Consider the following 57,176-nt stretch of genomic DNA (forward strand, 5'->3'; position numbering starts at 1 on the left):
AGGCGGTCCAGCGTCTGGACCGTGACCGCCTGGTGCGGATCCGCCCCGGACGCGGCATCGAGATCCCGACCAACTCGGTCGAAGACCAGTTGCGCCGGCTCGAGGTGCGACGGGCGATGGAGCCGCTCGCGGTGGCGTTGGCCTGTGAGCGCGCAACCGCAGCAGATCTGGCCCGCGTTCAGGTCCTGGCGGAGGAACTGGCCGGAATGGACGAGCTCGAGTCCTACGTCGCCGCCGTCCGGGAGACCCACCGACTGCTTTGCGAGGCCTCGTACAACGAGTACCTGGCTGACGCCATGACCCCGCTGCAGGGGCTGTCCCGCAGGTTCTGGCTGGCGCACATCCTCGATCCCGTTCAGGAGGTCCAGGCGGGCAAGGGCCTGCACCTGGAGCTGCTGCGGGCCATCGTCGACCGCGACGCCGAGGCCGCCCAGCGGGCCTCCATCCGCCTCAACGACTACCTCGTCGATTTCGCGCTCGGCGTCGCCTCCCGCAAGGCGCGGGTGGGCAGTCGCTCGGTGCCCGGGTACTAGGCGTCCGGCGACAGGACTGGTTGCCGGAGGGCGAGGCGGCGCAGAGCCGCCGCAGCCGCCGCGGCGACCACGATCTCCAGGGGGATCAGCGCCAGCATCATCAGTGACGACGACGGGACGCCCGCCGCCGAGCCCGCCACCATCGCGCCGTGGCCGGCGTGCGCCCCGCCGAGGCCGGGCAGCCCCAGCATCAGTGCCGCGTGCGCCAGGGCCATCGCGCTGGAGATCGCGAGCATCGCCGTCAGCTCGGCCCGGCGGGCCCGCGGCGAGCGCGCCCGCCAGAGCCCCAGCGCGCACTTGAGGCATACGGCCGTCATGACCAGCAGTGCCGCCGACAGCCAGAGCCCGTGGGGGCCGGCGTGCGCGGCGAGAACCCACACATGGAGCGCCGCCACGGCCGTGGCGAGTGCCGCCGTCGTCCGCATGATCTCTAGTGGCAGCCGGTCTCGGTGTGGCAGGCGCCCGGGGTGGGGGCCGGCACGTCGAGCACGGGGGAGCGGTCGAAGAAGCCGTCCGGTCGCAGCGTGAACCCGGCGGTGTCGACCGGCATGATCGGCCAGTCCTCCACGCGCGGGTAGTGCGTCAGGCCGAAGGTGTGCCAGAGGACCAGGTCCTTGCCGTCGAGGCTGCGGTCCGCCGCGATCCAGGACGGCAGGCCCGCGCCGCCGGAGTGCTGGTTGACGAAGTCGCCGGTCGGGTAGCGCTCCTCTTCGGCGTACTGGGTGACCCACAAGGCGTTCTGCGTGAACGAGGCGCGCTTGGCCACCGAGGACTCCGGGTCGGCCAGCAGCGTCGGGTGCCCCTCGGGCATCAGCTTGTAGCCGACCGGGGAGCCGAGGCGGTTGGTCGATCCCGGGTTCTGCACGATCCAGGTCCGGCCCGCCTCCATCTTCGTCTGTCGGATGGCCTCGGACTCGCGGGCCAGGACGGTGTGCTTGCGGGTGAAGGCGTTGCCGCGCGGATTGTTCTCACCCATGGGAACGCGCACGGCCTCCTCCTCGACGACGCGCGACGGGCCGTCGTCGAGCGCGAAGTCCAGGCGGGCGCCGAAGAGGTGCTGGTGGAACGGGGCGCCGAGGCCCGGGGCCATCTCGGAGCTGTACGGGTACGGCTCGCCGTCGGCCCCCGCCTCCGGCTGCGCGGACGTGAACACGATGCCGGTGGCCTTGGCCTCGAACTCGATCGTGCCGTCCAAGTAGAGGTACCAGTAGAAGCCGTAGTCGTAGTTGCCGACCGTGGTGAAGAAGCTGATCACCAGGCGGCGGTTGCGGCGCGTGTAGTCGATCCCGCTCCACAGGTCCGAGTGCTTCGCCAGGATCGAGGCGTCCTCCTCGTGCATGCAGATGCCGTTGTGGATGGTGCGCGCGTTGCCGAAGTTGTCGGAGATGACGGGGGAGAAATAGGTGATCTCGCCGAGGCAGTCGCAGCCGAGCTCGAGCGAGTTGGCGCAGGAGCCGATCATGTACTCGCCCGTGTCGAAGTAGTTCTGCCAGTTGCGCACCGGCGACGGGTCGCCGTAGGGGACCACCATCTCCGCGATCGAGGCGCGGTTGAGGATCTTGCGGCGGCGGGTCCCGCCGTCGGGTGCCTTGTCGTCGAAGGCGATGTTGTGCAGGACCAGGCCCTCGCGCATGTCGAACCCGATGTCCAGGCTCCAGTGCTCCCATTCGACGTGGTTGCCGCCGGTGACGTCGAAGGAGGGGCCCTCCGGCTGGGTGATGCTGATGGGCTTCTGCGTGGTCCGCAGCTCGCCCGTCAGCGACGGGTCCGTGTAGTTGCCGTGCTCGGCGGGCACGGGCACGACGTCGAAGTCGAGGATGCGCGTCGCCTTCCGGGCCGCGACGTCGACGTACGCGACGAGCCCGTCGATGGGGTGCGCCCACGCGGAGTCCGTCTCGTGCTCCTGGTAGAACGCCAGCCCGCGCAGCATGCGCGTCCCGCGCTCCTCGGGGTAGTCGTAGAACCCGGCCGACAGGGGCGCGACCCGCACCTTCTCCAGGTCCAGCCCGCGCTTGGCGATCGCCGCCTTCCACTCGTCGTCCTCGGCGAGGACCTCCTCGACGGCGGCGAACTCCTCCTCCATCACCGGCAGCTCGCCGGTCTCGGCGGTGTCGAGCACGACGACGGACTCGACCGCCCGGGTGCCCGGGTTCACCGTCGCGTCGAACGGCGCCTCGCCGGCGACGTCGAGCGCGAAGACGCGGAAGCGCCGGTCGGCGACGGCGTCGCCGGCGGTGCCGCGCGGCGGGTCGAGCAGCCCGAGGTAGGCGATGCGGGAGCTCTCGCGCAGGTGGCCGGCCTCCGTCAGCAGGGTCTTGACGGCCTCGATCTCCTCGGCGGTCGGCAGCGAGTAGGCGGTGGGGTGACTCATGGGGTTCCTCGGTGTTCGTAGCAGGCGGGGTGCGATGTGATGCGACCCACTTTATTTTCTCTTAACGTAGAGAATAAGCTGAACGTGAACCGGACCACAAGGGGTGGGGCCGAGAAATTGCCGGCGGCCCGTCGTCGCCCGTCGCCCGTCCCGCGGCCCGCCGCCCGCCAGTCGATAGGATGGCGTCATGCCGAAGATCGTCGATCACGACGCCCGCCGCGAGCAGATCGCCCGGGCCGCCTGCCGCGTCGTCGCCAGGAGCGGGCTCGAGAGCCTGACGCTGCGGGACGTCGCTGCTGAGATCGGCTTCGCCAACGGCGCGCTCAAGCCGTACTTCCCGACGAAGGCCGCGCTGTCCCAGGCGGCGTTCACGTACGTCTTCGAGCAGACGGGCCGCCGCGTGGAGCGCGAGACGGCCGGGAAACGGGGGGCCGCCGCCCTGCGGGCCTTCGCGCTCGAAGTGCTTCCGCTCGACGCCGCCCGGCTCGACGAGGCGCGCGTGGTCCTGCCGTTCTGGCAGCTCGCGATCCACGACCCCGCGCAGGCCCGCGTCAACGACCGGGCCATGCTGTCCTGGCGCTCGTCGATGCGGACCTGGCTGGCGGAGGGATGCGACGACGGCGACATCCGGCCGGATCTGGACCTGACGGCGGCAGCGGAATCCTTCCTCAATTTCCTGCTCGGCGCCCAGGGCACGGGCGTTCTCGACGCGGAGTACAACGGCCCACGTCAGCTGCAGGCGCAGCTCGAGGTGCAGCTGCGCGGCCTCCGGCCCTGAGGGCGGCTCGCCGCCGGGCGCCGGAGGGGCGGCGACGTGACATTGCCGGCCGGTCGGCCTACATTGGGGCCATCGGCCGGGGTGCGTGAACCACGTCACCCGACGCGCCCGCCGCCTGAGGAAGAGTCATGTATCAAGTCCAGTATGCCGACGACTTCGCCGCCTGGAAGCAGGTCGTCTCCAACTCGTTCGTCCCGCTCGACGCGAAGGCCGTGACGACCGGCCCCTTCTCCGGTCAGGTCGGCGGCGGCACCGTGTACGACGTCGGGCTCATGCGGGTCTCCGCGTCCGCCCACGAGGTCGTCCGCACGGAGAGTCTCATCGCGAAGACGGACGGGGCGTTCTACAAGCTCGGCGTCCAGATGTCCGGGCACGGGCTCCTAGCGCAAGACGGCCGCGAGACGCTGCTGCGCCCGGGCGACCTGGCGATCTACGACACCCAGCGTCCCTACACGCTCGGCTTCGACGAGGACTTCTCGACGCTCGTTCTCATGTTCCCGCAGCACATGCTGGGTCTCTCGCCCGAGGACGTGTCCGAGCTGACGGCGGTGCGCATGGGCGAGGACCAGCGGATCGGGCGGGCGGTCCTGCCCTTCCTGCGCGAGATCGCCGACCTGCTGCCGACCATCGACGGCCCCATCGGCCACCGGCTGGCGATGAACACCGTCGACCTGCTGGCGACGCTGCTCGCGGACGAGATCGGCCGGCGCGGGCCGGCCGACAATCTGGACCGCGCGCGGCAGCTGCGCCGCATCCAGCACTTCATCGACGGGCAGCTCGCGGACTCGACACTCGCGCCCGGGCGCATCGCCGCCGCGCACTTCATGTCGACGCGCAGCCTCCACAAGCTCTTCTCCGACTCGGGGCACACGGTGGCCGGCTGGATCCGCGAGCGCAGGCTCGAGAACTGCCGCCGCGACCTGGGCGACCCGCTGCAGGCCCACGTGCCGGTCGGGGCGATCGGCGCCCGCTGGGGGCTGCCCGACGCCGCGCATTTCAGCCGGGCCTTCCGGGCGGCCTACGGCTGCTCGCCGGCGCAGTACCGCAGGTCCGGCGGCTGATCGGACGCGCCGGGGGTGGGTCGGCGGCGCGTCCGTCCCGGCCGGGTCTGCACGCATCGGCAACTCTCGTTCGCTCTACGGCTAGAGAATAAAAAGTGAAGTGAGTCACCATGGAGGTGTCGGGGGGATCGTCCGCCCGGTGCAAGGAGGCCATCATGGACACCAAGACGAACGGCGCGCTCGGCAGGCGCCGGATCGGCATCCCCGCGCTCGTCTGCATGATCATCGCGGCGTCGGCGCCGCTGACCGTCGTCGGCGGCGGTGTGACCAGCAACTACGCGGTCACGGGCCTGCTCGGGATCCCGCTCTCGTTCGTGGTCCTCGGCGTCGTGCTGCTCGTCTTCGCCGTCGGGTACACGGCCATGAGCCGCCACATCCACAATGCCGGCGCGTTCTACGCGTACATCGCGCAGGGGCTCGGCGCCTGGGCCGGCATCGGCGCCGCCTGGGTCGCTCTGATCGCCTACAACGCCCTCCAGATCGGCATCTACGGGATGTTCGGGTTCGTGCTCTCGTCCTTCGCCGCCGCAAGCCTCGGCGTGGCCATCCCGTGGTGGGCGACCGCCCTCGCCGGCTGGGTCGTCGTCGGCCTGCTCGGCATCAACAAGGTCGACCTGTCGGCCAAGGTGCTCGGCATCATCGTCGCCCTCGAGTTCCTCGTCGTCATCGTGTACGACGTCGTCGCCGTGGGAGCCGCACCGGAGGGCGTCACCTTCGGCTCCCTCGAGCCGGGCTCCCTCTTCGCCGCCGGCGTGGGCGCCGCCCTCGTCTTCAGCATCGCCGCCTTCATGGGCTTCGAGTCGGGCGCGATCTACAACGAGGAGGTCAAGGACCCGAAGAACACGGCCCGCCGCGCCACCCTCATCGCGATCGTGATCATCTCCCTCTTCTACGCGTTCTCCGCCTGGGCCATGGCCGTGGGCGAGGGCGACTCGCAGGTCGTGGCCCGCTCCGTGGAATTCGGCCCGGACCTGATGTTCGTCTTCCTCGAGGGGCGCGTCGCCGGCTGGTTCATCGTCCTCGGCAACCTGCTCTTCATCACCAGCGTGCTCGCCGCGCTCATCGCCTTCCACAACGTGATCGCCCGCTACATCTTCGCGATGGGGCGCGAGGGCGCCCTGCCGCGCGCCCTCGCCGCGACCAACCGCGCGCAGGCGCCCGTGGCCGGCTCGCTCGTCCAGTCGGTGTTCGCCCTGGTGGTGCTCGTGATCTTCGCGATCGCCGGCGCTGGCCACGCGACCGGGGAGCTCTTCCCGGTCCTGACCCTGTTCACGTGGCTGACGAACACCGGCGCGTTCGGGCTCGTGCTGCTCATGCTGCTGACCTCCTTCGCCGTGTTCGGGTTCTTCCGCCGCCGGGAGCACACCGAGAACGCCTGGGTCGCCTCGATCGCCCCGCTGCTGGCCGGCGGCGCCCTGCTGGTCCTCTTCGGCCTGATCATCGCCAACTTCGGCGTGCTGATCGGCCTCGAGGAGGCCGGGGTCCTCGCCTGGCTGCTGCCGGCCGTCGTGATCGTGCCCGGCATCGCCGCCTCCCTCTGGGGCCGGAGCCTGCGCGCCCGCCGGCCCGACGTCTACGCCGGCATCGGCGCGGGGGCGCCCGTCGACTGACCGCGCCGCACGCGTCCAGAGGCAACATCCGGGCGCTCCACGACAAGCAATCCCCGCCGAACTTCGACACGATGAATGCAGTGCACGCCACACCCGACCAAGGAGTTGTCATGACCGCAGAGACCGCAACGTTCGCCACGGCCGCCGACCTGCTGGATGCCGTCCAGCCGGCCACCGGCGGCCGCGAGATCCTCGACCCGGCCACCGGGGCCGTCGTCGGACGCGCCCCGGAGGCCACTGCCGCGGACCTGGAGGCGGCGATCGCCGCCGCGCGCGCCGCCCAGCCGGCGTGGGGCGCCCGCGGCCACGCCGAGCGCAGCGCGGCCATGAATGCCGCCGCGGACGCCATCGAGGCCAACGCCGAGGCGCTCGCCGAGCTGCTCTCCCGCGAGCAGGGCAAGCCGCTCAACGGCCCGAACGCCCGCTTCGAGGTAGGGGCCTGCGTCGCCTGGCTGCGGGCCACCGCGGCCTTCGAACTCGAGCCCGAGGTCCTGTTCGACGACGATTCCGGCCGCGCCGAGCTGCACTACCGCCCCATCGGGGTCGTCGGCGCGGTGGGACCGTGGAACTGGCCCATGATGATCTCCGTCTGGCAGATCGCCCCCGCGCTGCGCATGGGCAACACGATCGTCCTCAAGCCCAGCGAATACACGCCCCTGTCCGTCCTCGCGCTGGCGCACGTCATGAACACGGCGCTCCCGGCGGATCTGCTGCACGTTGTCGCCGGCGGGCGGGAGGTCGGCGCCGCGCTGACGAGCCACGCCGACATCGGCAAGATCATGTTCACCGGCTCCACCGCGACGGGCAAGGCGATCATCGAGTCCTCCGCGGGTACCGTCAAGCGCCTGACCATGGAGCTCGGCGGCAACGACGCCGGCATCGTCCTGCCCGACGTCGACGCGCAGGCGATCGCCGAGGACCTGTTCTGGGGCGCGTTCATCAACACCGGCCAGACCTGCGCGGCGCTCAAGCGCCTCTACGTCCACGAGGACGTGTACGACGACGTCTGCGCGGCGCTCACCGAGGTGGCCCGCAACGTGCCCATGGGCGTGGGCCTCGACGAGAACAACGTGCTGGGCCCGCTGCAGAACAAGAGCCAGTACGACATCGTCGCGGGTCTGGTCCAGAACGCGAAGGACTCCGGCGCCCGCGTGCTGATCGGCGGCGATCCCGACGAATCGGCGCCCGGCTACTTCTACCCGACGACCCTCGTGGCGGACATCGACAACGACAACCCGCTGGTCGCCGAGGAGCAGTTCGGCCCGGCGCTGCCGATCGTCAAGTACTCGGACCTGGACGCCGTGATCGAGCAGGCGAACGGCCTCGACGTCGGGCTCGGCGGTTCCGTGTGGAGCGCCGACCGCGACCGCGCCGTCGAGGTGGCCGCCCGCGTCCAGGCCGGCACGGTCTGGATCAACAAGCACGGGGCCGTGGACCCGCGCATGCCGTTCGGCGGGATGAAGCAGTCCGGCTTCGGTCTCGAGTTCGGCGTCGAGGGCCTGAAGCACCTCGGCGCGCCGCAGGTCATCAACTACTGACGTCAGGCACCGGCCCGCACGGGGCCGATCGGGCGGCCCGCGGCATCCACGCCGCGGGCCGCCTTCGTTTCTGGCGGGACAACTCGCCGCGCGTCGCCCGAATCGAAGGCAACGCGGCCCTGGAACCGCATAGGATGCCGCCATGGCCTTCACCGACGTCCCCCTCGCCCTGCGCTGGTCCGACCAGGACGCCAACGGGCACCTCAACAACGCCCGCATCGTCACCCTCATGGAGGAGTCGCGGGTGCGCTGGATGCGGCGCCTGTCGGGACTGGACACGTTCCGCGGCGGAGGGGGCGCCGTCGTCGCCTCGCTCACCGTCGACTACCTGGCCCAGGGCGAGTACGTGCCCGAGATGGTGGTGCGCGTCGGCGTCGAGCGCATCGGCGCGAAGTCGTTCACGATCCGCCACGTCGGGGTGCAGGGCGGCACGACGGTGTTCGACGGCAGCACCGTCGTCGTGCCACTGGCGGAGGACCGCGTGACCGCGCGTGAACTGACCGCGACGGAGCGCGGGACACTCTCCGAGCACGAGGTGGAACCGCGCGAACGCCGGGGTTAGGCCATCGGCAGCCGGATCTGAAAGAGATGTATTCTTTAGCCATGGAGAAACCCCCGCTGCCGATGCATGCCCGACGCCGCGAGCTGGGCGAGGTCTCACGGCAGAACATCCTGGACGTCGCATCGCGGCTCATGTCGGAGCGGGGCTACGACGGCACGTCGATGTCCGCCCTGAGCCGCGAGACCGGACTGCCGTCCAGCTCGATCTACTGGCACTTCGGCTCCAAGGAGGGCGTGCTGGCGGCCGTCATGGAGCGGGGCGCGGACGACTTCTTCTCCTCCTTCCCGGATCCCGGCGACGAGGACGAGGCGCCCGCCGAGAAGCTGCGCTGCTTCGTCCGCTCGACCGGCGCCTGGCTGTTGGAGGAATCTCGCAACGGCCAGTTCCTGCAGCTGCAGCTGCGCTTCCGGCTGGGCCGCAGCGGCCCCCTCGCCGCGAAATTCTCCGGCATCGCCGACGCCGGGCTGCGCAAGAGCATCGCCTACATGAAGGCGTGGATCGCGTACGCCTACGCGAGCGAGGGTGCGGACGCGGCCGAACGCGTCGCGGAGGAGACCGCCCGGTTCGGCGTCGCCATGATGGACGGGGTCTTCCTGATGGCCTACGGCGACGAGGACGTCGACTCCGAGCGGATGGTCGACGACGCCGCCGAAGCGCTGGTGAGCAGGGTCGAGGCGCGCCTCGCCGCACTGAAGGCGCCCGGCGGGCGGTAGCCGGACGGCCGGCTCCGCGGACGTCGCGTCAGGCGTCGAGCCGCCTGTTCTCGTCGGTGTGGATGTCGACGTGGTCTTCTGCCTCGGCGGGCCAGCAGACGGCCCAGAGCATGGAGGCATCCGTCTTGTCCTCGGAGACCACGCGGCCGTCTGAGTCGAGGATGCGGCAGGAGATCACCCCTTCGTCGCCGCCGTCGGGGGTCACGGTGATGCTCCCGGCATGGTCGTCGGCTCGGACGCTCACCGAGAAGGTCTCGCCCGCCTCGATCTCCTCCGTCCGGTAGGCGTCCCCGTCCAGGCCGGTGTAGAGCTCGACCTCGGCCTGGACCTCGGCGAAGGCTTCGAAGGTGTAGGTCTCCGGCGCGCCCTGCCCGTTCCACCGGTCCGGTGCGCCGAAGTCGTCGTCGAACTCCTCGAACGCGGAGAACGCGGCCGCGAACGCGAGGGTCCACAGCGCGGCGAAGAGCAGGGCCGCGATGCCCGTCGCGAGGCCCGCGATGGCGAGGGCCCTGCTGTGGAGCTTCCGGGCCATCGCGATTCCGGCGACCACGACCGCCGCCAGCGCGACGGGGAACGCCGCGAAGTGGACGAACGGGACGAGGGCCAGGCACACCGCCGCGATGCCCAGGACCAGCGCCGCGATGGTCAGGCCGGCCGCCCTCGGCGGCCCCGGGAGCGGTGCGCCGGGAGGCGGCCACGTCGACCCGCCGGGCACCGGCTGCCCGGGGCCCGGGTACGTGTAGTCAGGATGCGGCTGCTCGGGGCGCGGAGCGGACGGGCCGTAGGGGTTCCGGGGAGCGTGCGGGCTGTTCTGCTCGGGGTCCGGCGTCGTGTCGTTCACGTGCGCCCTCCTGACGGGGTGTCGACGAGTCCTCACATTTTATCCCCCGAGTCGCCGCCGGGCATCCGGTGGGGGCTAGACTTGCCTCGAAAGTATGTTCGGATCCGGGAGGTGGGCTGATGGCTGACTCGACCGACGGCGCGGAGACGTCCGGGGTCGTCCGCCCGCGCCCGGCCACCGGGTTCGCGTCGCCCGCCGGCGACTACTACGACGGCGGCATCGACCTCAACCGGCATCTCATCCCGGACCGGACCAGCACCTTCGTGATGCGCGTGTCCGGCCACTCGATGGCCGGCGCCGGCGCGGCCGACGGGGACGAGCTCATCGTCGAGCGGGCGCGCACGCCGCGCGACGGCAACGTCGTGGTCGCCGTCCTCGACGGCGAGCTGATGGTCCGCCGGCTCCGGCTCGAGGAGGCCGGCCCCGTCCTGCAGACCGAGCCGCTGCCGCCGAACCCGCCGGTCCGCACCCGCATCGACGGCGAGCTGGACGTGTGGGGCGTGGCCACCAGAAGCCTGCACCGGCTGTGAGCATCGGAACCGAGGCGGCGACAGGGCACCGGTTCGCGCTGGTCGACGTCAACAACTTCTACGTCTCGTGCGAGCGCGTGTTCGATCCGCGGCTGGCGGACCGCCCCGTCGTCGTGCTCTCCAACAACGACGGCTGCGTCGTCGCGCGCAGCTCCGAGGCCAAGGAGCTCGGCATCAAGACGGGCACGCCGTGGTTCCAGCTCGCCCCGCAGGCCGAGCGGATGAACCTGGTGGCCCGGTCCAGCAACTACGAGCTCTACGGGGACATGTCCGCGCGGGTGATGGAGGTGATCGGCCGGTTCGGGGCGTGGCAGGAGGTCTACTCGATCGACGAGTCGTTCCTGGGCCTGCCCGCCGCCGACGAGGCAGCGCTCGCCGGGACGGCCCGCGCCGTTCGCGCGGCCGTGCGCCGGCTCGTGGGCGTGCCGGTCTGCGTCGGCGTGGCGCCGTCCAAGACGCTGGCGAAGTTCGCGAACCACATCGCCAAGCGCAACGACCACCTCGCCGGCGTCTGCTCGCTGGGTTCCATGCCGCCCGCGGAGCTCGAGCGCCTCGCCGCGCGTCTGCCGGCCACGGAGCTCTGGGGCGTCGGCGCGCGCACCGGCGACAAGCTCGCGGGGCAGGGGATCCAGACCATCGCCGACCTCGCCGCCGCCGACCCGGCGCGCATCCGCAAGAAGTTCTCGGTGAACCTGCAGCGCACGGTCCTCGAGCTGCGCGGCACCGCCTGCATCCCGCCGATCGACGAGCGCGCCGACGCCCACCAGATCATGTTCTCCCGCTCGTTCTCCACGCCCGTCGACACCGCGGCCGCGATGGCCGACGTCATGACGGTCTACGCCCAGTCGGCCGCCTCGCGCCTGAGCGCCCGCGGGCTGCAGGCCGAGGTCGTCACCGCGTTCGCCGGCACCAGCCGCTTCGCCGCCGGCGAGGCCTCCAACCCGTCCGTCTCCGTCCCGCTGCCGGCGCCCACCGACGACCCCATCGCGATCGTCCGCACCGCCGTCGCCGCGCTCGAGGCGCGCCTGGTGCCGGGCGCGCGGTACGCGCGCGCCGGCGTCGTGCTCTCCGGGCTCACCCGGGCGGGCGCGGCCCGCCAGGGCGAGCTCGACCTGTTCGCGGCCCAGCACGACGACGGCGGCCCGGCGGACGGGCGCGGGGCCGGGCCGGCGGCGAACCTCGGATCGCTGCTGGGCGAGGTGAAGACGCGGTTCGGCAAGGGCGCGATCGGGCTGGGCTCCGGCGGGGTGCAGGCCCCGGCCGAGTGGTCCATGAAGCGGCAGTACTCGTCGCCGAAGTACACGACCGAGTGGAAGGACCTGCCGGTCGTCAGCGCCTGACGGAGCCGGAGGGCGCCGCCTGCCGGTCGACGGGCTCGAGACCAGCAGCCGCCGGCGATGTTCCGCGTTCGCCGAAGGCCAGCACGCCCAAGACGATGAGCGACAGGAGCAGGCCCAGGCTCGAGAGCAGTTCCCAGGCCACCGGGCCGTGCCCCCGGATCTCCCCGGTGAGCAGGATGGTCAGGGCGAACGAGGAGAGCAGGAACGCCGGATACAGGGCCGCGGCGAGCAGGCCGACCCGGAACCGGCGCGCTCCATGGCAGCGGCGGGCCGCGACCCACGCGACCGGGATGATGAGCGCCGCCCACACCCAGTGGTGGAACCACGAGACCGGCGAGATCGCGACCATCACGATCCCGTTGGCCGCGATGGCAGCCACTGTGTCGCCGCGGCCGTCGGCGGCCCGGATGGCGAGGTACCCGACGCCGATCACGGCCAGGCAGGCCAGCGCCCAGGCCGCGCGCTGATCAGCGCCTTCAAGGCCGAGATGCATGGTCAAGCTGTTCAGGGACATGTTGTACATGATCGACGGATCGCCGACGCGCTCGGAGGCGCCGAGCAGGCCCGACCAGAACGTTCGGGATTCCTCGGCGGCGACGGTCCAGCCGAGGGCGGCGGTTCCGGCGAAGCCCGCCCCGGTCGCGAGGATGGCGCGCCAGTCGCGCCGGGCCAGGAAGATCAGGCCGAAGGCCAGGGGCGTGAGCTTGATGCCGGCCGCGATCCCGATGAGGATGCCGCGCGGGATCCGGCCCGCCGGCCGCATCAGGTCGGCGACCACCAGGGCCATGATCATGGCGTTGACCTGGCCGAAGTCCAGGCTGTCCCGCCACGGCGCGGAGAACCCGATGAGCACGGTCGCCAGGACCAGCGCGGCGCCGTGCCCCGCCGCGCCGCGCCCGAGGACGCCGGACCGGGCCAGGTAGTCGACCGCGACCACGGCCGTTCCCAGCAGGCAGAGAATCGACGTCGCCGTGAGCAGCCCGAGCCCCAGGGGAATCGGCAGGTATGCGAAGGGCAGGAAGACGAGTGCCGCGAACGGGGGATACGTGAACGGGAGGCCGCGCGTGCCGACGTCGTGCGGCACCGGGTCGTACAGGGAGCGCTCGCCGTCCGCGGCGAACAGCACGGAGGCGCCCTCGCGGTAGACCGTGAAGTCCAACCCGTGCACGGGGGTGATCATCAACAGCGCCGCGACGGCCGCAGCAAGCCCCACCGCCGTCCACGGGCCGGCTGCCGTTCGAAACCACGCGACCATCCGGCCCATCAAGATCCCCCCTGCTGTACGATCGTCCGCCCAACGACACTATGCGACGTCGGGGGCGATCGACTACTCGGGCTCCTAATTGTCAGGCGACGGGGGCGCAGCCGGAAACAGCGCCGGCCGGGCCCCCGAAGGGACCCGGCCGGCGCTGCTCACGCGGTGCGGACTACTTGAACTCGACCACCTCGGCGCGGTCGCCCGACGCGTTGTGGTGGTGCAGCAGCAGCGCCGAACCGCTGGGCTTCTGCTTGCCGCTGCCCTTCTTGCCGGCGCCCTCGGTGGCCACCTCGGCCTGGAGGGCCGTGCCCGGAAGGTCGGCGAAGAGCAGTCCGTCGCCCTCGCCGGCGAACGAGACGTCCGGGTTCACGGGGTTGTAGCCGATCCACTCGGTGGTGTCGACGGGGATGATGTTCCCGGAGTCGTCCGTGTTGTAGTAGCTGTACGTCGCGACGCGGTAGGAGATCTCCGCGTCGCCCTCGATGCCGAGTGCCGCCAGCGAGACCGGCAGCGTGGCGACGTTCGAGTCGAACAGGTTGGAGTCCGTGTCGCCCATGACCACGTTCACGGCCCAGGCGTCCACGCTCTCGCCCGTGGACACGTCCACGGTCGAGGCGATGTCCAGGTCGACGCCGTCGAACCGGGTCGTGTAGGTCGCGAAGTCGGCGGCGCCGTCGTTGTCGACGTCGATCTGGACCTCGATCTCCGTGCCCCCGGCCAGGTGCGCCCAGTCCTCGTGGGTCGCGATGCCGAAGTTCAGCAGCCCGTCGGCGGCGCCGACGGCGGCGGCATCGGAGTTGGCGCCGACGTAGGCGAGATCCATCTCGGCGACGCCGGCCGCCGTCGTGTCGGCGAGGACGTCCGAGGTGGCGCCGAGCTCGAAGGCCGAGACCAGCGAAGTGATGTTCTGCGCGCCCTCGCCGGCGTCCACGCCGCGCCCGCTGAGCGGGATCGTCGTCTCGCCGTCGCGCACCTTGGCCTTCTTGCCCGCGGCCATGTCGGCCACCGGCTTCGGCGCGGCCTGGACGGGCACGCGCAGGGTCGGGGCCTCGGGGCTCGCCAGCTCGATGCGGCCGGTCGCGTCGGCGATCCACTGCCGCGCCAGACCGGACTGGGCCGAGTCGAGCGTCGGGTCCATGGTCTTCGCGAACTGGGCCGGATCGACGGTCAGCGTGACCTCGAACTCGGCGGTGCCGCCGGCCGGGACCGAGACCTCGTCCGTGCTCAGCGTGTAGGTCGCGCCGGGGATCTCCGACGACGGCGCGTAGGAGACTGCGTAGGTGGCGTCGGCGTCGGACTGGTTCTCGACCGTGACCGACTTCGTGGCCGTGTAGGTCTCCGTGCCCAGCTCGATCACGCCGAAGACCAGGCTGGTCGCCTCGGGGGCCTCGGTGGCGTAGGCGATGGCCGGGGTCTGGAGGGCGGCGTCGCCGAGGACCCGGCCGGAGCCGACCCGGTTGGGGCCGAAGACCTCGCCGTTGCCGGCGATGACGTCCGCCGTTGCGGTGTTCATCAGGCGGGACTTCACCTCGTTGGACGTGAAGTCGCCCGAGCCGTAGACCAGGGCGGCCAGGCCCGCGACGTGCGGGGTCGCCATCGACGTGCCCGACATGACGGCCGCGCCGTCGCCCGCGGCGACGCCGACCGAGCCGATCAGCGTGCCCGGCGCGGCGACGTCCGGCTTCACGATGCCGTCCGATCCGTGCACCCCGCGGGACGAGCTGGGGTTGAGCGTATCGAGTGCGCCGGAGGCGGCCTTGGTGGAGCCGATCAGATCCTGGGACAGCTGGACCTCGAGGGTCCCGGCCTCTGCGTCGGCCCGCAGGGCATCGGAGTGGGTCTTGTTGAGCTGGATGCCCGGGATCGTCGCGTTCCCGGCAATGCCCGAGGAGAAGACCAGCCGCGGGGAGTCGAGGACGACGCCGGCGCCGCCGGCCGCCTCGATGTTGTCGAAGCGGGTGGCCGAGCCGCACGGGAAGGAGCCGTCCTCCTCCCACTGGATCCAGACCCAGCTGCCGCCGAGGTCCGTGCCGTCCGGCCACGCGTCGCAGCCGAACCTGTTGTCGGCCGGGGCCATCGTGACGGTGCCCGTCAGCTGCTCGGCGGAGGCCGCGGAGTAGTCGAAGTTGACCGAGTACTGTCCGGCCGCGCGGCCCGCCGATGCGGCCGGGGCGAGGATCTCGGCGCCGTCGAGGGTGACGGTCGAGCCCACGGAGTTGGCGACCGTCAGCGCGGACGCCGCGTTGCCCGGCGAGCCGCCCACGTTGGTCACGTCGGAGGCGTTGCCGGAGGCGACCACGGAGAGGATGCCGAGCTCGCTGAGCGAGTCGACGATGTCGTTCTCCGGGTCGTCGACGGGGGAGTGGTCGGAGCCGAGCGACATGTTGACCACGTCGGCGCGGTCGGAGAAGTCGCCGTCGCCGTTGGGGTCGAGCACGTAGTCCAGGGCCTGGCCGACGACGGCGGAGGAGCCGGCGCAGCCGAAGACGCGGATGCCGATGACCTCCGCCAGCGGCGCCGAGCCCGGACCGACCTTCATCTCGGCGACCTGCGCCGCGGTCAGCGACGAGTAGTCGCCGTCGAACGTGCTGCCGTCCGCGTTCACGCCGTACGCGGCGGCGGAGCCCGCGACGTGCGAGCCGTGGCCGGCCGTGGCGCAGTCGAGCGGGTTGGGGTCCGGGTTCGGGACCGGCTGGTAGGTGTCGGCGCTCGGGTCGGCGTTGTAGTCGTCGCCGGTGAGGTCCCAGCCGCCGATGAACTTCTCGGCATCGAGCAGGCCGGAGTCGGCCGCGGGCAGCTCGGTGGAGGCCTGGGCGGCGTCGTAGGCCTCGCGCGTGCCGGGACCGCCGAAGCCCGCGTGGGTGTAGTCGACGCCGGTGTCGAGGACGGCGATCTTCACGCCCTCGCCCGTCTGGCCGAGGTCCTGCCAGGCGTTGAGCGCGCGCGTGTCGACGACGGCGCCCGAGTTCGACGGCTTCTTCGGGGAGATGGCGCTGACCTTGACGACGTCGTCGCGGTCGGCGAGCGTGCGGAGCTTCTTCGCATTGCCGCGCAGGGCCACGCCGGGCAGCGTGTTCGTCGTCGTGTAGATGACGTCGGCGGCGGCCTGCGCGGCCGCGGACCGGCCCTTGGCCTCGATGTCCTTGCGGACCTTCTTGACCTTGTCCTTCGCCTTGACGGGCTTGCCGTTGCCCTTGGTCACGGACTCGGGCTGGGTCTGCTCGTAGGCGCCGTCGCCCGCGAACTGCACGTAGACGGAGACCTCTCCGTCGGCCGACGCCAGCGACGGCGAGACCTTCAGGTCCGTGCCCGACAGCGAGGTGCCGCTGAAGGCCTCCGCCAGCGGTTCGGACGACGTCGTCGCCGCCGCCGGCAGCGCCGCGGTCGCGGCGAGGGCCAGACCGGCGGACGTCGCGACGACGGCCCGGGACAGCCGGTATCGATGCGAGTTGCTCATGGGTGCTCCTTGGATTCGGTAGCCGGACGCAGAGTGATGTGCGTCTCACTGAGTCAGCCTAGGTGAGCTGGCCGACTTGTCAAGGAGTTGTTAAATAATTCCGGCGGGGCGTTGTCCTTCACCACCGCGTGCGGGGAGGGCCGCGGGCGCCGTCAGCCCTGCCAGAGGGCGTCGAACGGGGCGGCCGAGGCGACGCGGTTGCGGATGCCGCGGGTGACGAACGCCTTCGCCGTCCGCGCGGCCTCGAGCGGGGTCGCGCCCTTGGCCAGCTCCGCGGTGACGGCGGCGGCGAGGGAGCAGCCCGCGCCGGAGACGGCGACCTCGCCGATCTTCTCCTCGCGCAGGACCTCCAGGGTCTCGCCGTCGTAGAACACGTCGATCGCGTCGGCGCCGCTCAGGCGGACGCCGCCCTTCGCGAGCACGGCCGCGCCGGAGGCCTCGTGGATCCGCTGGGCGGCCTCGATCAACGAGGCCTCGTCCGTGATGGAGATCCCGGAGAGCTGCTCGGCCTCGAAGTGGTTCGGCGTCACGAAGGTCGCCAGGGGCAGCAGGTTGGCCGTCAGCGCCTGGTCGGTGTCGAGCGCGTGGCCCGGCTCCTGGCCCTTGCAGATCAGCACGGGGTCCAGGACCACGTTCCTCCACGCCTGGCTCCTGAGGGCGGTCGCGACGGTGTCGATCGTGGTCGGCGAGCCCATCATGCCGAGCTTGACGGTGTCGAGCGCGTCCGCGTAGCAGGTCTGCGCGGCCTCGAGCTGGTCGGCGATGACACCCGCCTCCACCGGCACGAACCGGTGGTTCCAGCTGTCCTTCGGGTCGAACGAGACGATGCAGGTCAGCGCCACGATGCCGTAGGTGCCGAGCTGCTGGAACGTCTTCAGATCGGCCTGCGCGCCCGCGCCGCCGGTCGCCTCGGATCCGGCGATCGTGAGCGTGATGGCGGGGGCTGGTGCGTATTCGGTGGAAGTCATGCCCACCATTTTAGGACCCGGCGTGCCGGGGTGCGACCGCGCGGACGAGGCCCAGCAGCTCGTCCAGGAGGGTGCGGACCACGGGCAGGCGGGAGAGGACCGCGACCCGCGAGGTCAGCGGCGCGGCGCGGCGGACGAGCAGGCGGGACCGGCGCTTGCCCGGCGACGTGTCGGACGCCCAGAACGCGAGGATCGCGTGCGTGACCAGACCGACCAGTTTCGGCAGGTCCTGCCGGATCGGGAGCGGTGCCTGCGGGCGGGCGGAGTCGATCGCGGACTCGATGGCGGCGCCGCCGTCCGGCGGCAGGGTGGGGCGGGAGCGCAGGAAGGCGACGCCGCAGTCGGGGTACGGCTCGACGGCGTCGAGCAGGCCGTCCCAGAGGGTGCGCAGGTTGTGCTCGAGCGTGTTCCCCTCGGCCAGCGCGGAGGCGAGGCCGGCGCGGAGTTCGGAGACGAGCTCGTCGAAGAGCTCGCGGGCGAGGTCGTCTTTGGACTCGACGTAGTAGTACGCGCTGCCGAGGGAGAGACCGCTTTCGGAGGCGATGGCTCGCAAAGTGGTATTGGAAAACCCGTCTTCACGAAAAAGCTTGAAGGCTGTACTTTTCAAGCGGGCGCGGGTGCGGGCCGACTTGGGTCCCTGCTGCACGGTCTCACCCCTTGGAATCACTGGGAACCAGGCCAGTCTACTTCTTTTTGAACATGTTCAAAAAATTGAGCACATTCGGCCCGCCGGCGGCGCGGAGGGGCGCCTCGTGGGAGAATCGGAGGGCAAGTGCTAATACAGCCGGCCGCGACCGGGAGGACTCCGGCGGCCAGGCGAACCACTTTTCGACGAATCGAGACCCCATGGCTACAGCTGATCCCGAACCCACCTCTGCCCCGACGACGGGCGCGCGCGCCAGGAGCGCGGCCTTCGCGGCCACCGGCAGCCCCTACTTCTCCAGCGTCCTGGCGCTCATGGCGATCGTCGTGGTGCTCTCCAACATCGGCGCCACCAAGGGCGTGACGTTCGGCCCGATCGTCACCGACGGCGGGTTCTTCCTGTTCCCGCTGGCCTACATCCTCGGCGACGTCGTCTCGGAGGTCTACGGGTTCAAGGCCGCCCGCCGCGCCATCATCACGACGTTCGGGCTCTCGGTCTTCGCGACGCTGTGCTTCTGGGTCATCATCATCCTGCCCGGTGCCGAGTGGTACGAGGGGCAGGAGGCGCTGGCCGCGACCCTGGGTCCGGTGTGGCAGATCGTCGCCGCCTCGCTGCTCGGCTTCGCGGTCGGGCAGCTGCTGAACTCGTACGTGCTCGTCCGCATGAAGGCCCGCTTCGGCGAGAAGGCGCTCGTCGGGCGGCTGCTCGGCTCCACCGGCGTCGGCGAGTTCGCGGACACCCTCATCTTCTGCTCGATCGCCGCGCCGGTCATCGGCATCTCCGACGCCCCGACGTTCGCCAACTACGTGGTCGTCGGGTTCCTCTACAAGACGGCGGTCGAGGTGCTCTTCGTGCCCGTCACCACCGCCGTCATCGCCTGGTTCAAGCGCCGCGAGCCGACCTACGCCGCCTGAGTCGCCGCGCCGGCTGCTACTGGCGGTCGCAGGACTTCAGGTGCGGCAGCCCGGGTCGTCGAGGATGCGCGACAGCGTGGATCGGCCGAGCTTGCTCATCGTGGGATTCGTCGTCCGGTAGTACCAGACCAAGCCCATCGCCTGCACGAACGCCCACGCGGCCCCGCGCCTCCAATCGATCGCGGTGCAGCCCAACTCCTGGCGGACGATCTCGCGCCGCTCGGCGTCGAGATGGTGCCACGCTGCGACCAGGTCGAGGGACGGATCGGCCGCGGCGAAACCGCCGCCGTCCAGGACGCCGATGAGCCGGTTCTCTGCGACGAGCAGATTGCCGGGGATGAGATCGCCGTGCGTCATCACGTCCGGTCCGGCAGGCGGCAAGGCCCGAAACACCTCCCAGAGCACGCGAAGCCGATCGACTGGCAGCAACCCTCCGCTGCGCCGGAAGCACACATCCATCCACGCATCGGCGTCCGTCAATTCACCTCCGCGGCCGGTGCCTGCAAACCGACGGCCCTTCGTATCGGCGGCGCGAAACGAGCGGATGAGGTCAACGAGGTCACGGGCGAACGTTCCGGAATCCTCAGAGGCGGTGGGCGTCGCGACGTCCCCGGGGATCCACGTCTGCACCGACCAGGGCTGCGGGTAGCCGCGACCGGGCCGGCCCACGGCAACGGGTGCCGGTGAGGCGACGGGGCAGTGAACGGCAAGTTCGCGGAGTGCGGCGGCTTCGCGAGCCAAGCTGGCGCCCAGATCCGAGGCTCCGGCCGGCTGGAGCGGAAAGCGTGCCGCGAGGCCGGAACCGATTCTAAAGATGGCGTTGACGGTGCCGTTGGTCCCAACGCGGTGGATGCGTTCCTCGCGCCACGCAGGGAACTGGTCAATGATCAAGCGGCGGGCGAGAGCATCGTCCAGAAGTAGCTCGTCATCATGCATCGCCATGGCGTCGAGGCTAGCCCATTCGGCGTCGCGGGCCGACCCCGGGCGCGGGCCTCACGGTGTGGCCGCACGCGACTACGGAAACGGCGCGGCACCAGCACACAGTGTGCTGGCGCCGCGCCGTCGTGCGGGGTGGGCGAGCCTTATCCGGTGTTCTGCAGGCCGGCCGCCACGCCCTTGAGCGTGATGAGCAGCAGGTTGCGCTGGTCGGCGAGGGCCGCGTCGTCGAGCTCCTCGTCGGAACGCAGCGCACGCAGGGCGCGCAACTGCAGCAGCGACAGGGCGTCGACGTACGGGTTGCGCAGCTGGACCGCGCGGCCGAGGACGCGGCGGCCCTCGAGCAGTCGCTCCTGGCCCGTGATGGCCAGGACCCACTTGCTGGTCAGGTCGAGCTCCTCGAGGACGAGGCCGGCCAGGTCGTCGCGGTCGCCGAGGGCCAGGTAGCGCTCGGCGATGCGGCGGTCCGTCTTGGCCAGCGACATCTCGATGTTGTCGATCAGCGCGCGGAAGAGCGGCCAGTCGGCGTACGCGGCGCGCAGCGTCTCCAGGTCGCCCACGGCCTCCAGCGCCGAGCCGAGGCCGTACCAGCCGGTGAGGTTGATGCGCGCCTGCCCCCACGCGAAGTTCCACGGGATGGCGCGCAGGTCCTCGAGCGACTCGACCGAGAGGCCGCGCTTGGCGGGGCGGGAGCCGAGGGCCAGCAGGCCGACCTCGTCCTGCGGGGTGACCTGCGCGAACCACGGGGCGAACCCGTCGGCCCCGACGAGCCCGTCGAACCGCTCGCGCGAGACGGCGTCCATCTGCTCCGCCAGCGGGGCGAACCGCTCGGCCGCGGCCGCGTTGCGCTGCTCCACCGACGGCGCGGAGGCCATGAGCGTCGCCGCGGCGACCTGCTCGATGTGCCGCAGCCCGATCTCCGGGTTGCCGTAGCGGGCGGAGATGACCTCGCCCTGCTCCGTGACCTTGAAGCGCAGGTCCACCGAGTGCGGCGGCTGCGCCAGGATCGCACGGTTGGCGGGCCCGCCGCCGCGGCCCAGGGCGCCGCCGCGGCCGTGGAACTGCGTCAGGAGGATGTCGTTCTCCTGCGCCCACGCGGAGATCTTCTCCTGGGCCTCGTAGAGCGCGAGCGTTGCGGCCACCGGGCCGACGTCCTTCGCCGAGTCGGAGTAGCCGAGCATGACCTCCATGCGGCGGCCGGTCTCCGCCAGGCGGCGCTGCACGGTCGGGTGCTCCAGCGACTCGGCGAGGATGCGCGGGGCGTTCTGCAGGTCCTCGTAGGTTTCGAACAGGGGGACGACGTCGATGACCGGCGCGTTCTCCGGCCCGCCGAGCGCGCGCTCGGCGAGCTCGTAGACGTCCGCGAGGTTCTGCGCGGACTGCGTGAAGGAGACGATGTAGCGGCGCGCGGCCGACATCCCGTAGCGCTGCTGGACCGAGGCGATCGCGCGGAACGTCTCGATGACCTCCTCGCCCGGCACGGCCATCTTCTCGACGGACGCCGGTTCGTCCAGCCACTTCAGCGTCTGCGCGTGCACCTTGGAGTGCTGGCGGACCTCGAGCTCGGCGAGGTGGAAGCCGAACGTCTGGACCTGCCAGATGAGGTCCTGCAGGTCGCCGTAGGCGGCGCGCTTGGCGCCGGCGGCCACGAGCGAATCCTGCACGATCCGCAGGTCGGCGATCAGCTCCTCCGGTTCCCCGTAGGCCAGGTCGGCGTCGCGGGTCCGGGTCGCGGCGATGCGCCCGGAGATCGCCAGCAGCACCTGGCGGTGCGGCTCGCGCGGCGAGTGCCGGGCGGCCTGCTCGGTCAGCTCCTCGGAGAGCTGGCGCTGCCGCGACCACAGGGCCTCGAGCGCGGCATCCGGTGCGGCGAAGCGGTCGTCGAGCGTCAGGGCGAGGCCGACGCTGCGGGAACGGGTCTCCAGCTCGGTCAGGACGCGGTCCGCGGCCTGCCCGACGGCGGCACGGGTCACCGAGGCGGTCACGTTCGGGTTGCCGTCGCGGTCGCCGCCGATCCAGGAGCCCATGCGGATGAAGGCCGGGGCCTTCGGCGCCTTGGCGCCGCGGTCCTCGCCCTGCAGCCAGTCGTCCATGCGGCGGTAGGCCTCCACGAACACCTTGGAGAACGAGGAGTCGAACACGCTCAGCGCCGTGCGGACCTCGTCCAGGGGCGAGGGGGCGGAGACGCGCAGCTGCGCGGTCCGCCACATGTTGTCGATCTCCTCGAGCATGCCGCGCTCGTTCTTGGCCAGCGTCCCGGCCCCCATGCGCGGGTCGTCGCGCTCGTCCAGCAGGTCGCCCAGGCGGCGGACGGAGGACGCGATCGCGTTGCGGCGGGCCTCGGTCGGGTGCGCGGTCAGCACCGGGTGGAAGCGCAGCTCGGACAGCCGGCGCGACGCCTCCTCCTCGCCGACCTCGCCGGCCAGGTGGTTGAACGCGGCGGCGACCGAGTCGGCCGGCTTCTGCTCGCCCAGCGGGACGGACCCGTCACGGGCGCGCAGGGTGCGGATGCGGTGCTGCTCCTCGGCCAGGTTGGAAAGCAGGAAGTAGCACGTGAACGCGCGGGCGACCTCCTTGGCGCGGTCGGCGGAGAACGAGGCGACGAGCTCCTCCGCCGCGGCGAGGGTCGCGCCGGAGCCGTCGCCGACGGCCTCGATGGACAGGGAGCGCAGCTTCTCGACGTCGTCGAGCAGGCCCTCGGACCCGTACTCGGTGAGGACGCGGCCGAGCAGCCCGCCGAGCAGGCCGACGTCCTGGCGCATCGCGTCGGGGATCTCGTGGGAGGCGGCGGCGCGGGTGTGCGCGGGGTCCTCGCGCAGGGCGCTGCCAGGTGCGTGGGGCATGGGAATCTCCTTGCTGGATGACTTCCGCGACCCCGTCGTCACGCTGAATCGGAACTCACGCTACCAAGAATGCGCGTGTGATGATGCAGTTCACAGGGTGCCGGGGAAATATGCAAGATTCCGGTGCGCGCCCGTGTAACACACGACGGCGTCAGGCGCCCTGCGGGTCCGGGTTCCCGGCGTAGTACTCGCCCATCACGCGCTCCTTGAGCGCGAAGAACGTGCCCGTCTCGATCGCCGCCCGGGCCTCGTCGACCATGCGCACCACGAACCGCTCGTTGTGGATGGAGATCAGCGTGTGGCTGAGCAGCTCCTTGGCCTTGTGCAGGTGGTGGATGTAGGCGCGCGTGTAGTGGGTGCAGGTGTAGCAGTCGCAGCCGGCCTGCAGGGGCGTGAAGTCCGTCCGGTAGCGCTGCCCCGAGAGGTTGAAGCGGCCGTGCGGCGTGTAGAAGGCCGAGTTCCGGGCCACGCGGGTGGGGGAGACGCAGTCGAACGTGTCCGCGCCGTTCTCGATCGCTGTGAAGATGTCGTCCGGCTCGGAGATGCCCAGCAGGTGCCGCGGCTTGTCCTCGGGCAGCTCGTCGGCGCACCACCCGACGATCGTGCCCAGGTTCTCCTTCTCGAGGGCCCCGCCGATGCCGAAGCCGTCGAACGGCATTTCGGCCAGGTCGCGGCAGGCCTTGCGGCGCAGGTCCTCGTACTGGGCGCCCTGGATGACGCCGAAGAGCGCCTGGTACTCCCTGTCGGCCCGGGAGTCCGTCAGCCGGAAGTGCTCCTTGATGCAGCGCTCCGCCCACAGCCGCGTGCGCTCCAGCGACTCCTCCTGGTAGGCGCGTGAGTTGTGCAGCGTGGTCAGCTCGTCGAACGCGAACATGATGTCCGCGCCGATCTGGTGCTGGACGTTCATCGACACCTCCGGCGTGAACCGGTGCGTGTCCCCGTTCAGGTGGGACTTGAACCAGACGCCGTCGTCGTCCACGTTGGCGAGGCGCTCCTTGCCGGGCGCGACCGCGTCGTCGGAACCGGACGGCGTCGTCGTCTTCATGTCGATCACCTTCTTGAACCCGGAGCCCAGGCTCATGACCTGGAACCCGCCCGAATCGGTGAAGGTCGGGCCGGACCAGTTCATGAAGCGGCCCAGGCCGCCGGCGGCGTCGAGCACGTCCGAGCCGGGCTGCAGGTACAGGTGGTAGGCGTTCGCGAGGACCGCCTGCGCGCCGAAGCCGGCGACCGCCTCCGGGGTGACGGCCTTGACCGTGGCCTTGGTGCCCACGGCGATGAACGCCGGCGTGGCGATCTCGCCGTGCGGGGTGCGGATGACGCCCGTGCGGGCCCGCGCCCCCTCCAGCCGGGAGCCCACGGTGAACCCGAACTCGGACTGCCGGGCGTGCGACGACGGCACGTCCTCGCTGACGGGCGTCGCCTCCGGGGTGGCGCCGGGGGAGGCGGGGTGCAGCGGGGCGGGAGCGGCAGGCTGGGCGGGCGAAGTCATGCCCACTAGTCTGCCCTACGGCCGGCGCCCCGGTGCGACGGGAGGCGGAGTTGGCTCGTTCACATTCGGCCCCCGCGGCACCCCTCCCGGGCCGGGGACCGGGTAGAACTGTGGGTATGGACGATCCTCTGCACTGGAAGCGGCTCTTCACGCTCGGGCCGGCCCAGAAGGACCACCGCGCCGCGCTGCGCGCCGGCTTCGGCGTGTTCATCCCGCTGCTCGTCCTGGTCGGGATCGACCGGATCGACCTGGCACTGTTCGCCGTCTTCGCCGCTTTCACCAACATCTACGGCCGCGGGCCCAGCTTCGGCCTGCGCCTGCGGGCGCAGCTGCGCGGCGGCGGGCTCATGTGGCTGGTCATCCTGGCCGCGCTCCTGGCCGGCAGCGTCCTGGACACGGACACCGACGCCGGAATGTGGATCGCGATCGCGCTGACGACCCTGATCTCCGGCGCCTGCTCGGTGGCGACCGGACTGCTCCAGATCCGGCCGGCCGGGTCCCTGTTCCACATCTTCGCGTTCGCCGCCGTCGCCACGCTGCCGTTCGACGTGCACCTCGGCGAGGCGCTCATCACCGCGACGGCCACGTTCGCGCTGGGGCTGCTCCTGGGGCAGACCGGCCGCTGGTGGCAGCCCGAGGGCGACCGGCTCCGGGCCGAGGCGCAGCCGAACCCGTTCGGCGTCCGCGTGAAGGACACCGTCCGGAAGGCGGTCTGGATCGAGTCGGTCGGGTATCTCGTGGCGGCCGCGGCCGCCGGCGCCCTCGCGCACGCGCTGCAGCCGGTGCTGTCGACCGACCACACCTACTGGGCGATGGTCGCCGCCGTCGTCCCGCTCGTCGGCCACACGACGCGGGACCGCGTCGCCCGCGGCGTCCACCGCGTCCTCGGGACCGTGGTCGGCCTCGGCCTCATGGCGGCCGTCATCTGGGCCGGCCCGCCGACGTGGATCCTGCTGCTGATCATCGGGCTCCTCCAGTTCGGCACGGAGATGCTCATCATCCGCAACTACTTCTGGGCGCAGGTCTGCGTCACGCCCCTGGCGCTGATCGGCGTCTCGCTCGCGCAGGGGCTGCAGACGAGCCTGCTCTACGACCGCATCATCGAGACGGCGATCGGCTCGGCCGTGGGCATCGCGGTCGTGCTGGCGGGGTCGGCGTACGGCCGGTTCCTGCTGCGCCGGGGCCGCGAAACCGGCGACTAGAAGAGCGAGACGAACATGCCGCCGATCTGGGCGGCGACGGCACCTTGCGTCACGAGGCGAGCCCGCCTACGAGGACTGCTGCCAGGGCGCGTCGCCTCTGGCCGGGCGCAGCGCCGCGAGCTCGTGCTGGATCCGGCGCCGCAGCTCCGTCGCGTCCAGCGACCGCGAGCCGCCGTGCGCCAGGAGGTAGAGCAGGGTGCCGAGGCGCTGGACGCGCCACGGCCGCTCGGCCGCCGCGTCACGCGAGGCGACCGCGCGGTGGATCTCCCGGTCGAACAGGTTCGGCTCGTCGAGCTGGCGCTGCCGGAACTCCGCCGTCAGCTTGATCTGGAGGGGGTCCGTCTCCTCCTGCTCGGCCGAACGGAGCGCCGCGCTGAACCGGTCCGCGGCGTCGATGTCGCCGCCGTCGTACGCCATGAACGCCGCCAGCGCGAGGGCCGCCTCGACCCACTTCCAGCGGCCGAAGTTCCCGTCGAACGGCAGTTCCGTCAGGAGGTCGAGGACGCGCCATGCGCTGGCGCGGTCGTCGAGGTCGACGACGAACAGGTGCGCCAGGTTGTAGACGTCCTCCAGGTGCGCGCCCGCCTTCAGGTTCAGGCCGCGGGCCAGCCGCGCGGTCGGCTCGAGGACGCGCGGGTCGTCGGGGTAGGCCTCGGCGATCGAGAGCAGGACGGCCTCGGGCGACTCCGGCTCGACGGGCAGCGACTGCAGGTCGTCGTAGCTGAGGGCGGGGGCCGGCGCCCTGGTGTGCACGCGGATCGAGGACCCGTAGGCGATCGTCGCCTTCTGCCCGCTGGCGAGCGTCGCCTCCACGAGGGCCGGGGTGCCGAAGCTGTCCGGGATGACGCGCAGCTTTTTCACCTCGGCGCTGGGGGTGCCGTGCCGGGTGATGAACTGGTCGCCCTCGTGCACCTGCTCCGCGCGGACGTTGCGGATGCGGACGGCGGGGTCGTCGGGCTGTCGGGCGGGGGAGGAGTGCTGCGGCATGGAGTCCTGGATCGTGTGGTGGGGCAAAGGTGGTACTACGCGCACCAGCCCACGTGGGCCAGTGCCTGCTTGATGAGATTGCCGCGGCCCCCCGGCAGCTCGGACTGGACGTCCGCGCCCAGCGCGGCGTCCGGGCTCATCCACGTCAGGTCGAGCGCGTCCCGGCGCGGGTTGCATTCGCCGCGCACGGGGACGATGTAGCAGAGCGCGATCGCGTGCTGGCGCTCGTCCGTCAGGCCGGTCTCCGACGGGGACGGGAAGTACTCCGCCACGGTGAAGGGGGCCGGCGACGGCGGCAGCTGCGGCATCGCCATCGGCCCGAGGTCCTGCTCGATGTGCCGGGTGAGCGCGGCGCGGACCGTCTCCCGGTACATCACCCGGCCGGAGACGAACGCGAACCTGAACTGCGCATCGGCGTCCGCCGTGTACAGGAGGCCGACGTCGGTCACGTAGCCCAGCGGGTCCACGCGGACCGGGATCGCCTCCACGTAGGCGATCGGGAGCCGCTGGCGGGCCTCGAAGAGATCCTCGTCTGACAGCCACCCGGGGTACGGGTCAGGGGTGCGTACGCTCATACTCCATGTTTAGCGCATCCGGACCCGAACCGGCACCAGCCGCCCCGAGCGGAACCGAAATGAGTGGTTGGGGAATACGAATCGGTGCTCTATTGTTGAAGGGGATGCGATACCGTGGGTTCCTGCCCGCGCGTTGAAGCAGGGGCGCCGACGCCCCGCGTCGACGATGGCGCACCCGTCACCACACCCAGAGGCAACACCCCCGCCGAAGCCGGCCCCCGGCGTCGTATTTTTAAGGACCCCTGTGCACAACGAATCCGCACCCGAAACCACTGCGCCGCACCCGGTCGCATCGGGTCACGCCCCGAGAGCCGCGCCTCCTGAGAACCAGAAACTCGCGCCCGCCGCGCGGACCACCATCCTGGTCCTCCTGATCGCCGCGTTCGTGGTGATCTTGAACGAGACCATCATGAACGTCGCCCTGCCCCGGCTGCAGGAGACCTTCGGCGTGACCGCCGACACCGTGCAGTGGCTCGTCACCGCCTTCATGCTGACGATGGCCGTGGTCATCCCGACCACCGGCTACCTGCTGCGCCGGCTCTCCATCCGGACCGCGTTCATCCTGGCGATGAGCCTCTTCTCCGCGGGAACCCTGCTCGCCGCGCTCGCCCCGACCTTCGAAATCCTGTTGGTCGGGCGCGTCATCCAGGCCTCGGGCACGGCCATCATGATGCCGCTGCTGATGACCACCATCCTGGACATCGTCCCGCCGGCCAAGCGCGGTTCGATGATGGGCAACGTCTCGATCGTCATCTCCGTGGCCCCGGCGATCGGCCCGACGGTCTCCGGCCTCATCCTGCAGTACCTGCAGTGGCGGATGATCTTCTTCATCGTCCTGCCGATCGCGATCGTCGCGCTCGTCCTCGGCGCCCGCATGCTCGGCCGCCTCACCGAGGAGACCGAGCAGTCGGCCACGCCGCTGTCCTTCCCGTCCCTGCTGGTCGCGATCCCGGGCTTCGGCCTGCTGGTCTACGGCCTCAGCTCCCTCGGCGGCGGCCACGGCGCCGAGCCGGGTGCCGCGGCGACCGGTCCGGGGGCCACGCCGTTCGTGGCGCTGGGCATCGCCGTCGTCGCCCTGACGGTGTTCACCTTCATGCAGCTGCGCCTGCAGCGGACCGACCGCGCCCTGCTGGACCTGCGCCCGTTCACCTACCGGCCGTTCACCGTCTCCCTGCTGCTCATGGTCATGGCGATGGTGGCGCTGTTCGGCGTGATCATCCTGCTGCCGATGTACCTGCAGACCGTCCGCGGCCTGGACCCGCTCGGCACCGGCCTGCTGCTGCTGCCGGGCGGCCTGCTCATGGGCCTGCTGGCCCCGTTCGTCGGCCGCGCGTACGACAGGGTGGGCCCGCGCCCGCTGATGATCCCCGGCGGCGCGCTCCTGGTCCTCGTGCTCGCCGGCTACACCCAGCTGACCGCCGAGACCCCGGTGTGGCTGCTGGTCGTCGCCCACCTGGTGATGTCGCTGAGCTTCGCGCTGCTGTTCACACCGGCCTTCACGACCGGTCTGAACCCGCTGCCGCACCACCTGCACTCGCACGGCTCGGCCGTGCTCAGCACGCTGCAGCAGCTCGGCGGCGCCGCGGGCACGGCCCTGCTGGTGGGCATCATGGCCTCCGGCACGGCCTCGGCGATGGCCTCCGGCGCCCAGGAGCTGGACGCGGCGGTGGAGGGCTTCCAAGCCGGCTTCCTCACGGCGGCGTTCTTCGCGGTCGCCGTCTTCGTGCTGACGTTCCTGATGCGCAAGCCGGTCTACGAGGAGCTCGCCGACTCGCACTAGACATCGCGTGAACGACCGAGGGGCCGATCTCCAGCAGGAGATCGGCCCCTCGTCGCGTTTTATGCGCGCCGGCCTACCAGCGGCCGCGCCAGAGCTGCTTGGCACGCGGGTTCTCATCGCGCGGCACGTCCAGCTCGCTCGCGGCGACGGCGGCCCAGTGCGGGTTCACCAGGGCCGCGCGGGCGATCGCGACGCCGTCGGCCTGCCCCGTCGCCAGGATGTGCTCGGCCTGGACGCCGGTGGTGACCCCGCCGACGGCCGTGACGAACGCCCCGGTGCCCTCCAGCCCCTCCTTGACGGCGGCGGCCAGCGGCGTCTGGTAGCCGGGTCCGGTGCGCGGGCCGCGGTACGGGCCGATGCCCGAGGAGGAGAGGTCGAACGCGACGACGCCCAGCTCGTGCAGCTCGCGGGCCAGCTGCACGGTCTCGCGCAGCGTCCACCCGTCGTCGACCCAGTCGGTTCCGGAGAAGCGGATGCCGAGGACCTTGTCCGCCGGCCACACCTCGCGCACGGCCGCGACGACCTCCTTGACGAACCGTGTGCGGTTCTCGTAGGAGCCGCCGTACTGGTCGGTGCGCCGGTTCACCAGCGGGGAGAGGAACTGGTGCAGCAGGTAGCCGTGGGCGGCGTGGATCTGGATCATGTCGAACCCGGCGGCGTCGGCACGCCGGGCGGCCTCGGCCCAGTCCTGCACGGACTCGGCGATCTCCTCCGCGGAGAGCTCGCGGTTCTCGGCGTACCCGAAGATGTCGGTCGCCGACGCGGACACCGTCGGCCAGCCGCCGTCCGCGGCCGGGACGGAGCCGTCCTCGAAGCCGGGCAGCATCGGCCAGGTCGAAGCCTTCGCGCCGGCGTGGGCCAGCTGCAGCCCCGCGGCGGAGCCGTTGGCGTGCACCAGGTCCACGATCCGCGCCCAGGCGCCCTGCTGGTCGTCGTTCCAGATGCCGGTGTCGCGCGGGGAGATGCGGCCCGCCGGGTTCACGGCGGTCGCCTCCGCGACGACCAGGCCGAAGCCGCCGGCGGCCAGCGCGCCCAGGTGGGAGAGGTGCCAGTCGGTGGGGACGCCGTCCTCCGCATCGACCGAATACTGGCACATGGGGGCCACGACGGCGCGGTTGCGCAGCGTGAACCCTCCGTTGTTGGTGGACAGGGTCACTGGTTCGAACAGAATACTCACGTCAGGACCAACCTCCCCCGCGGCACCCGTATTCCCGGACGGCGTCTCTGGACACCGGCCGCGCCCGCGGGTAGACAGGGAGCATGCCGAGCCGACCCCTGCCGCTGCTGGTGCCGTTGGCGGGCCGCTTCCGCGTCGAGAACAGCCCGGCCGACCGCGTGCCCAGCCACGGCACGCACGCCTTCGGCTCGGGCTACGCCATCGACTTCGTCCCCGTCGACGCGTCGGGGCGTTCGGCGCTGCCCGGTCTCCGGCGCCGTTGGGGGTCCGAGCCGCCCGAGGACTTCGTCGGGTTCGGGGCGCCCGTCCTCGCCCCCGTCTCCGGCCGGGTGGTCGAGGTGCACGACGGCGCCGCGGACCACCCCGCGCACCGGTCGCCGCTCGCGAGGCTGGCCTACGCGGCCGGGCAGGCGGGCCGGGCTCGCGACGGCGCATCGGGTCTGGCCGGCAACCGGGTGGTCATCGCGGTCGGCGACGCCGGGCCCTTCGTGCTGATCGCGCATCTGCGGTGCGGCAGCGCCGTCGTCGCAGTCGGAGACCGGGTCCGGGCGGGCCAGCAGGTGGGTGCGTGCGGGAACACGGGCAACAGCACGGAACCGCACGTGCACGTCCAGGCCAGCGACAGCACCGACTGGGAGCGCGCGGCCGGGGTGCCGATCGCGTTCCGGCTGCCCGGCGGGGTGAGAGTGCCCGGAACCGGGGAGATCGTGCCCTAACGGGACAGCGGGGAGCTCTCGCCGGCGGTGACGGGGATCTCCAGCGCGTTGCCGGCGGGAGGGGCCGGGCAGACGGCGTGCGCGGAGAAGGCGAACGGGAACACGAGCGTGCGGTTGAAGTCGACGCGCAGGCTCCCGTCGGCCGCCGGGGCCGGGGCGTTCACGAAGCGCCAGGCCGGCGTCGAATCATTGCTGGTCGCGTCGGCGAAGACGATCGTGAGCGAGCCGTCGGGGCCCTGCTCCGCCGCCAGCCGCGCGCCCTCGGCCGGGCCCGCGCCGAAGACGACGTCGCCGGCCAGCTCGGCGGTCAGCCGCGTGTCCTCGCGGTAGCTGCCGATCTCCACGGTGCGGGGCGCCCCGTACGGCTCGAAGCGGGCCTCGAGGACCCACGCCGGGTCGTAGCCGAAGGTGGGGACGCCGGCGAAGGAATCGCGCAGGCCCGTGCTGCGGGCGCGCGTGCGGATCATGTAGCGCCCGCCGCGCACGCCGAGCTCGACGACGGTCTCGTCCGCGCCGTCGTCGCGCCGGGCCGGGACGCGCAGCCAGTAGCGGGACTCGTCCTCGCCGAGGGCGGCGCTCAGGGGTTCGACGACGGGCGTGCCGGCGTCGTAGTCGTAGACGGTCGCGCCGGGTGCGGGCGTGTACACGGCGGTCCCGCCCGCGGCGGAGAACCCGCCCGGGACGAGATCGAGCGGTCCCGGAGCGGACGGCAGCCACTGGTACGACGTCAGCGTCAACCAGCCGAACTCGGCGGCCAGCCCCTCCTCCCGGAGCCGGTGCCACTGCTGCCAGGCGGTCTCTTCGCTGCTCGTCTGCTGCTGCATGCCTCCAGCATAGGCGCGCGGCCGGGGCGGTGCGGAACGGCCTACGTGCGCCGGCGGCGCTTGGTCCAGGCGAGGAACGCGGCGAGCCCGGCGCCGATGAGGGCCCCGAGTCCCATCGACAGCAGCGTCGCCGACCAGGTGGGCCAGCCCGTGAGCGCCTGCGTGAAGTAGCCGAGCAGCATCATCCAGGCCGCCCACAGGGCCGCGCCGAGGCCCGCGAGCGCCGCGAACACCCCGGGTGGCACGCCCGCGATCCCGGCGGCGGCGACCGAGGCGGTGCGCCCGCCGGTGACGAAGCGGATGCCCAGCAGGGAGGCGTACGTGGTCTCGCGGCCGACCCTGTTCATCAGGGCGACCGTGTTGCGGTGCACCCAGCGGCCCCACCGGAACCGGTCGAGCCACTGCGTCAAGCCGCGCCGGAACACCCAGTAGAGGCCCATGTCGCCGAGCCAGCAGCCGGCCGCCGCGGCCAGCCAGGCGAGCACGGGGTTCAGGTGCCCGGCCGCGACCATCGGGCCGGACCCGAGGACCAGCAGCTCGGAGGGGACGGGCGGGAACGGCGCGTCCAGGGCCACCAGGAACAGGGTGATCAGGTAGTACAGGGGCGCGTTGGTTCCGAGCGCGTCAGGCATGCGGTCCGTCCGCGGCGGGGCGTTCGGCGAGCTCGAGCTGCGAGGAGAACCGGACGTCGTTGCCGGTGACGGGGTCCCGGAACTCGATGGCGCGGGCCAGCAGCTGCAGGGGGCGCGCGTAGTCGTCCGGGGCCTTGTCCCAGAGCCTCGGGTAGAAGGCGTCGTTGAGGATCCCGAGCCCGAGCGCGGCCATGTGCACGCGCAGCTGGTGGGTCTTGCCGGAGTGCGGCTTCAGGAGGAAGCGTCCGACGGCGGTGCCGGCGTGGGCGCCCAGGCTCGCCCCCGTGCCCAGCACGTCGATCCAGGACTCGGCGTTCGGCTCGCCGGATTCGACGATCGCGCGCAGCTGGCCCTTCACCTTGGTCATCCGGTTCCGGTAGACGAGCGGGAAGCCGTGCGCCTCGCGCAGCTCCTCGGCACCCGCGGCCGGGGCGTCGAGCGCGGAGACGCACTCGTACTCCTTGCGGATCTCGCGCCGCTCGAACAGCGTCTGGTAGGTGCCGCGGGTGGCGGGGTTCGTGGAGAAGAGCAGGATGCCGGCGGTGGCCCGGTCGAGGCGGTGCATCGGGATGAGGTCGGGGATGCCGAGGCGGTTGCGCAGCCGCACGAGCGCGGACTCCTGCACGAACCGGCCGCCCGGGGTCGTCGGCAGGAAGTGGGGCTTGTCGACGGCGAGGAGGTGCTCGTCCTGGTAGACGATCGACTCGGTGAACGGGATGGGGTCCTCGTGCGGGACCTCCCGGTAGTACCAGAGGAACTCGTGGTCGGACAGCGGGGTGTCGCGCCGGATGGGGTCGCCGTCGATGCCGACGACCTCGCCGTCGTCGAACCGGCGCAGCAGCCCGTCCGGGTCGACGTGGCCGAACCGGTGCATCACGTAGTCCAGCACGGTGTCCCAGCCGGTCTCCGGCAGGTGCAGGCGGGTAGCGCCGACCCCGTTGCGCACTGGGAGGGGAGACTTCATGGCCACCGCACCAGTCTCTCACGGCGGCGGCTCCCGGCCCGTGCGCCCTGGACCCGCCGGCCCGGCGCCTATTCCGCGGCGTCGGAGCTGCGCTGCTCGGCGTCGTTGCGCTGCTGCCGCTGCCAGGCCCGGCGGCTGTAGGTGGCTTCGCGGATGGCGGAATCGCTGTCGAAATTGGAGCCGAGGGACCCGGCCATCGTTCCCAGCGACGCCGCGAGCCAGGACAGCGTCGCGTAGTCCCCGGGGTCCACCGGGTGCCCGAGCTGCGCTTCCAGGTATCCGGAGTCGACGATGGCGTAGGCACCGACGAACAGCACGCTGAAGATCACGCCGTACATCAGAACCACGGAGGAGACCACCGTCGCGATCGTGGACGCGTTGTCCAGCGCGGCCTGGTTGGTCGCGGTGCCGACCCCGACGCCCGGGCCACCGGATTGCTCGATGCTCGATCGACGGGTCCACAGGTTGTTGCGCATGATCAGCCACGTGCTCAACGTCAGCACGGCGACCAGGCTGATCAGCACGAGGCGCCGCGTCGGCAGGACGTCGGACATGTTCCAGATGCTCGAGTAGAAGATGCCGAAGGCGCCGGCCGCGGCGGCGGTCGCGATGCAGGTCGAGAGCGCCGTGAGCAGCCGGCCGGGCCGGTTGTTCCTGACCATGCCCGCCCAGAGCCGCAGCGTGGAGACGCGGGAGTCGAGCGTCACGAAGAGCCCGCCGGAGTCGGGGGCGTGGTGCGCGGTGCGGACGCCCGGGGTGTGGACGCCGCCCTCGCGATCCGATTCCTCTTCGGGGCCCTGCTGCCGGTGCAGGGTGAGCGCCAGATCGGTCAGCATGGTCCGCAGGCGCGCCGAGAGCCGCCAGAACCCGAAGGCCGGCAGCGACAGGAGGGCCGCTCCCCGGGAGCGGTCCAGCTCGTAGGCGAGCGGCTGCCCCTCGTAGGTGCGGGGGAGGTCCGTCACGTAGATGAGGTAGTCCCAGCCGCGCTCGCCGAGCAGCGTCTCGGCCCGGTCCATCAGCGGGATGTCGCCGTTGGGGTCGAGGGGCAGCGCACCGCGCTCGACGGCGACGACCCAGTCCTCGCCGTCGGCCCCGCCGAGGCTCTGCTCGACGGCGTCGCGGGCCCGCCGGGAGACGGATTCCGGCAGGCCCGGATCGGCCATGATGCCAAGCGTGGGCATGGATTCGCTCCTCGGGTCGGGGGGCCGGTCGCGTCAGACGGCTGTCTTGGCGGCGGACTCCTTCGCGTCGCGGTAGGGGACCGGCTGGCAGGACGGGCAGAAGAACGTGAGGCGCTCCTGGCCGTTCTCGGGCGGGCCCAGGGGCATCTGCTCCACCGGGGTCTGGCACAGGTAGCAGCACCGCCCCGTCCGCTGGTAGACCCAGTACGGATCGGTCAGCTCGGTCGGGGTCGTCTTGCGCCGGTTCCGGTCTTTGTTGGCGTGCAGCAGCAGGAAGCAGCGCTCGATGATCCGGCCCAGGTCCGGCACGGCGCCGACCGGCATGAGCGGGTGCACCTTGCAGATGAACAGCGTCTCCGCCCGGAAGATGTTCCCGATGCCGGTCAGGTTCCGCTGGTCCATCAGGGCCAGCCCGATCGGCAGCTCGGGCCGCATCAGGATCCGCTCGCGCACCTCGTCGGGGTCCCACCCGTGGCCGAGCGGGTCCGGCCCCAGATGCCCGACGGCCTTGTGCTCCAGCCGCGTCGGGAAGACGCGCAGCAGCCCGAGGTCGATGCCGATCGCCTCGAACGACTCGTTCGCCAGCACGCACCGGACCTTGTGGGCGGGCGTCCGCCAGCGCTCGCCGGGCGCGTACACGTCCCACCGCCCGTCCATCATCAGGTGCGTGTGCACGGTCAGGTCGGCGACCCGGATCAGCAGGTGCTTGCCGCGCGAGGCGACGGAGTCCACCCGGTACCCGGACAGGTCCAGCGTGGCGCACTGCGGGACCCGGAAGTCGCTCTTGGTCAGTTGATGTCCGGTCAGCGTCGCATCCAGCATGCGCGCGGTGCGGAAGACAGAATCGCCCTCAGGCACGGAATCTCACCCCGTTCGGTGCTGCGTAGAATCCGGCCGCGCGGAGTGCGTCGGCCAGTGCGGTGCCGCCTATCGGCTGCCCGCCAACTCGTTCGATCCCCAACTTCTCGATGCGCGCCAGCTTCAGCGCGCCCACCAGCGAGGTCGCGGCGGCGTCGAGCACCGCCGGCTCCTCGCTGAAGCTCAACATGGTCTTCCCGCCGCGCTCCAGGTAGAGCGTCAGCATCCCGTCCACCAGCACGACGACGGCGCCCGCCTTCCGTCCCGGGCGGTGCCGCCCGGTTCCGGCCGTCTCGGACGCGGCCGGGGGTGGTTCGGGCCAGGGCAGCGCCGCCCCGTACGGGTTCGCCGGGTCGGTGGCCGCGAGGGCCACGGCGTGCCGGCGGCGGGCGGGCCCGGCAGCAGCGGCGTCGTCGTGCCCGCCCGCGTGGGTGCGCAGCCGGTCGATCGTCGACGAGAGCGCGAACTGCGCGGCGCCGAGGTGCTCGATGAAGTAGCCGCGGCGGACCTGGCCCGACTCCTCCAGCTTGGCCAGCACCTTGTAGACGAGCGCGAAGCCGCCGGCCACGTCCTCGCTCATGACGGGTCCGCGGGTGACGACGCCGTAGCGTTCGAGCAGCAGCTCGGCGGTGGCGTGCGTGCGGATCGTCGGGTCCGCCTCGCCGCGCGGCACGAGGGACCAGCGCCCGGTGGCCTTCGCCGCCTGGGCGGGGGTGAGGAGGCCGGTCGTGGAGGCCTGGGCGTCCGCCGGGTTCCCGCCGGTGCGCAGGCCGGAGGGCGAATCGCCGCCGAGCCGGTGCCGCAGCCCCGAGCGCGGCCCCAGCCGCGTGGGGCGGCCGAGGCGCGCCCGCGGCGTGGACGTGCGCCGGCGGTGGGCCGTCCGCCCGCCGTCGAGCAGGCCGCGGACGGCGGCGAAGGTGTCGTTGGTGACGCGCCCGGCGAAGAACAGCTCCCAGAGCGCCTCGACCAGCTCGCCCTGCGGCACGTCGGGCGCGGCCTCGGCGAGCTGCCGGAAGAAGTACGCGCCGCCGCCGGAGAGCGTCTCCAGCAGCCGCTCCTGCGTCGCGGTGGTCTCGGGCGCCGCCGCGTCGCCGGCGGGCAGGGTCAGGTCGGCGGTCGCGGCCGGGTGGAACGCGAGCCAGCCGTCGGTGCCGGCGAGTGCCCCGGCGCCGGTCACCATGACCTCGCCCGTGGAGAGCAGCTGGTCCAGCAGGCCGGGCTGGTAGTCGGCGACCCGGGACGGGAGGATGTGGGACTCCCAGGCGCTCGCCGGGGCCGGGTAGCAGGCCAGTTGCTCGAGCACCGCGGCTACGCCGTCGATTCCGCGCAGCGCCGGCGCCGGCGAGGCGCCGTCGCCGACGAACTGCCATTCGGGCAGGAAGCGGGCGAACGCGGCGGGGTCCACGGGTTCGACCTCGGCGCGCAGGGCGGCCAGCGACCGGCGGCGGATCCTGCGCAGCACCTCCGTGTCGCACCATTCGAGGCCGGCGGAGTCGGCGTCGAGGCCGTCGTGCCCGGCGGCCGTGTGGTGCTCGTCGGCGAGCAGCTCGGGCGGGCGGAAGGCGCCGTCGTTCACCCGGCCGTCCTGGCCCAGGCGCTGCAGCGCGACCCGCACGACGCCGACGCCGAGGCCGAGCGCGGCGGCCGCCTCGTCCGCGGTGAAGGGTCCGTGGGTGCGCGCGTACCGGCCGACGAGGTCGCCGAGCGGGTCGTCGACGGGTTCGACGAACGCCAGCGGGACCCCGATCGGCAGCGGGACCCCGAGGGCGTCGCGCAGCCGGGCCGCGTCCTCGACGGCGGCGTAGACCTCGCGCCCGGTGACCTGCACCTTCAGGGCGCGCACGCTGCGCACCAGAGCCCCGGCCCACGCGGCCGCCTGCTCCGCGGCCGGCTCGGGGTCCAGTCGCACGGCGAGCTGGGACGCGTCGAGCGGGCCGAGCAGCCGCAGCAGGTCGGCGACGGCCTCGACGCCGCGCTCGTCCGTGTCCGCGCGGAGCCGGTATCCCTCCGCGGTGCGCTGCAGCTCCGCGGCGGTCCGGGTGATGACGCCGGCGTCGAGCAGCTCGCGCAGCTCGGTGCGCCCGAGCAGGTCGTTGAGCAGCGTCGGGTCCAGCGAGAGGGCGGCGGCCCGGCGCTCGGCCAGGGGCGAGTCGCCCTCGTAGAGGAACTGGGCGACGTAGCCGAACAGCAGGGACTGGGCGAACGGGGACGGCTGCCGTGTGGTCGTCTCGAGGACCCGGATGCTGCGGGACTGCACGGCGCCGGCGATCTTCGCCAGAGCGTCCAGGTCGTAGACGTCCTGGAGGCACTCGCGGGCGGTCTCGAGGATGATCGGGAACGTGGGGAACTTCTTTGCGACGTCGAGCAGCTGGGCGGAGCGCTGGCGCTGCTGCCAGAGCGGGCTGCGCTGGGACGGGTTCTGGCGCGGCAGCAGCAGGGCGCGCGCGGCGCACTCGCGGAAACGGGAGGCGAACAGGGCGGACCCGCCGACCTCTCGGGTGACGATCTCGGACAGCTCGTCCGGGTCGAATTCGAACAGCTCGGCCCCGGGCGGCTCGTCCTCCATCATCGGCACCCGCAGGACGATCCCGTCGTCCGCGGCCATCGCGGACCCGTCGAGCCCGTACCGCTCCCGCAGTCTGGCGCCGACGGCGAGGGCCCAGGGCGCGTGCACCGGCATGCCGAAGGGGGAGTGCAGCACGACCCGCCAGTCGCCGAGCTCGTCCTGGAACCGCTCGACGACGAGCGCCCGGTCCGTCGGGAGGGCGCCGGTGGCCTCCTGCTGCGCGGCCAGGTAGCTGCGCAGGTTGGCGACGGCCCACGCGTCCAGGCCGGCGGTCGCGAGGCGGGCGCCGGCGTCGTTCTCGTCGAGGGCGGCGACCTCGCGGCGGAAGGCGCCGACGGCGTACCCGAGCTCGACGGGGCGGCCGGGGCCGTCGCCGCGCCAGAACGGCAGCTTCCCGGGCTGGCCGAACGCGGGGGAGACGACCACGCGGTCGTGCGTGATGTCCTCGATCTTCCAGCTGGTCGCGCCGAGCGCGAAGACGTCGCCGACCCGCGACTCGTAGACCATCTCCTCGTCGAGCTCGCCGACGCGGCGCCCGCCCGTGCGCGCGGACCCCGGCTGCTCGTCCTCGGTGCCGGCGATGAAGACCCCGAACAGGCCGCGGTCGGGGATGGTGCCGCCGGAGGTGACGGCGAGGCGCTGGGCGCCGGGGCGGCCGGCGAGCGTGCCGGCGTCGCGGTCCCAGACGATGCGCGGGCGCAGCTCCGCGAACTCGTCGGACGGGTACTTGCCGGCCAGCAGGTCGAGCGTGGCCTCGTACGCCGAGCGGGGCAGGGCCGCGAACGGGGCCGCCCGCCGGACGACGTCGTACCACTCCTCGGCGTCGATCTCGCCGAGCGCGGTGGCGGCCACGGTCTGCTGGGCGAGGATGTCGAGCGGGTTCGCCGGGATGCGCAGCGGCTCGATCCGCCCGGCGAGCATGCGCTCGACGGTGACGGCCGTCTCCAGCAGGTCGCCGCGGTGCTTGGGGAAGAAGAAGCCGGCCGAGGCGGCGCCGACCTGGTGGCCGGCGCGGCCGACCCGCTGCAGGCCCGAGGCCACCGAATTGGGGGACTCGACCTGGATGACGAGGTCGACCAGGCCCATGTCGATGCCCAGCTCCAGGGAGCTGGTGGCGACGACGCAGCGCAGCCGCCCGGATTTCAGGCCGTCCTCGATGTCGGCACGCTGCTCCTTGGACACGGACCCGTGGTGGGCGCGCGCCAGCACGGGGTCGGCGCCTGAGGACTGTCCGGCCTGGGCCATCATCTCCGCGGGCATGCGGGTGCCGCCCCGTGGGCCGGACTGCTCGCGCACGTGCGCCGGCTCGTCCGGCCCGGCCCCGGCGAGTTCGAGGCGGTCGGCGTGGATCTCGTTGAGCCGGCCGGTCAGCCGTTCGGCGAGGCGGCGGGAGTTCGCGAAGACGATCGTGGACCGGTTGGCCTCGATGTGGTCGACGATCTGCTCCTCGACGTGCGGCCAGATGCTCGCCTGCGGCTGCAGCCCGGAGGCCGGCCCGAGGTCGTGGGCTCCGGCGGCCGCGGGCAGGTCGGTCATGTCCTCGACCGGGACGGAGACCGTGAGGTCCCAGGTCTTCCGGCTCGGGGGCGCGACGACGGTGACGGGCCGGGCGCCGCCCAGGAACCGGGCGACCTCGGCGTGGGGCTCGACGGTCGCCGAGAGCCCGATGCGCTGCGCCGGCTCGGCCAGCAGGGCGTCGAGCCGCTCGAGCGAGACGGCCAGGTGGGCGCCGCGCTTGGTCCCGGCGACGGCGTGCACCTCGTCGAGGATGACGGTGTCGACGCCGGCGAGCGTCTCCCGGGCCCGGCTGGTCAGCATGAGGAACAACGACTCGGGGGTGGTGATGAGGATGTCGGGCGGGTGGGTCTGCAGCCGGCGCCGCTCGTTGGCGGGGGTGTCGCCGGAGCGGACGCCGACCCGGACCTCGGGCGTGGTCTCGCCGATGCGGGCCGCCGTCTGGGCGATGCCGATGAGCGGGCTGCGCAGGTTGCGTTCGACGTCGACGCCGAGCGCCTTGAGCGGGGAGATGTACAGGACGCGGGTGGAGCGCTTCTGCTCGGCCCGAGCGGCCGGACCGGGCGGAGCGGCGTCCTCCGGGGCTCCGCTGCGCACCAGGGAGTCGATGGCCCAGAGGAACGCGGAGAGCGTCTTGCCGGATCCGGTGGGGGCGACGACGAGGGCGTTCTCACCCCGGGAGACGGCATCCCACGCCCCGGACTGGGCCTCGGTCGGCGCGGCGAAGGCACCCGCGAACCATTCCCTGGTCGCGGGCGTGAAGCGGTCCATGACCGCCGTCGGGGCTACTGGATCCGATATGGTCCGACCTCCAGTAGCTCGTGCTCGGCGGAGGCGCAGGCCACCCGGCCGTCTCCGGCCTGATCACCGAGAGCGTAGGCTGCATCGCCCGCGAGCCTCCACCCGACGTAGGTGGACTCGACCGGTTCGCAGGCGGCTGGATCGATCGTGCCCGTCTCACGGATCCGGACGTCGACGCTCACGAACTGCCCGGTCTCGACGGTCAGGGGCGAGAACGGCGTTTCCGCTGCGAAGGCGGCGGGGGCTCCGATGACGTCCTCCGAGTCGTCGAGGAAGGCGACGTCGAACTGCTGCGAGAGCGTGCAGTCGGCGGTGGTCGGACCGAAGTCGAATCTGCGCGTGGTCGCCTCGTCGTCGGTCCCGGTGGGTTTCCCGATTTTGAACGGCAGGGCCTCGGCCGTGCACTCGGGCGGTCCGGCGGAGGCGAGCGGATCGGGCTCGGTCGGTATCTGCCCGCCGGTCCCTCCCGTCGGGGACGGCGAGCTGCCTGCGGCGGGATCGCCCGTGCCGGAGGGGGTCTCGACGGCCGGCGATTCGGCCTGCGAGCACGACGCAAGAAGGAGCGCCGCGACGGCCGCGGCGGCGAGAGTGACCAGCTGGCGAATCTTCACGGTTCTCCTCCAGACGTCCTACTCACAACCTACCTGAATTACGTGTGGTGGTACGGGCGGCCGCCGGAAATCTCCTGGGCGCGGTAGAGCTGCTCGGCCAGGATCAGCCGCACCAGCTGGTGCGGGAACACCAGCTTGGAGAGGCTCCACACGAAGTTCGCGCGCTGGTGCACCGAATCGGCCACCCCGTAGGCGCCGCCGATGATGACGGTGACCGGTTTGGACGTGTCGAACTGCCGCTGCAGCTGGGCCGCGAGCGCCGGCGAATCGACGTTCTTGCCGCGCTCGTCCAGCAGCACCACGTAGTCCTGGGCGCCCACCTTGGCCAGCAGGCGCTCGCTCTCCTCGGTGCGTGCGGCATCGGCCTCGCGCGACGAGTGCGGGAGCAGCTGCCAGGCGACGTCGTAGGGCTTCTTCATCCGCTTGGCGTAGCGGCCGATGCCCTCCTCGACCCACGACTCGTGCTTCTTCCCGATCGCCAGTACCCGAATTCCCATGTCCCCATCCTCTCAAGTCCAGCCTGCCACCGGGCGTCCGCATTTCGGCCGGTCGCCGCCGGCGCCCGCCTCCAGACGACAGAACGACGGCGGCTGCCGCCCCTCGTGCGAGAGGCGGCAGCCGCTGTCGTTCTGTTGCGGACTCCGCGCTACCGGGCCGGCTGCGGGTCCTCGTCGCGGTCCGCGTCGACGGGGGACCGGGCGCCCTGGCCCGCGTCCGACGGGTCCACGGCGCCGATGGCACCGGTCTCCGGCGTCCAGCCGTCGTCGTACTCGCCGGCGTCGTAGTCGTAGCCGACCGGGTTCCCGTCCTCGTCGTAGCGCTGGTACCACTCGGTGACCTCGTCGGCGTGGGAGTCGAACTCGGCACCCGCGCCCTCGCCCTCCGGCGTCTTCTCGACGGTGAGGGCGAAATCGTCCCCGTGCTCGTCGATGCCCGACCTCACCGCGTTCTCGAGTGCGGTCTGCGCGTACTCGGTGCGGATCACGGCCGGGTCGGTCTGCAGGTCCTTGAAGAACGCGAAGATCATCACCAGCAGAATGACCGCGAAGGGCAGTGCCGAGACGATGATGAGGTTCTGCAGGCCGGAGAGCGCCTCGTTGCCGCCGATCAGCAGCATCACGACGGCGATGCCCATCATGGCCAGGCCCCAGAAGACGGTGACCTTCTTGTCCGGGGTCGGGTTGCCGCGCTGGGAGAGCGTGCCCATCACCAGGGAGGCCGAGTCGGCGGAGGTGATGAAGAAGATCGCCAGGCAGAAGATCGCGATCAACGGCGTGATGGATCCCAGCGGCAGCGAATGCAGGACCTCGAACAGCAGGTTCTGCGGCGACATGTCGGCGGTGATCGCCTCGTTGCCGTTGGCGCGCATCCACAGGGTGGTGCCGCCGAACGTGCCGAAGGCCAAGATGCAGACCATGAAGGGGACGGCCAGGGTGGTGAAGATGTACTGCTTCAGTGACCGGCCGCGGGAGATCCGGGCGAGGAAGATGCCGACGAAGGGGGCCCACGAGGCCCACCAGGCCCAGTAGAAGACCGTCCAGGTCTCGGAGAACGCTGCGGCCTCCGGGCCCCACGAGGCGCTGCGCGTCATCATCTCGAAGAAGTCGCGGAAGTACTCGAACGTGGCGGAGGGCAGGAAGTTCAGCAGGAACAGGGTCGGGCCCGCGATGAAGATGAAGACGGCCAGGCCGAAGGCGGCGGTCATGTTGATGTTGGACAGCCAGCGGATGCCGCGGCCGACGCCGGAGACGGCGGAGAGGATGAACCCGATCGTCAGGACCACGATGATGAGGATCAGGGCCGAGTTGCCGATCGTCCCGATACCGGTGACGATCTCGACGCCGCGGCCGATCTGCAGCGTGCCGATGCCGAGCGAGGCGGCCGTGCCGAACAGCGTGGCGACGATGGCCAGCATGTCGATGGTCTTGCCCTGCCAGCCGTTGACCCGGTCCTTGCCGAAGACCGGCGTGAAGATGGAGCTCATGAGGGGCACGCGGCCGCGGCGGTAGGCGCCGTAGGCGACCGCCGCGCCGACGAGCGAGTACAGGGCCCAGGCGTGGAAACCCCAGTGGTAGAGCGTCTGCGCCATGGCCTTGTGCATGGCCTCGACGGTCTCCGGATCCGCGGCGCCGGGCGCCGGGTTCATGAAGTAGAAGAGCGGCTCGTAGGGGCCGAAGAAGAAGATGCCGATCCCGACGCCGGCCGAGAACATCATGGTGATCCAGGAGAAGGTCTTGAACTCGGGCTTCTCGCCGTCGCGTCCTAGGGGGATCTTGCCGTACCGGCTGAGCGCGAGGTAGATCAGGAAGACGAGGACGATCGCCACCAGCACGTTGAAGAGCCAGCCCGTGTTGGACACCACCCACGTCAGGGCGATGCCGGAGACGGCGGTCAGCGACTCGGTGCTCGCCACGCCCCAGATGATGAACCCGACGATGAGCACGGCCGCGACGCCGAAGACCAGCCGGTCGGTGCCGTAGCGGACCCGCTGCTCGTCGACGGCGATTCCCGGGACCAGGCCGGGGTGGATGTCGTGAGGGTATGGGGTGTCGTCGGATTCGACGGGCGTGCTGGTAGGCCGTGGTGCGTCCACGGTTCCTCCTCGGGTAGGGGATAGATCCGTCCGGGGCGCGGCGTCGAGCGGGGATGGTCTGAATCCGCTGCGCTGGCGGCTGGAGGGCTACGCGGCAAAACGTCCGCGGCAACCGCACCGGACAAGAGGAAGAACATACGGATGAAGTGCATCACATGTCAACCCGGCCGGGCGGCCGTGACCTGCCGCACACGGGCTCTGCGGGCCGTTCCGGAGTACGACGGCGGCGGGGTTCAGCGGGGCGTCGGCGCCGCCGTCGTGCCCCTCACGATCAGCTCGGGAAGCACCCGCGTGTGGGAGCGGTCGCGGCTCGGCGTCTCGATCTCCCGCGCCAGCCAGCGCATGATCTCGCCGCCCTGGGCGGCCGGGTCCTGACGCAGCGTGGTCAGGCCGAACGGCTCGGCGAGGCGCTGGTCGTCGGTGCCCACGATCGAGAGGTCGGCCGGGATCGCCAGGCCGGCGTCCCGCGCGGCCAGGATCAGGCCCATCGCGATGTCGTCCGTGGCGGCGTAGAGCGCCCGCGGCGGCTCGGCCGACCTGAACAGCCGCAGGCCCTCGGCGTAGGCGGCGTTGAAGTTGGGCTCCACGTGCAGGGCGGGCCGCACGGCGAGGCCGGCCGCGGCCAGGGACTCCGCGTAGCCGCGGTGCCGGGAGTCCTCGGCGATGTAGAGGGAGAGGTCGGTCTCGCGGCGGCCGCCGGCGAAGACGATCTCCCGGTGGCCCAGCCCGATGAGATGGTCGGTGGCCGCGCGTCCGGCGGCGACGTCGTCGAGGCACCAGGTCCGGATGCCCTCCGCGGCCGCCCCGATGCCGGCGACGGGCACGTTGAGGTCCCGCAGCTGCTCGATCTCCCCGGTGGTCAGGGCGAAGTTCCCGGAGAAGACGGCGTCGACGTGCTTCCTCCGCTGGAAATGCTCGAATGCGCGCTGCCGGAGGGTCCCGCGCTCGCCGAGTCCGTAGAGGACCACATCGAAGTCGCGGTCGAGGGCCGCCTCGGCGATGCCGTCGATCAGGGTGGCGGTGAACCAGGTGTCGAGCGACGGGACGATCGCCGCGATCATGCCCGACTTCCCCGTCGCGAGGCTCACCGCCGCGGGCGACGCCACGTAGTCGAGCCGGCGTGCCGCCGCGAGGACGCGCTCGCGCGTCTGCTGCGCCACCTGGCGGCCCGCGAGGGCGCGGGAGGCCGTCGCTTTGGAAACGCCCGCGGCACGGGCGACGTCGGCCAGGGTCGCCATGGGCTCATCCCTCCTGTGGCGTGGTTCCATCGTCGATTCTGCTCGAGTCTAGCCCCGCCGCGGCCTGCCACGTCCGGTCCTGCATCGATTCGATCACGGATCTTGGAACCGGATGTGATCTAGGTTACGGTTCATTGATGGAACCGGTTGCGACTCGCTGGGACCGGTCTGTGCAGAGCACGTCGAAACGAAGAACGTAGGGAGAAAGCCGTGGGACATTCGCACCGTCGCCTCACCACCGCGCTGGGACTGGTGGGCGTGAGCGCACTGACCTTGACGGGTTGCGTGGGGGATATGGAGGAGCAGGCCGGCGGCGACGCCGACTGCAGCATCTACGAGGAGTACGGCACGTTCGAGGGTGACCAGGTCTCGGCCTACGGTTCCATCATCGACGTAGAGGCCGACCTGCTGAACGAATCCTGGGCGGACTTCGAGTCCTGCACCGGGATCGACATCGAATACGAGGGATCGGGCGAATTCGAGACGCAGATCAACGTGCGCTCCCAAGGCGGCAACGCGCCGGATCTGGCCTTCTTCCCGCAGCCCGGCCTGCTGGCGACCATGGTGGCCCAGGAGTACCTCGTTCCGGCCCCGGACGCCGTCGAGGCGAATGTCGACGAGTTCTGGAGCGAAGACTGGAAGGGGTACGGCACCGTCGACGACGAGTTCTACGCGGCCCCGCTCATGGCCAACATCAAGGGCTACGTCTGGTACTCGCCGTCGTTCTTCGAGGAGAACGGGTACGAGGTGCCGGCGACGCTGGACGAGGTGGACGAGCTGACGGCGCAGATCGCCGCCGACGGCAACAAGCCCTGGTGCGTCGGCTTCGGATCGCAGGAGGCCACGGGTTGGCCGGGAACGGACTGGCTGGAGGACTACGTTCTCCGGCTCCACGGACCCGAGGTCTACGACCAGTGGGTCAACCACGAGATCCCGTTCGACGATCCCCGCATCGTCGAGGCGCTCGACCGCGTCGGAGATCTGATCAAGAATCCCGACTACGTCAACGGCGGCTTCGGCAACGTGTCGACGATCGCGGGCACCGACTTCGGCGAGGCCGGCCTCCCGATTCTGGACGACGCGTGCGCCATGCACCACCAGGCGTCCTTCTACGCCGGATTCTGGCCGGAGGGCACGGAAATCGCCGAGGACGGCGACGTCTTCGCCTTCCTCCTGCCGGGAGTCGAGGAAGGGGCATCGGCCGTCACCGGCGGCGGAGAGCTCGTCGGCGCTTTCCGGGAGTCGGAGGCCATCACGGCCGTGCAGACGTTCCTGGCCTCGGACACCTGGGCCAACGAACGCGTCTCGCTCGGCGGCGTCATCTCGGCCAACTCGGGTGTTGACCCGGCAGCTGCGGAGACGTCGGGGCAGCTTCTGGTCGACGCCATCGAGATGCTGCAGGACCCGGAGACCTCGTTCCGCTTCGACGGATCGGACCTGATGCCGGGGGCCGTAGGGGCCGGATCGCTGTGGAGGGCCATGGTCGACTGGATCAGCGGGGACGAGTCCGAGGCAGTCCTGAAGCAGGTCGAGAGCAGCTGGCCGTAGACCGACGATCCCACGGGCACCCGGGGAGACCCGGAGCCCCTTCACCTTCGCTGGACGGGCGGCGCGAGCCGTCCGCCCGGCGAAGAACGGAGACATCATGACCTCACTCGACCTCATGGGGAAGGCCCTCCAGTTCGCGACCGGCATCGTGGCCTTCGTGGCGGTCTTCGGACTGATCCTCTTCTTCCTGGATCGCAGCGCCAAGGGGCGCAAGGACTTCATCCAGCTCGCGTTGTTCCTGGGACCGGCCATGCTTCTGCTGGCGATCGGGTTGATCTACCCCGCCGTCCGGACCAGCTTCATGGCCTTCACCGGCCGAACGGGCGAGTTCGTCGGCATGGACAACTTCGTGTGGATGTTCACGCAGCCGTTGGCGCTGATCACCCTGTGGAACACCGTGTTGTGGGTCCTGCTGGTCCCGGCCATTTCGACCGCGGTCGGGCTCGTCTACGCCGTGTTGATCGACAAATCCCGCGGCGAGAAGTACTTCAAGATGCTCGTCTTCATGCCGATGGCGATCTCCTTCGTCGGGGCCAGCATCATCTGGCGCTTCATGTACGCGTATCGCTCACCCGCCCAGGAGCAGTACGGTCTGGTCAACCAGATCATCGTCTGGCTGGGCGGTGTCCCGCAGCAGATTCTGCAGAATTCGCCGTGGAACACGTTCGCCTTGATCGTGGTGATGATCTGGATCCAGACGGGCTTCGCCATGGTGGTGATGTCCGCCGCCATCAAGGGGGTCCCGGCGGAGCAGCACGAGGCCGCCGAGCTCGACGGCGCGTCCCCGGTCCAGCGGTTCTTCAACGTCACGATTCCCGGGATCAAGGGATCGATCGTCGTCGTCGTCACCACCATCACGATCGCCACGCTGAAAGTATTCGACATCGTCCGCACGATGACGGCTGGCAACTTCGATACGTCCGTCGTCGCCAATGAGATGTACACGCAGGCGTTCCGGGCGGGGGAGCCCGGCCGCGGCGCCGCCCTCGCGCTGATCCTGTTCCTGATGGTCACCCCGATCGTCGTCTACAACATCCGCGTGCTCCGGAAGCAGAGGGAGATTCGATGAGTCAGGTAGCCGTTCCCACGCCTCCCGTTGAGCGGGGCCAGGTTGAAGCGAAGGCCGGCCGCGTCAAGAAGCGGATGACCTCCAGGATCGCCTCGATGATTGCCCTGGTCATCGCCGTCCTGTGGACGATCCCCACGTTCGGGCTGTTCCTCTCCTCCTTCCGCGAACCGGATCTGATCGAGTCCACGGGCTGGTGGACCCTGTTCCAGAACCCGGGGTTCTCGCTGCAGAACTACCAGGAGGTGCTGCTCTCGGGCTCGTCGTCGGCCCCGCAGCTCGGCGAGTACTTCATCAACTCGCTCTTCATCGCGATCCCCGCGACGCTCTTCCCGCTCGCGCTGGCCGCCATGGCCGCCTACGCCTTCGCATGGATCAAGTTCAGAGGGTCCTCGACTCTCTTCGTGCTGGTGTTCGCCCTGCAGATCGTGCCGCTTCAGCTGGCCCTGATCCCCCTGCTGCAGATGACGGTGACGTTCCTGCATCCCGTGATGCGGTCGATCAGCGATGTCATCCCGATCATCCCGGACCAGCAGTACCTGCCGGTCTGGATCGCGCACACGATCTTCGCGCTGCCGTTGGCGACGTTCCTGCTGCACAACTTCATCTCGGAGATTCCGCGGGACGTGATCGAAGCGGCCCGGGTCGACGGCGCCGGCCACGGACAGATCTTCCTCAAAGTGGTGCTGCCGCTGGCGATGCCCGCTCTGGCATCGGTGGCGATCTTCCAGTTCCTCTGGGTGTGGAACGACCTGCTGGTGGCGCTGGTCTTCTCCTCCGGCACTCCGGACACCGCCCCGCTGACGCAGCGCCTGGCGGAGCTGGCCGGTTCGCGCGGTCAGAGCTGGGCGCGGCTGACGGCCGGCGCGTTCGTCTCGCTGGTCGTGCCGCTGATCGTCTTCTTCTCGCTGCAGCGGTACTTCGTCCGCGGCCTGCTGGCCGGCTCGGCGAAGGGGTAGGGGGCAGAGGACCCCGCGCTCCCGGGATGATCGGGAGCCCGGGGGGCCATCTGTTTCCGCCGGGGGCTCATTCTCCGGACTGTCGCATCCACACGGCTCGCGGGCCGGGCCATTCCCCGGTTGATGTCCACACTCCCCGGCCAACGCATGGGACACATCGGCTCAAGCGTGCTCACTCTCCTGTCCACGCGCTCGTTCCCCGGGTCGCGACCCGGGGAAAATTGCAGGCAGTAGGAGACTGGGCGATTTCTGTCCCTGGCCGACGAGTCGGCCACGATCCTCAGATAGAGATCGTGATCCTGCCTGTCCCGACGATGCGCAGATAGTTCGGCGCGACCCTGATCTGCTGGAATCCGGGTTTCAGCAGGACATGCTGCGCCCCCAGGTTGCGTAGGTGGGTGCTGGCTTCGATGCGGTCCAGTCCGCGTCCGCCTCCAGCGGTCATGACGAGTTCCTCAACACGGATTGTCGCCAGGCCTCGTCCAATCGACGGCCAACCCAGTTCCCCAGCCAGGCGCTGGTGGATGTTCGCTGCTTGCCAGGTCTCGGTGCAGTACGCCTCGGGCCGGACCCGTCCCCATGGGGTCAGATCGTGGCGATTGCGCACGTCGGCGGCCGCAAGGACTGCGGGATCGCCCGGGCAGAACGGGCCACGGAAAGGCGAGGGGTGGGGATTAAACGGAAGAGGGCCCCGAGATCATCTCGGGACCCTCTTCTCAGTGGCGGTGACGGTGGGATTTGAACCCACGGTACGGGGTTACCGTACACAACATTTCGAGTGTTGCACCTTCGGCCGCTCGGACACGTCACCAGACCGGATCGTTTGCACGAAACCAGACTGCACCACTGTACCGGAGCAGGCGCGGCCTGCTCAAATCGGGTCGCGCGCGTCAGCGCCGCGACTGGAAGAAGTCGCGCAGCATCCGTCCGCATTCCTCCTCGCGGACGCCGGGGAACACCTCGACGAAGTGGTTGAGCCGCGGCTCGCGCAGCACGTCGAAGACCGAACCCGATGCTCCGGCCTTCTCGTCCCAGGCGCCGAAGACGACCCGCGGGATTCGCGCCAGCACGATCGCCCCCGCGCACATCGCGCACGGTTCCAACGTGACCACGAGTGTGCAGTCGTCCAGCCGCCAGCCGTCGTCGTTCCCGGCCTCGCGCAGCGCCGCGGCCGCGGCGCGGATCGCCTCGACCTCGGCGTGCGCGGTGGGGTCCCCGTCGGCTTCGCGCCGGTTGCGTCCCGCCGCGAGCACGCGCCCGTCGGGATCCAGCACGACGGCGCCGATCGGCACGTCGTCCGTGTCCAGGGCGGCACGTGCCTCGGCAAGGGCGAGGCCCATCCATTCACTGTGGGCGGCGGAGCGCGAGATCACGCCTGAATCCTAGTCCACCTCGGTCCCGCTGCTGGTAGTTTTGGTGGCATGCGAGTACAGGTTGTGGACCATCCGCTGGTCGCCCATAAGGTTTCCGTTCTGCGTGACAAGAACACCAGTTCGCCGGTCTTCCGGCAGCTCACCGACGAATTGGTGACGCTGCTGGCCTACGAGGCCACGGACGAGGTGAAGACGGTGGAGGTCCAGGTGGAGACCCCGGTCGCCACCACCACGGGTACCGCGTTCGCGAAGCCGACGCCCCTGGTCGTTCCGATCCTGCGCGCCGGCCTCGGCATGCTCGAGGGCATGACGCGCCTGGTCCCGACCGCCGAGGTCGGCTTCCTCGGCATGGCCCGCGACGAGGAGACGCTCAACATCGTCACCTACGCCGAGCGCCTGCCGGACGACCTGACGGGCCGTCAGGTGTTCGTGCTCGACCCCATGCTGGCGACCGGCGGCACGCTCGTCGAGGCCATCAAGTTCCTCTTCGCCCGCGGCGCCGAGTCCGTGACCTGCATCTGCCTCATCGCCGCGCCCGAGGGGATCGCGCGCCTCGAAGAGGCCCACGGCCAGGACGACCGCATCCGCCTCGTGCTCGCGTCCCTCGACGAGAAGCTCGACGAGAACGCGTACATCGTGCCCGGCCTCGGCGACGCCGGCGACCGCCTCTACGGCCTGGCCCAGTAGGCCTCAGGCCGCGGCGCGGGGGAGGCGGACCTCGAACGTGGTCCGCCCCGGGCGCCCCTCCTCGCGCCGCCGGCTGGACACGGCGATCTGCCCGCCGTGCGCCTCCACGATCGCCTTGACGATCGGCAGGCCCAGCCCGGTGGTGCCGTCCGAGCCCGAACGGGCCGCGTCGGCGCGGGTGAAGCGCTCGAACACGTGCGGCAGGAAGTCCTCCGCGATCCCGTCGCCGTCGTCGCTCACCACGAGGGCCGGGCCGCCGTGGGCGGGCCCCGTCAGGCGCACCGTCACGCGCGTGCCCTCCGGGGTGTGCTTGCGGGCGTTGGCGAGCAGGTTGGAGACGACCTGCCGCAGCTGCGCCTCGTCGCCGCGGGTCTCGACGGCCTCGGCGGGCACGTCCAGCTCCCACGTGTGGTCCTGCGCGGTCACCTGGAAGTCCGCGGCCTCCTCCACGACCAGGCGGGAGAGGTCGACGACGGCGGCGCGTGCCGGGGTGCCCGCGCCATCCGCCGCCGCGTCGTCGTGCCGCGCGGCCTGGTTGTCCAGGCGCGCCAGCAGCAGCAGGTCGTCCACGAGCCTGCCCATGCGCTGGCTCTGGTCGAGCACCCGGTGCATCGCCGTGCGGCCGTCGTCGCTCAGGTGCTCGGTGGCGTTCACGAGCTCCGAGTAGCCGCGCACGGCCGCCAGCGGGGTGCGGAGCTCGTGCGAGGCGTCGCCCACGAAGCGGCGCAGCTTCTCCTCCGAGGCCTGGCGGGCGTCCAGGGCGCTGGTGACGTTGTCCAGCAGTCCGTTGAGCGCGTGCCCGACGTTTCCGGCCTCCGTCCCCGGGACGGCGTCGTTCGGCGCGACGCGCTCGGCGACCTGGACGCGGCCGGCGTCGAGCTCCAGGTTCGAGACGTGCGTGGCGACCGCGGAGACGCGCTCGAGGGGCTTGAGGGAGCGGCGGACGATGATCGACCCGATGAGGGCCGTGGCCGCGAGCCCGACGAGGGACACGACCACGATCGTCAGCGTGAGCTGGTGCAGCGTCGTCTGCGTGCGGTCCTCGGGCAGGCCGGTGATGAGCACCGAGTCGTCGAGCCGGGCCGCGGAGACGCGGTAGTCGCCGATGCTCAGCTCGAGGGACTGGGGACGCCGCCCCAGGGGCGTGTTCAGGAGGGCCTGGGTGTCCTGCGGGGACAGGAGCGAGACCGTGTGGTGCTTGCCCGTCGTCGAGTCCAGGATGCCGCCGACGCCGAGTCGGTCGTCCACCACCAGGAAGCTCAGCGTGCCCGACGCCTGCCCGGGGGCCGAGAGCGGGTTGTTGTTCGGAGCGGAGCGCTGGAAGTCCTGGCCGCGCTGGGTGGCGTTCGCGAGCTCCGAGTCGAGCTGCCCGTAGAGCTGAGAGCGCATGACGGTCTGGGTGATCAACCCGATCACCAGGCAGATCAGCGCCAGCATGGCGACGAGCGCCAGCAGCATGCGGGTGCGAAGACTCATGCGGCCGGTTTCAGGACGTACCCGGCGCCGCGGACGGTGTGGATCATAGGCTCGCGGCCGGCGTCGATCTTCTTACGCAGGTAGGAGATGTAGAGCTCGACGATGTTGGCCTGGCCGCCGAAGTCGTACTCCCACACGTTCGCCAGGATCTGCCCCTTGCTCATGACGCGGCGGGCGTTCTCCATCAGGAAGCGCAGCAGGTCGAACTCGGTGGCCGTCAGCATGATGGCCTCGCCGCCGCGCCGGGCCTCGCGCAGGTCGAGGTCCAGGACCAGGTCGCCGACGACGATCTCGGCGGCATCCGAGGCGGTGACGCCCGATCGCTCGACGAGGCGGTGGAGGCGCAGGAGCACCTCCTCGAGGCTGAAGGGCTTGGTCACGTAGTCGTCGCCGCCCGAGGCGAGCCCCTCGATCTTGTTCTCGGTCGAGTCCTTGGCCGTCAGGAACAGGACGGGGACGTCCGGGAGGAAGGCGCGGACCTTGCCGAGGACCTCGGGCCCGTCGAAGCCCGGGAGCATCCAGTCGAGGATCAGGACGTCGGGGGTGAATTCGCGGGCTGCGGCGACGGCGTCCGGCCCGTCGTGCGCGATGCGCGTCTCCCACCCCATCATCCGCGATCCCATGCTCACGAGCTCGGCGAGCGACGGCTCATCGTCGACAACCAGCGCGCGCACGGGCGCACCGTCGGGATGGGTCAGGCGGGGCAGCTGGTGCGGGGCGAACTTGTCCGAGGTCATGCCTCTACTGTGCCTCGACAGTGTGAGGCGAATCTAGGTCCAGCCTGTGCGGAGCCTGTGAGAAGATGGTCTGTGTGCAACGCTCTAGCACGGCCGCGTCAAGCATTCGGGCCGTGAATCCGGAGTGTGACACCTGAAATGAGTGCGTATAAGTATTCGCTGGTACTCATAAAGGTGCGCCCCCTTCTCCTGTATTGAACAGATCTCACACCGTTCCGTGCTATCCATGCGCATTTCGATTGATCCGGAACCTGCGATCTCGAAATCTGTCCGTAGTGATGCTCGTCACAAAATGCACCGCTTGTCTCATATGGTGGACAGGTCGGATGAATATTACTTGCGGGTCGCGATTGCCTCACGTCACACTGGTCAATGTGATCGTTGATCGGTACAGATTTCGCCTCGGCTCATCACGTGGACCGAAGCGGACTCTCACCGGCTCGACGCACCGGCTCTCCGCACAGTAAGAGGTATACAGATGTCCGTCACTTCCGGATACGTCCACATCTCCGTTCGCAATGCCCAGAACCGCGCCGCGGCTGCTCAGCGTCAGGCCTCGAGTCACGCTGGCTACGGCGCAGCGGCACCGCAGCGTTCCCTGCATGCCGTGCCGGGCATGCAGGAGCGGCAGCCCATGACCGCGCCGACACCCGTCGTCTCACCGGAGAGCCCGGCGCGTGGCCCGCAGGCTGTCAAGAGCGATACGGAGGCGCGCGGCTTCGTCCTCTACGTCGGCATGGACGAGGCGACCGCGCAGGCCGCCGGCACGTCCCTCGGCAAGCTGGCCACGCAGGTGCGCGCCTTCCTGCAGACGCTGGCCCCGGACGCGAAGACCCATGCGGCCGTCGCCCTGGCGCCGGCCGACGCGCAGGGGGACAACATCGACGTCGTGCGTCAGGCGCTCGGCGACCCGACGGTCTCCCGCCGCCCGCGCACCGAGGCCGCCCGCGCCCAGCAGGCCGCTCCACGCCCGTCGGGCGTCCTGATCGACCTCTCCCGGCGCGAGGTCCACCTCGACGGAGAGTCGCTGAACCTCACCTACAAGGAGTTCGAGCTGCTGAACTACCTGGTCGAGAACGGCACCCGCACCGTCGGCCGCGAGGAGCTGCTCTCCAACCTGTGGCGCAATGCCGAGGAGATCCCGAACGAGCGCACCATCGACGTCCACATCCGCCGCCTGCGCTCCAAGCTCGGCCGCCTCGCCAACACCGTCCGCACGGTGCGGGGCCAGGGCTACCGCTTCTACGAGCACCCCGAGGTCGTCGTCTGGGCGGCACCGGAGTACTCCATCTAGTCCGGGTCCACCACCGCAGCGGCCGCTCCCCGGTACGGGGAGCGGCCGCGAGCCGTTTAACGGGTGCGCCCGGCGCGGATAGTGTTTGACCATGAGTGACCACCACATCAAGCGCCTGATTCTGCTCCGGCACGCCAAGGCCGATTTCCCCTTCGGCGTCGACGATCACTCGCGGCCCCTGGCCTCCAGCGGCGATGCGGCCGCGCCGCTGGCCGGGCGCTGGCTGGTGGAGCACGGCGTGGTCCCCGACTACATCGTCTGCTCCGACGCTCTGCGTGCGCGGTCGACGTGCGCCTGGGTCTCGAGCGAATTGGGGGAGGCCGGGCCGACCCCGTACATCGATTCGCGCGTCTATGGTGCGGGTCCCGCTCAGCTGCTGTCCATCATCAACGAGACTCCGCAGACCGTCGGGACGCTGCTCGTCATCGGGCACCTGCCCACCGTGCAGGAGGTCGCGATGAATCTGGCGTCGATCGAGTCCGACGAGTCCGCCGTGATGGATCTGGCGACCGACTACCCGACCCTCGGGCTGACGCTGATGGAGTCCGCCAAGCCGTGGGCGGAGCTCGACGGCCGGGACGCGCGCGTCACCCGGTTCGCGGTGCCGCGCCCGTAGGGGCGGCTCCCGCCCGGAGCGCGCCGGGGCAGGCCTCCCGGACAGAACAAAGAAGAAGGCCCCGCCGGAGCGGAGCCTTCTTCTGATAATGTGCGCCCAAAGGGATTCGAACCCCTGACCTTCTGTTCCGTAGACAGACGCTCTATCCAGCTGAGCTATGGGCGCATATTTTGTTTTTTCGCCGCCCGCCGTGCGTTCGACCTGTTCAACTATACACACGCTCATTTGGGGTGCAAAATCAGTCGGCCTCCCTCCGGGGCCGCCGGTTGCGGATTCCCTGTTCCACGACTTCAGGACTAGACCGGTCTATGTGACCTTAGTCACAACCGGATTGGGTCAATCCCCGGAATCCCGGGGAATTCTCCCCCCGATTCTCACTGTACCGAGCGGTAGTGCGAAGTCCATCACATTGGGTGCAATCTTCGCGCCCTTAGCATCGTTACACCAGCAACAGCCCAATGGAGGGACATGGACATGAGCGAGAGCTCCACCAAGCAGGTCAACGACGCGCAGATCTCGGCGCCCACTTCGCATGCGGCTCTGTCCGCCTGGGTGGCCGAAGTCGCCCAGATGACGCAACCTGCCGAGGTGTATTGGGTTGACGGCAGCCAAGAGGAGAACGACCGGCTGACCGCGGAGCTGGTCCAGACGGGAACCCTGCGGAAGCTCAACGACGAGACCTTCCCCAATTCCTTCGCTGCGTTCTCCGATCCGGCCGACGTCGCCCGGGTCGAGGAGCGGACCTTCATCTGCTCGGAGGACGAGAAGGACTCCGGCTTCACCAACAACTGGATGGATCCGGTCGAGATGAAGGGCATCCTCACGGAGCGCTTCACCGGCTCCATGCGGGGCCGCACCATGTACGTGATCCCGTTCGTGATGGGACCCCTCGACGCCGAGGAGCCCCAGTACGGCGTGGAGCTCACCGACTCGGCCTACGTCGTCGCGTCGATGCGCATCATGGCCCGCATCGGAACCGACGTGCTGCGCAAGATGGAGGCGGAGGACGCGTTCTTCGTCCCGGCCCTGCACTCCGTCGGCGCCCCGCTCGAGCCGGGGCAGGACGATGTCGCCTGGCCCTGCAATTCTGAGAAGTGGATCGTGCACTTCCCCGAGGAGCGCTCCATCTGGTCCTACGGGTCCGGCTACGGCGGCAACGCGCTGCTCGGCAAGAAGTGCTACGCGCTGCGCATCGCCTCGGTCATCGCCCGCGACGAGGGCTGGCTCGCCGAGCACATGCTCATCCTGCGCCTGACCAGCCCGGAAGGGCAGTCGTACAACATCGCCGGCGCCTTCCCCTCGGCCTGCGGCAAGACCAACCTGGCGCTGCTCGATCCGACGATCGAGGGCTGGAAGGCCGAGACCCTCGGCGATGACATCAACTGGATGCGCATCGGCAAGGACGGCGAGCTCCGCGGCGTCAACCCGGAGTACGGCCTCTTCGGCGTCGCCCCCGGCACCGGCTGGTCGACCAACCCGAACGCGATGCGCGCCATCACCAAGGGCAACTCCATCTTCACCAACGTCGCCCTTACCGACGAGGGCGGCGTCTGGTGGGAGGGTATGACCGACGACGTCCCCGCCCACCTCACCGACTGGCAGGGCAACGACTGGACGCCGGAATCCGGGCGCCCGGCCGCCCACCCGAACTCGCGGTTCTGCACGCCGATCGACCAGATCGACATGCTCTCCGAGGAGTACTACAGCCCGGACGGCGTCGAGATCCACGCGATCCTCTTCGGCGGCCGACGCAAGACCACGGTCCCCCTGGTGACCGAGTCCCGTTCGTGGGCGAACGGCGTCTTCATGGGCTCGACGCTCTCCTCGGAGACGACGGCGGCCGCCTCCGGCGCCGTCGGCGTCGTGCGGCGCGACCCGATGGCCATGCTCCCGTTCATCGGATACAACGCCGGCGACTACCTCAACCACTGGGACAGGATCTCCGGCCTGCTCTCGGAGGAGCGCCGTCCGAAGATCTTCCTCGTGAACTGGTTCCGCCGCACGCAGGACGGCGGCTTCGCGTGGCCGGGCTTCGGCGACAACTCGCGCGTTCTGAAGTGGGTCGTCGAGCGCATCGAGGGCAAGGCCGACGCCACCGAGACCGCGGTCGGATTCGTTCCGACGGCCGACTCCATCGACCTGACCGGGCTGGAGGACTACACCGCGGCCGACGTCGAGGTCGCGGTCAACGTCGACCACGATGAGTGGAAGGCGGAGATCGACGGCATCGAGAAGTGGTACGCGAACTTCGGCGACGCCCTGCCCGCGTCGTTGCGCACCGAACTCGACGGCCTGAAGCAGCGCCTCGGCGCCTGACCCCCGAGCAGTGAAGGCCCCGGACCCCAGGTCCGGGGCCTTCGTGCGTCTACGGGCACCGCGGTGCCGGGCTGCGTGGTTAGGCGACGAATCACCTAGTAGGTGGCAGAATGAGGGAATGATTCTCGCGCGGCTGATCCTGGGGTTGCTGACCCTCGCGCCCATGACCGGGTACGACCTCAAGAAGCACTTCGACTCCAGCATCAACCACTTCTGGAATGCGGACAAGGCCCAGATCTACCGGACGCTGAACAAGCTGGTCGAGGACGGGCTCGCCGTCGTGCGCGTCGTCCCGCAGGAGAACTACCCGGACCGCCAGGAGCACCACATCACGGACGCGGGCCGCGCCGCACTGGCAGCCTGGCTGAACACCGGCCTGGATGCAGAACCGGTACGCGAGCCGTTCCTGGCCCGGCTGTTCTTCTCCGGCGAACTCGAGCGCGAGAACGTCATGCGCCTGCTGCGGGCCCGCCGCTCCGAGGTCACCGACCGGCTC

At 70.8% G+C, this 57,176-nt stretch carries 48 protein-coding genes and 2 tRNA genes (2 of these 50 running past the window's edge); 21 read left to right on the forward strand and 29 right to left on the reverse strand.

The annotated features are described in order from the left end of the window. On the forward strand, positions 1-533 hold the 3' portion of the coding sequence (locus tag IE069_RS01860) for a GntR family transcriptional regulator (RefSeq protein ID WP_189348385.1). It extends 130 nt beyond the left edge of the window; 533 of the gene's 663 nt are visible here — the last part of the coding sequence; its start codon lies off the left edge, out of view; it ends in the stop codon at positions 531-533. On the opposite strand, the gene IE069_RS01865 is transcribed toward IE069_RS01860, so the two are convergent. Both IE069_RS01865 and IE069_RS01870 read right to left on the reverse strand, forming a co-directional pair. After that, a complete protein-coding gene (locus tag IE069_RS01865) occupies positions 530-958 on the reverse strand; it encodes a hypothetical protein (RefSeq protein WP_189348386.1) in 429 nt (142 codons plus the stop codon). The genes IE069_RS01860 and IE069_RS01865 overlap by 4 nt on opposite strands. Positions 959-963: 5 nt before the next feature. Further along, entirely contained in the window at positions 964-2,904 is a 1,941-nt protein-coding gene (locus tag IE069_RS01870; protein WP_189348387.1) for a primary-amine oxidase, read from the reverse strand. 187 nt (positions 2,905-3,091) lie between these two features. Between IE069_RS01870 and IE069_RS01875 the strand changes: the two genes are divergently transcribed. From IE069_RS01875 to IE069_RS01900, 6 genes are all read left to right on the forward strand, one after another. Next, complete coding sequence (locus IE069_RS01875) at positions 3,092-3,682, forward strand: TetR/AcrR family transcriptional regulator (protein ID WP_189348388.1); 591 nt, start codon at positions 3,092-3,094, stop codon at positions 3,680-3,682. Between the two features lie 128 nt (positions 3,683-3,810). Further along, on the forward strand, positions 3,811-4,743 hold the full coding sequence (locus IE069_RS01880) for an AraC-like ligand-binding domain-containing protein (RefSeq protein ID WP_189348389.1): 933 nt from the start codon (positions 3,811-3,813) through the stop codon (positions 4,741-4,743). Between the two features lie 155 nt (positions 4,744-4,898). Then, positions 4,899-6,353: an APC family permease gene (locus tag IE069_RS01885; protein WP_189348390.1), complete on the forward strand. Its 1,455-nt coding sequence runs from the start codon at positions 4,899-4,901 to the stop codon at positions 6,351-6,353. A 110-nt stretch (positions 6,354-6,463) separates the two neighbouring features. Further along, on the forward strand, positions 6,464-7,891 hold the full coding sequence (locus IE069_RS01890; protein WP_189348391.1) for an aldehyde dehydrogenase family protein: 1,428 nt from the start codon (positions 6,464-6,466) through the stop codon (positions 7,889-7,891). A gap of 142 nt (positions 7,892-8,033) precedes the next feature. Then, positions 8,034-8,453, forward strand: a complete 420-nt coding sequence (locus tag IE069_RS01895; protein WP_189348392.1) for an acyl-CoA thioesterase — start codon at positions 8,034-8,036, stop codon at positions 8,451-8,453. Positions 8,454-8,494: 41 nt separating this feature from the next. Then, entirely contained in the window at positions 8,495-9,166 is a 672-nt protein-coding gene (locus tag IE069_RS01900) for a TetR/AcrR family transcriptional regulator (RefSeq protein WP_189348393.1), read from the forward strand. Positions 9,167-9,194: 28 nt separating this feature from the next. On the opposite strand, the gene IE069_RS01905 is transcribed toward IE069_RS01900, so the two are convergent. Further along, the gene (locus tag IE069_RS01905) at positions 9,195-10,007 is read right to left on the reverse strand and encodes a hypothetical protein (protein WP_189348394.1); all 813 of its coding nucleotides are present in this window, start codon (positions 10,005-10,007) and stop codon (positions 9,195-9,197) included. A gap of 119 nt (positions 10,008-10,126) precedes the next feature. On the opposite strand from IE069_RS01905, the gene IE069_RS01910 reads away from it, so the two are divergent. Then, complete coding sequence (locus IE069_RS01910) at positions 10,127-10,537, forward strand: LexA family protein (RefSeq protein WP_189348395.1); 411 nt, start codon at positions 10,127-10,129, stop codon at positions 10,535-10,537. After that, positions 10,534-11,877 (forward strand): Y-family DNA polymerase, encoded by a 1,344-nt coding sequence (locus IE069_RS01915; RefSeq protein ID WP_229790881.1) that lies wholly within the window; start codon positions 10,534-10,536, stop codon positions 11,875-11,877. The genes IE069_RS01910 and IE069_RS01915 overlap by 4 nt, the downstream gene beginning before the upstream one ends. Here IE069_RS01915 and IE069_RS01920 read toward each other — a convergent pair. From IE069_RS01920 to IE069_RS01935, 4 genes are all read right to left on the reverse strand, one after another. Further along, positions 11,867-13,090: a glycosyltransferase 87 family protein gene (locus tag IE069_RS01920; protein WP_189348396.1), complete on the reverse strand. Its 1,224-nt coding sequence runs from the start codon at positions 13,088-13,090 to the stop codon at positions 11,867-11,869. The two genes, IE069_RS01915 and IE069_RS01920, sit on opposite strands and share 11 nt — an antisense overlap. 214 nt (positions 13,091-13,304) lie before the next feature. Beyond that, positions 13,305-16,592, reverse strand: a complete 3,288-nt coding sequence (locus IE069_RS01925) for a S8 family serine peptidase (protein ID WP_189348397.1) — start codon at positions 16,590-16,592, stop codon at positions 13,305-13,307. Between the two features lie 152 nt (positions 16,593-16,744). Beyond that, positions 16,745-17,560, reverse strand: a complete 816-nt coding sequence (locus IE069_RS01930) for a hydroxymethylpyrimidine/phosphomethylpyrimidine kinase (protein WP_189348398.1) — start codon at positions 17,558-17,560, stop codon at positions 16,745-16,747. Positions 17,561-17,570: 10 nt separating this feature from the next. Next, complete coding sequence (locus IE069_RS01935; protein ID WP_308425367.1) at positions 17,571-18,227, reverse strand: TetR/AcrR family transcriptional regulator; 657 nt, start codon at positions 18,225-18,227, stop codon at positions 17,571-17,573. A 179-nt stretch (positions 18,228-18,406) separates the two neighbouring features. Between IE069_RS01935 and IE069_RS01940 the strand changes: the two genes are divergently transcribed. Next, positions 18,407-19,117 carry a queuosine precursor transporter gene (locus IE069_RS01940; protein ID WP_189348400.1) on the forward strand — a complete coding sequence of 237 codons (711 nt, stop codon included), beginning with the start codon at positions 18,407-18,409 and terminating at the stop codon, positions 19,115-19,117. 36 nt (positions 19,118-19,153) lie between these two features. Here IE069_RS01940 and IE069_RS01945 read toward each other — a convergent pair whose 3' ends face one another. From IE069_RS01945 to tgt, 3 genes are all read right to left on the reverse strand, one after another. Beyond that, positions 19,154-20,059 (reverse strand): aminoglycoside phosphotransferase family protein, encoded by a 906-nt coding sequence (locus tag IE069_RS01945; RefSeq protein WP_229790883.1) that lies wholly within the window; start codon positions 20,057-20,059, stop codon positions 19,154-19,156. Between the two features lie 140 nt (positions 20,060-20,199). Continuing rightward, positions 20,200-22,896 (reverse strand): phosphoenolpyruvate carboxylase, encoded by a 2,697-nt coding sequence (locus IE069_RS01950; RefSeq protein ID WP_189348401.1) that lies wholly within the window; start codon positions 22,894-22,896, stop codon positions 20,200-20,202. Positions 22,897-23,047: 151 nt separating this feature from the next. Further along, positions 23,048-24,388 carry a tRNA guanosine(34) transglycosylase Tgt gene (gene tgt / locus IE069_RS01955; protein ID WP_189348402.1) on the reverse strand — a complete coding sequence of 447 codons (1,341 nt, stop codon included), beginning with the start codon at positions 24,386-24,388 and terminating at the stop codon, positions 23,048-23,050. 116 nt (positions 24,389-24,504) lie between these two features. Between tgt and IE069_RS01960 the strand changes: the two genes are divergently transcribed. Beyond that, positions 24,505-25,590: an FUSC family protein gene (locus tag IE069_RS01960; protein ID WP_189348403.1), complete on the forward strand. Its 1,086-nt coding sequence runs from the start codon at positions 24,505-24,507 to the stop codon at positions 25,588-25,590. 66 nt (positions 25,591-25,656) lie between these two features. On the opposite strand, the gene IE069_RS01965 is transcribed toward IE069_RS01960, so the two are convergent. Both IE069_RS01965 and IE069_RS01970 read right to left on the reverse strand, forming a co-directional pair. Then, positions 25,657-26,577, reverse strand: a complete 921-nt coding sequence (locus IE069_RS01965; RefSeq protein ID WP_189348404.1) for a DUF6707 family protein — start codon at positions 26,575-26,577, stop codon at positions 25,657-25,659. Between the two features lie 35 nt (positions 26,578-26,612). Further along, the gene (locus tag IE069_RS01970; RefSeq protein ID WP_189348405.1) at positions 26,613-27,152 is read right to left on the reverse strand and encodes an NUDIX hydrolase family protein; all 540 of its coding nucleotides are present in this window, start codon (positions 27,150-27,152) and stop codon (positions 26,613-26,615) included. A 166-nt stretch (positions 27,153-27,318) separates the two neighbouring features. Here IE069_RS01970 and IE069_RS01975 point away from each other — a divergent pair, with 166 nt between their 5' ends. Next, positions 27,319-28,932 (forward strand): MDR family MFS transporter, encoded by a 1,614-nt coding sequence (locus tag IE069_RS01975; RefSeq protein WP_189348406.1) that lies wholly within the window; start codon positions 27,319-27,321, stop codon positions 28,930-28,932. A gap of 73 nt (positions 28,933-29,005) precedes the next feature. On the opposite strand, the gene IE069_RS01980 is transcribed toward IE069_RS01975, so the two are convergent. After that, positions 29,006-30,109, reverse strand: coding sequence for an NADH:flavin oxidoreductase/NADH oxidase (locus IE069_RS01980; RefSeq protein WP_189348407.1), 1,104 nt, complete (start codon positions 30,107-30,109; stop codon positions 29,006-29,008). A gap of 83 nt (positions 30,110-30,192) precedes the next feature. On the opposite strand from IE069_RS01980, the gene IE069_RS01985 reads away from it, so the two are divergent. After that, complete coding sequence (locus IE069_RS01985) at positions 30,193-30,825, forward strand: M23 family metallopeptidase (protein WP_189348408.1); 633 nt, start codon at positions 30,193-30,195, stop codon at positions 30,823-30,825. Here IE069_RS01985 and IE069_RS01990 read toward each other — a convergent pair. The 10 genes from IE069_RS01990 to IE069_RS02035 all read right to left on the reverse strand — a co-directional run bounded on the left by IE069_RS01990 (position 30,822) and on the right by IE069_RS02035 (position 44,608). Then, positions 30,822-31,649, reverse strand: coding sequence for a DUF1684 domain-containing protein (locus tag IE069_RS01990; protein WP_189348409.1), 828 nt, complete (start codon positions 31,647-31,649; stop codon positions 30,822-30,824). The genes IE069_RS01985 and IE069_RS01990 overlap by 4 nt on opposite strands. Positions 31,650-31,690: 41 nt before the next feature. Next, a complete protein-coding gene (locus IE069_RS01995) occupies positions 31,691-32,281 on the reverse strand; it encodes a DedA family protein (protein WP_189348410.1) in 591 nt (196 codons plus the stop codon). After that, positions 32,274-33,245 carry a pseudouridine synthase gene (locus IE069_RS02000; protein WP_189348411.1) on the reverse strand — a complete coding sequence of 324 codons (972 nt, stop codon included), beginning with the start codon at positions 33,243-33,245 and terminating at the stop codon, positions 32,274-32,276. The genes IE069_RS01995 and IE069_RS02000 overlap by 8 nt, the downstream gene beginning before the upstream one ends. Positions 33,246-33,313: 68 nt before the next feature. Then, a complete protein-coding gene (locus IE069_RS02005; RefSeq protein WP_189348412.1) occupies positions 33,314-34,426 on the reverse strand; it encodes a hypothetical protein in 1,113 nt (370 codons plus the stop codon). Positions 34,427-34,459: 33 nt separating this feature from the next. Beyond that, entirely contained in the window at positions 34,460-35,284 is an 825-nt protein-coding gene (locus IE069_RS02010) for a DNA-formamidopyrimidine glycosylase family protein (protein WP_189348413.1), read from the reverse strand. Continuing rightward, on the reverse strand, positions 35,277-40,136 hold the full coding sequence (locus IE069_RS02015) for an ATP-dependent helicase (RefSeq protein WP_189348414.1): 4,860 nt from the start codon (positions 40,134-40,136) through the stop codon (positions 35,277-35,279). Before IE069_RS02015 ends, IE069_RS02010 begins: the two co-directional genes overlap by 8 nt. Positions 40,137-40,150: 14 nt before the next feature. Next, entirely contained in the window at positions 40,151-40,777 is a 627-nt protein-coding gene (locus tag IE069_RS02020; protein WP_189348415.1) for a hypothetical protein, read from the reverse strand. Positions 40,778-40,815: 38 nt separating this feature from the next. After that, positions 40,816-41,274 (reverse strand): 23S rRNA (pseudouridine(1915)-N(3))-methyltransferase RlmH, encoded by a 459-nt coding sequence (rlmH, locus tag IE069_RS02025; protein WP_189348416.1) that lies wholly within the window; start codon positions 41,272-41,274, stop codon positions 40,816-40,818. 149 nt (positions 41,275-41,423) lie between these two features. Next, the gene (locus IE069_RS02030; protein ID WP_189348417.1) at positions 41,424-43,370 is read right to left on the reverse strand and encodes a BCCT family transporter; all 1,947 of its coding nucleotides are present in this window, start codon (positions 43,368-43,370) and stop codon (positions 41,424-41,426) included. 233 nt (positions 43,371-43,603) lie between these two features. Further along, positions 43,604-44,608, reverse strand: a complete 1,005-nt coding sequence (locus IE069_RS02035; RefSeq protein WP_189348418.1) for a LacI family DNA-binding transcriptional regulator — start codon at positions 44,606-44,608, stop codon at positions 43,604-43,606. 210 nt (positions 44,609-44,818) lie between these two features. On the opposite strand from IE069_RS02035, the gene IE069_RS02040 reads away from it, so the two are divergent. From IE069_RS02040 to IE069_RS02050, 3 genes are all read left to right on the forward strand, one after another. Next, positions 44,819-46,156: an ABC transporter substrate-binding protein gene (locus IE069_RS02040; protein ID WP_229790885.1), complete on the forward strand. Its 1,338-nt coding sequence runs from the start codon at positions 44,819-44,821 to the stop codon at positions 46,154-46,156. A 97-nt stretch (positions 46,157-46,253) separates the two neighbouring features. Then, the gene (locus IE069_RS02045) at positions 46,254-47,225 is read left to right on the forward strand and encodes a carbohydrate ABC transporter permease (protein ID WP_189348419.1); all 972 of its coding nucleotides are present in this window, start codon (positions 46,254-46,256) and stop codon (positions 47,223-47,225) included. Beyond that, positions 47,222-48,181 carry a carbohydrate ABC transporter permease gene (locus IE069_RS02050; protein ID WP_189348420.1) on the forward strand — a complete coding sequence of 320 codons (960 nt, stop codon included), beginning with the start codon at positions 47,222-47,224 and terminating at the stop codon, positions 48,179-48,181. Before IE069_RS02045 ends, IE069_RS02050 begins: the two co-directional genes overlap by 4 nt. A gap of 280 nt (positions 48,182-48,461) precedes the next feature. Here the strand turns inward: IE069_RS02050 and IE069_RS02055 are convergent, their stop codons facing one another. The 3 genes from IE069_RS02055 to tadA all read right to left on the reverse strand — a co-directional run bounded on the left by IE069_RS02055 (position 48,462) and on the right by tadA (position 49,554). Further along, the gene (locus IE069_RS02055; protein WP_189348421.1) at positions 48,462-48,626 is read right to left on the reverse strand and encodes a GNAT family N-acetyltransferase; all 165 of its coding nucleotides are present in this window, start codon (positions 48,624-48,626) and stop codon (positions 48,462-48,464) included. Between the two features lie 275 nt (positions 48,627-48,901). After that, positions 48,902-48,992: transfer RNA gene (locus IE069_RS02060), tRNA-Ser, on the reverse strand. Between the two features lie 79 nt (positions 48,993-49,071). Further along, complete coding sequence (tadA, locus tag IE069_RS02065; protein WP_268245160.1) at positions 49,072-49,554, reverse strand: tRNA adenosine(34) deaminase TadA; 483 nt, start codon at positions 49,552-49,554, stop codon at positions 49,072-49,074. Between the two features lie 48 nt (positions 49,555-49,602). On the opposite strand from tadA, the gene upp reads away from it, so the two are divergent. Further along, positions 49,603-50,241: a uracil phosphoribosyltransferase gene (upp, locus tag IE069_RS02070; RefSeq protein WP_189348422.1), complete on the forward strand. Its 639-nt coding sequence runs from the start codon at positions 49,603-49,605 to the stop codon at positions 50,239-50,241. 3 nt (positions 50,242-50,244) lie between these two features. Here upp and IE069_RS02075 read toward each other — a convergent pair whose 3' ends face one another. Beyond that, positions 50,245-51,717: a sensor histidine kinase gene (locus IE069_RS02075; protein ID WP_189348423.1), complete on the reverse strand. Its 1,473-nt coding sequence runs from the start codon at positions 51,715-51,717 to the stop codon at positions 50,245-50,247. Then, the gene (locus IE069_RS02080; protein ID WP_189348424.1) at positions 51,714-52,454 is read right to left on the reverse strand and encodes a response regulator transcription factor; all 741 of its coding nucleotides are present in this window, start codon (positions 52,452-52,454) and stop codon (positions 51,714-51,716) included. The genes IE069_RS02075 and IE069_RS02080 overlap by 4 nt, the downstream gene beginning before the upstream one ends. Positions 52,455-52,932: 478 nt before the next feature. Here IE069_RS02080 and IE069_RS02085 point away from each other — a divergent pair, with 478 nt between their 5' ends. Next, a complete protein-coding gene (locus IE069_RS02085) occupies positions 52,933-53,748 on the forward strand; it encodes a winged helix-turn-helix domain-containing protein (protein ID WP_189348425.1) in 816 nt (271 codons plus the stop codon). A 91-nt stretch (positions 53,749-53,839) separates the two neighbouring features. Next, positions 53,840-54,364: a SixA phosphatase family protein gene (locus IE069_RS02090; RefSeq protein WP_189348426.1), complete on the forward strand. Its 525-nt coding sequence runs from the start codon at positions 53,840-53,842 to the stop codon at positions 54,362-54,364. 91 nt (positions 54,365-54,455) lie between these two features. Here the strand turns inward: IE069_RS02090 and IE069_RS02095 are convergent. Next, positions 54,456-54,529: transfer RNA gene (locus tag IE069_RS02095), tRNA-Arg, on the reverse strand. Positions 54,530-54,838: 309 nt separating this feature from the next. Between IE069_RS02095 and IE069_RS02100 the strand changes: the two genes are divergently transcribed. Both IE069_RS02100 and IE069_RS02105 read left to right on the forward strand, forming a co-directional pair. After that, positions 54,839-56,680 carry a phosphoenolpyruvate carboxykinase (GTP) gene (locus tag IE069_RS02100; RefSeq protein WP_189348427.1) on the forward strand — a complete coding sequence of 614 codons (1,842 nt, stop codon included), beginning with the start codon at positions 54,839-54,841 and terminating at the stop codon, positions 56,678-56,680. A gap of 118 nt (positions 56,681-56,798) precedes the next feature. Then, on the forward strand, positions 56,799-57,176 hold the 5' portion of the coding sequence (locus IE069_RS02105; RefSeq protein WP_189348428.1) for a PadR family transcriptional regulator. 150 nt of this gene lie beyond the right edge of the window; 378 of the gene's 528 nt are visible here — the first part of the coding sequence; it begins with the start codon at positions 56,799-56,801; its stop codon lies off the right edge, out of view.

It is taken from the genome of Zhihengliuella salsuginis, from assembly GCF_014651715.1.
Lineage (GTDB): Bacteria > Actinomycetota > Actinomycetes > Actinomycetales > Micrococcaceae > Zhihengliuella > Zhihengliuella salsuginis.

Bases quoted from the DNA above. Each gene is read 5' to 3' on its own strand.
- IE069_RS01865 (WP_189348386.1), bottom strand. From the start codon at position 958: ATGCGGACGACGGCGGCACTCGCCACGGCCGTGGCGGCGCTCCATGTG.
- IE069_RS01870 (WP_189348387.1), bottom strand. From the start codon at position 2,904: ATGAGTCACCCCACCGCCTACTCGCTGCCGACCGCCGAGGAGATCGAG.
- IE069_RS01875 (WP_189348388.1), top strand. From the start codon at position 3,092: ATGCCGAAGATCGTCGATCACGACGCCCGCCGCGAGCAGATCGCCCGG.
- IE069_RS01880 (WP_189348389.1), top strand. From the start codon at position 3,811: ATGTATCAAGTCCAGTATGCCGACGACTTCGCCGCCTGGAAGCAGGTC.
- IE069_RS01885 (WP_189348390.1), top strand. From the start codon at position 4,899: ATGGACACCAAGACGAACGGCGCGCTCGGCAGGCGCCGGATCGGCATC.
- IE069_RS01890 (WP_189348391.1), top strand. From the start codon at position 6,464: ATGACCGCAGAGACCGCAACGTTCGCCACGGCCGCCGACCTGCTGGAT.
- IE069_RS01895 (WP_189348392.1), top strand. From the start codon at position 8,034: ATGGCCTTCACCGACGTCCCCCTCGCCCTGCGCTGGTCCGACCAGGAC.
- IE069_RS01900 (WP_189348393.1), top strand. From the start codon at position 8,495: ATGGAGAAACCCCCGCTGCCGATGCATGCCCGACGCCGCGAGCTGGGC.
- IE069_RS01910 (WP_189348395.1), top strand. From the start codon at position 10,127: ATGGCTGACTCGACCGACGGCGCGGAGACGTCCGGGGTCGTCCGCCCG.
- IE069_RS01925 (WP_189348397.1), bottom strand. From the start codon at position 16,592: ATGAGCAACTCGCATCGATACCGGCTGTCCCGGGCCGTCGTCGCGACG.
- IE069_RS01930 (WP_189348398.1), bottom strand. From the start codon at position 17,560: ATGACTTCCACCGAATACGCACCAGCCCCCGCCATCACGCTCACGATC.
- IE069_RS01940 (WP_189348400.1), top strand. From the start codon at position 18,407: ATGGCTACAGCTGATCCCGAACCCACCTCTGCCCCGACGACGGGCGCG.
- IE069_RS01945 (WP_229790883.1), bottom strand. From the start codon at position 20,059: ATGGCGATGCATGATGACGAGCTACTTCTGGACGATGCTCTCGCCCGC.
- IE069_RS01950 (WP_189348401.1), bottom strand. From the start codon at position 22,896: ATGCCCCACGCACCTGGCAGCGCCCTGCGCGAGGACCCCGCGCACACC.
- tgt (WP_189348402.1), bottom strand. From the start codon at position 24,388: ATGACTTCGCCCGCCCAGCCTGCCGCTCCCGCCCCGCTGCACCCCGCC.
- IE069_RS01960 (WP_189348403.1), top strand. From the start codon at position 24,505: ATGGACGATCCTCTGCACTGGAAGCGGCTCTTCACGCTCGGGCCGGCC.
- IE069_RS01965 (WP_189348404.1), bottom strand. From the start codon at position 26,577: ATGCCGCAGCACTCCTCCCCCGCCCGACAGCCCGACGACCCCGCCGTC.
- IE069_RS01970 (WP_189348405.1), bottom strand. From the start codon at position 27,152: ATGAGCGTACGCACCCCTGACCCGTACCCCGGGTGGCTGTCAGACGAG.
- IE069_RS01975 (WP_189348406.1), top strand. From the start codon at position 27,319: ATGGCGCACCCGTCACCACACCCAGAGGCAACACCCCCGCCGAAGCCG.
- IE069_RS01985 (WP_189348408.1), top strand. From the start codon at position 30,193: ATGCCGAGCCGACCCCTGCCGCTGCTGGTGCCGTTGGCGGGCCGCTTC.
- IE069_RS01990 (WP_189348409.1), bottom strand. From the start codon at position 31,649: ATGCAGCAGCAGACGAGCAGCGAAGAGACCGCCTGGCAGCAGTGGCAC.
- IE069_RS01995 (WP_189348410.1), bottom strand. From the start codon at position 32,281: ATGCCTGACGCGCTCGGAACCAACGCGCCCCTGTACTACCTGATCACC.
- IE069_RS02000 (WP_189348411.1), bottom strand. From the start codon at position 33,245: ATGAAGTCTCCCCTCCCAGTGCGCAACGGGGTCGGCGCTACCCGCCTG.
- IE069_RS02005 (WP_189348412.1), bottom strand. From the start codon at position 34,426: ATGCCCACGCTTGGCATCATGGCCGATCCGGGCCTGCCGGAATCCGTC.
- IE069_RS02015 (WP_189348414.1), bottom strand. From the start codon at position 40,136: ATGGACCGCTTCACGCCCGCGACCAGGGAATGGTTCGCGGGTGCCTTC.
- rlmH (WP_189348416.1), bottom strand. From the start codon at position 41,274: ATGGGAATTCGGGTACTGGCGATCGGGAAGAAGCACGAGTCGTGGGTC.
- IE069_RS02035 (WP_189348418.1), bottom strand. From the start codon at position 44,608: ATGGCGACCCTGGCCGACGTCGCCCGTGCCGCGGGCGTTTCCAAAGCG.
- IE069_RS02045 (WP_189348419.1), top strand. From the start codon at position 46,254: ATGACCTCACTCGACCTCATGGGGAAGGCCCTCCAGTTCGCGACCGGC.
- IE069_RS02050 (WP_189348420.1), top strand. From the start codon at position 47,222: ATGAGTCAGGTAGCCGTTCCCACGCCTCCCGTTGAGCGGGGCCAGGTT.
- IE069_RS02055 (WP_189348421.1), bottom strand. From the start codon at position 48,626: ATGACCGCTGGAGGCGGACGCGGACTGGACCGCATCGAAGCCAGCACC.
- upp (WP_189348422.1), top strand. From the start codon at position 49,603: ATGCGAGTACAGGTTGTGGACCATCCGCTGGTCGCCCATAAGGTTTCC.
- IE069_RS02075 (WP_189348423.1), bottom strand. From the start codon at position 51,717: ATGAGTCTTCGCACCCGCATGCTGCTGGCGCTCGTCGCCATGCTGGCG.
- IE069_RS02080 (WP_189348424.1), bottom strand. From the start codon at position 52,454: ATGACCTCGGACAAGTTCGCCCCGCACCAGCTGCCCCGCCTGACCCAT.
- IE069_RS02085 (WP_189348425.1), top strand. From the start codon at position 52,933: ATGTCCGTCACTTCCGGATACGTCCACATCTCCGTTCGCAATGCCCAG.
- IE069_RS02090 (WP_189348426.1), top strand. From the start codon at position 53,840: ATGAGTGACCACCACATCAAGCGCCTGATTCTGCTCCGGCACGCCAAG.
- IE069_RS02100 (WP_189348427.1), top strand. From the start codon at position 54,839: ATGAGCGAGAGCTCCACCAAGCAGGTCAACGACGCGCAGATCTCGGCG.